Source organism: Streptomyces sp. DSM 41931 (genome assembly GCF_050271085.1).
GTDB lineage: Bacteria > Actinomycetota > Actinomycetes > Streptomycetales > Streptomycetaceae > Streptomyces > Streptomyces albogriseolus.
The window spans coordinates 5,855,035-5,909,299 of sequence record NZ_CP189902.1; the positions used below are offsets into that span (position 1 = coordinate 5,855,035).

The 54,265-nt window shown below is 73.4% G+C and carries 54 protein-coding genes and 2 pseudogenes (1 of these 56 cut by a window edge); 28 read left to right on the plus strand and 28 right to left on the minus strand.

Annotation, left to right across the window (positions count from 1 at the left end):
• Nucleotides 1-749, minus strand: partial view of a polysaccharide deacetylase family protein gene (locus ACP7TJ_RS26830; protein ID WP_380868045.1) — the 5' portion only. Its footprint begins 28 nt before the window's first position; 749 of the gene's 777 nt are visible here — the first part of the coding sequence; it begins with the start codon at nt 747-749; its stop codon lies beyond the left edge, outside the window.
• 384 nt (nt 750-1,133) lie between these two features.
• Between ACP7TJ_RS26830 and ACP7TJ_RS26835 the strand changes: the two genes are divergently transcribed.
• Genes ACP7TJ_RS26835 through ACP7TJ_RS26865 form a run of 7 tightly spaced genes read left to right on the plus strand, consistent with a single transcriptional unit; the run spans nt 1,134 to nt 7,451 of the window.
• A complete protein-coding gene (locus ACP7TJ_RS26835; RefSeq protein WP_255303823.1) occupies nt 1,134-2,144 on the plus strand; it encodes a glycosyltransferase family 2 protein in 1,011 nt (336 codons plus the stop codon).
• Nucleotides 2,141-2,797, plus strand: coding sequence for a D-glycero-alpha-D-manno-heptose-1,7-bisphosphate 7-phosphatase (locus tag ACP7TJ_RS26840; protein ID WP_427765938.1), 657 nt, complete (start codon nt 2,141-2,143; stop codon nt 2,795-2,797). Before ACP7TJ_RS26835 ends, ACP7TJ_RS26840 begins: the two co-directional genes overlap by 4 nt.
• Nucleotides 2,794-3,783: a glycosyltransferase family 9 protein gene (locus tag ACP7TJ_RS26845; RefSeq protein ID WP_427765941.1), complete on the plus strand. Its 990-nt coding sequence runs from the start codon at nt 2,794-2,796 to the stop codon at nt 3,781-3,783. Before ACP7TJ_RS26840 ends, ACP7TJ_RS26845 begins: the two co-directional genes overlap by 4 nt.
• On the plus strand, nt 3,780-4,730 hold the full coding sequence (locus tag ACP7TJ_RS26850; protein WP_093766125.1) for a glycosyltransferase: 951 nt from the start codon (nt 3,780-3,782) through the stop codon (nt 4,728-4,730). The genes ACP7TJ_RS26845 and ACP7TJ_RS26850 overlap by 4 nt, the downstream gene beginning before the upstream one ends.
• Nucleotides 4,727-5,686, plus strand: a complete 960-nt coding sequence (locus ACP7TJ_RS26855) for a glycosyltransferase family 9 protein (RefSeq protein WP_367543515.1) — start codon at nt 4,727-4,729, stop codon at nt 5,684-5,686. The genes ACP7TJ_RS26850 and ACP7TJ_RS26855 overlap by 4 nt, the downstream gene beginning before the upstream one ends.
• Nucleotides 5,683-6,558: a glycosyltransferase family 2 protein gene (locus ACP7TJ_RS26860; RefSeq protein ID WP_189909033.1), complete on the plus strand. Its 876-nt coding sequence runs from the start codon at nt 5,683-5,685 to the stop codon at nt 6,556-6,558. Before ACP7TJ_RS26855 ends, ACP7TJ_RS26860 begins: the two co-directional genes overlap by 4 nt.
• A complete protein-coding gene (locus ACP7TJ_RS26865) occupies nt 6,555-7,451 on the plus strand; it encodes a glycosyltransferase family 2 protein (protein ID WP_189909034.1) in 897 nt (298 codons plus the stop codon). Before ACP7TJ_RS26860 ends, ACP7TJ_RS26865 begins: the two co-directional genes overlap by 4 nt.
• 46 nt (nt 7,452-7,497) lie before the next feature.
• On the opposite strand, the gene ACP7TJ_RS26870 is transcribed toward ACP7TJ_RS26865, so the two are convergent.
• From ACP7TJ_RS26870 to ACP7TJ_RS26880, 3 genes are all read right to left on the minus strand, one after another.
• Nucleotides 7,498-7,848, minus strand: coding sequence for a DUF3040 domain-containing protein (locus ACP7TJ_RS26870; protein ID WP_167742270.1), 351 nt, complete (start codon nt 7,846-7,848; stop codon nt 7,498-7,500).
• Nucleotides 7,849-7,909: 61 nt separating this feature from the next.
• A complete protein-coding gene (locus ACP7TJ_RS26875) occupies nt 7,910-8,839 on the minus strand; it encodes a polysaccharide pyruvyl transferase family protein (protein WP_189909035.1) in 930 nt (309 codons plus the stop codon).
• A gap of 70 nt (nt 8,840-8,909) precedes the next feature.
• Nucleotides 8,910-9,575: a hypothetical protein gene (locus ACP7TJ_RS26880; RefSeq protein ID WP_427765947.1), complete on the minus strand. Its 666-nt coding sequence runs from the start codon at nt 9,573-9,575 to the stop codon at nt 8,910-8,912.
• A gap of 183 nt (nt 9,576-9,758) precedes the next feature.
• Here ACP7TJ_RS26880 and ACP7TJ_RS26885 point away from each other — a divergent pair, with 183 nt between their 5' ends.
• A complete protein-coding gene (locus ACP7TJ_RS26885; protein WP_427765950.1) occupies nt 9,759-10,883 on the plus strand; it encodes a winged helix DNA-binding domain-containing protein in 1,125 nt (374 codons plus the stop codon).
• 504 nt (nt 10,884-11,387) lie between these two features.
• Here ACP7TJ_RS26885 and ACP7TJ_RS26890 read toward each other — a convergent pair.
• Both ACP7TJ_RS26890 and ACP7TJ_RS26895 read right to left on the minus strand, forming a co-directional pair.
• On the minus strand, nt 11,388-14,198 hold the full coding sequence (locus ACP7TJ_RS26890; RefSeq protein ID WP_093766118.1) for an ATP-binding protein: 2,811 nt from the start codon (nt 14,196-14,198) through the stop codon (nt 11,388-11,390).
• 153 nt (nt 14,199-14,351) lie between these two features.
• Nucleotides 14,352-15,215, minus strand: a complete 864-nt coding sequence (locus tag ACP7TJ_RS26895) for a response regulator transcription factor (protein ID WP_318295908.1) — start codon at nt 15,213-15,215, stop codon at nt 14,352-14,354.
• Nucleotides 15,216-15,339: 124 nt separating this feature from the next.
• Between ACP7TJ_RS26895 and ACP7TJ_RS26900 the strand changes: the two genes are divergently transcribed.
• Both ACP7TJ_RS26900 and ACP7TJ_RS26905 read left to right on the plus strand, forming a co-directional pair.
• The gene (locus ACP7TJ_RS26900; RefSeq protein WP_401540231.1) at nt 15,340-17,013 is read left to right on the plus strand and encodes an AMP-binding protein; all 1,674 of its coding nucleotides are present in this window, start codon (nt 15,340-15,342) and stop codon (nt 17,011-17,013) included.
• Nucleotides 17,010-18,602, plus strand: coding sequence for an AMP-binding protein (locus ACP7TJ_RS26905; RefSeq protein WP_427765953.1), 1,593 nt, complete (start codon nt 17,010-17,012; stop codon nt 18,600-18,602). Before ACP7TJ_RS26900 ends, ACP7TJ_RS26905 begins: the two co-directional genes overlap by 4 nt.
• On the opposite strand, the gene ACP7TJ_RS26910 is transcribed toward ACP7TJ_RS26905, so the two are convergent.
• Entirely contained in the window at nt 18,589-19,125 is a 537-nt protein-coding gene (locus tag ACP7TJ_RS26910; protein WP_367462387.1) for a GNAT family N-acetyltransferase, read from the minus strand. The genes ACP7TJ_RS26905 and ACP7TJ_RS26910 overlap by 14 nt on opposite strands.
• 43 nt (nt 19,126-19,168) lie before the next feature.
• Nucleotides 19,169-19,843 (minus strand): hypothetical protein, encoded by a 675-nt coding sequence (locus ACP7TJ_RS26915; RefSeq protein ID WP_427765957.1) that lies wholly within the window; start codon nt 19,841-19,843, stop codon nt 19,169-19,171.
• Between the two features lie 215 nt (nt 19,844-20,058).
• Here ACP7TJ_RS26915 and gcl point away from each other — a divergent pair, with 215 nt between their 5' ends.
• Nucleotides 20,059-21,843, plus strand: a complete 1,785-nt coding sequence (gene gcl, locus ACP7TJ_RS26920; protein ID WP_427765960.1) for a glyoxylate carboligase — start codon at nt 20,059-20,061, stop codon at nt 21,841-21,843.
• A 134-nt stretch (nt 21,844-21,977) separates the two neighbouring features.
• Entirely contained in the window at nt 21,978-22,739 is a 762-nt protein-coding gene (locus ACP7TJ_RS26925) for a ZIP family metal transporter (protein WP_427765963.1), read from the plus strand.
• A 76-nt stretch (nt 22,740-22,815) separates the two neighbouring features.
• Here the strand turns inward: ACP7TJ_RS26925 and ACP7TJ_RS26930 are convergent, their stop codons facing one another.
• From ACP7TJ_RS26930 to ACP7TJ_RS26945, 4 genes are all read right to left on the minus strand, one after another.
• Entirely contained in the window at nt 22,816-23,547 is a 732-nt protein-coding gene (locus ACP7TJ_RS26930; RefSeq protein ID WP_427765966.1) for a TIGR04222 domain-containing membrane protein, read from the minus strand.
• 166 nt (nt 23,548-23,713) lie between these two features.
• On the minus strand, nt 23,714-23,950 hold the full coding sequence (locus ACP7TJ_RS26935) for a hypothetical protein (protein WP_093766109.1): 237 nt from the start codon (nt 23,948-23,950) through the stop codon (nt 23,714-23,716).
• 327 nt (nt 23,951-24,277) lie between these two features.
• Nucleotides 24,278-25,168: a 2-hydroxy-3-oxopropionate reductase gene (locus tag ACP7TJ_RS26940; RefSeq protein ID WP_167742261.1), complete on the minus strand. Its 891-nt coding sequence runs from the start codon at nt 25,166-25,168 to the stop codon at nt 24,278-24,280.
• Between the two features lie 46 nt (nt 25,169-25,214).
• Nucleotides 25,215-26,060, minus strand: a complete 846-nt coding sequence (locus ACP7TJ_RS26945) for a TIM barrel protein (RefSeq protein WP_427765968.1) — start codon at nt 26,058-26,060, stop codon at nt 25,215-25,217.
• Between the two features lie 121 nt (nt 26,061-26,181).
• On the opposite strand from ACP7TJ_RS26945, the gene ACP7TJ_RS26950 reads away from it, so the two are divergent.
• The 7 genes from ACP7TJ_RS26950 (at nt 26,182) to ACP7TJ_RS26980 (ending at nt 31,917) form a co-directional block, all read left to right on the plus strand.
• On the plus strand, nt 26,182-26,433 hold the full coding sequence (locus ACP7TJ_RS26950) for a thiamine-binding protein (protein WP_427765971.1): 252 nt from the start codon (nt 26,182-26,184) through the stop codon (nt 26,431-26,433).
• Between the two features lie 53 nt (nt 26,434-26,486).
• Nucleotides 26,487-26,798, plus strand: coding sequence for a helix-turn-helix domain-containing protein (locus ACP7TJ_RS26955; protein ID WP_093766520.1), 312 nt, complete (start codon nt 26,487-26,489; stop codon nt 26,796-26,798).
• A 155-nt stretch (nt 26,799-26,953) separates the two neighbouring features.
• A complete protein-coding gene (gene uraD, locus ACP7TJ_RS26960; RefSeq protein ID WP_427765975.1) occupies nt 26,954-27,463 on the plus strand; it encodes a 2-oxo-4-hydroxy-4-carboxy-5-ureidoimidazoline decarboxylase in 510 nt (169 codons plus the stop codon).
• Between the two features lie 6 nt (nt 27,464-27,469).
• Nucleotides 27,470-27,862, plus strand: a complete 393-nt coding sequence (gene uraH, locus ACP7TJ_RS26965) for a hydroxyisourate hydrolase (RefSeq protein WP_093766104.1) — start codon at nt 27,470-27,472, stop codon at nt 27,860-27,862.
• Between the two features lie 5 nt (nt 27,863-27,867).
• Nucleotides 27,868-28,773, plus strand: a complete 906-nt coding sequence (gene pucL, locus ACP7TJ_RS26970; RefSeq protein WP_167742255.1) for a factor-independent urate hydroxylase — start codon at nt 27,868-27,870, stop codon at nt 28,771-28,773.
• A gap of 118 nt (nt 28,774-28,891) precedes the next feature.
• Complete coding sequence (locus ACP7TJ_RS26975; protein WP_427765980.1) at nt 28,892-30,271, plus strand: 8-oxoguanine deaminase; 1,380 nt, start codon at nt 28,892-28,894, stop codon at nt 30,269-30,271.
• 254 nt (nt 30,272-30,525) lie between these two features.
• On the plus strand, nt 30,526-31,917 hold the full coding sequence (locus tag ACP7TJ_RS26980; protein ID WP_093766101.1) for a nucleobase:cation symporter-2 family protein: 1,392 nt from the start codon (nt 30,526-30,528) through the stop codon (nt 31,915-31,917).
• Between the two features lie 16 nt (nt 31,918-31,933).
• On the opposite strand, the gene ACP7TJ_RS26985 is transcribed toward ACP7TJ_RS26980, so the two are convergent.
• The 6 genes from ACP7TJ_RS26985 to ACP7TJ_RS27010 form a co-directional block, all read right to left on the minus strand.
• The gene (locus ACP7TJ_RS26985) at nt 31,934-32,590 is read right to left on the minus strand and encodes a peptidoglycan recognition protein family protein (RefSeq protein ID WP_387790293.1); all 657 of its coding nucleotides are present in this window, start codon (nt 32,588-32,590) and stop codon (nt 31,934-31,936) included.
• Between the two features lie 99 nt (nt 32,591-32,689).
• Nucleotides 32,690-33,574, minus strand: a complete 885-nt coding sequence (locus ACP7TJ_RS26990) for a lysozyme (RefSeq protein ID WP_093766099.1) — start codon at nt 33,572-33,574, stop codon at nt 32,690-32,692.
• A 288-nt stretch (nt 33,575-33,862) separates the two neighbouring features.
• Nucleotides 33,863-34,285 (minus strand): acyl-CoA thioesterase, encoded by a 423-nt coding sequence (locus ACP7TJ_RS26995; protein WP_403159510.1) that lies wholly within the window; start codon nt 34,283-34,285, stop codon nt 33,863-33,865.
• Between the two features lie 58 nt (nt 34,286-34,343).
• Nucleotides 34,344-34,985 carry a hypothetical protein gene (locus ACP7TJ_RS27000; protein ID WP_427765985.1) on the minus strand — a complete coding sequence of 214 codons (642 nt, stop codon included), beginning with the start codon at nt 34,983-34,985 and terminating at the stop codon, nt 34,344-34,346.
• Entirely contained in the window at nt 34,982-35,179 is a 198-nt protein-coding gene (locus ACP7TJ_RS27005) for a DUF397 domain-containing protein (RefSeq protein ID WP_193457989.1), read from the minus strand. Before ACP7TJ_RS27005 ends, ACP7TJ_RS27000 begins: the two co-directional genes overlap by 4 nt.
• A complete protein-coding gene (locus tag ACP7TJ_RS27010; protein WP_403159511.1) occupies nt 35,176-36,003 on the minus strand; it encodes a helix-turn-helix domain-containing protein in 828 nt (275 codons plus the stop codon). The genes ACP7TJ_RS27005 and ACP7TJ_RS27010 overlap by 4 nt, the downstream gene beginning before the upstream one ends.
• 148 nt (nt 36,004-36,151) lie before the next feature.
• Here ACP7TJ_RS27010 and ACP7TJ_RS27015 point away from each other — a divergent pair, with 148 nt between their 5' ends.
• Nucleotides 36,152-36,607 (plus strand): ATP-binding protein, encoded by a 456-nt coding sequence (locus tag ACP7TJ_RS27015; protein ID WP_387580917.1) that lies wholly within the window; start codon nt 36,152-36,154, stop codon nt 36,605-36,607.
• 100 nt (nt 36,608-36,707) lie between these two features.
• On the opposite strand, the gene ACP7TJ_RS27020 is transcribed toward ACP7TJ_RS27015, so the two are convergent.
• A complete protein-coding gene (locus ACP7TJ_RS27020; RefSeq protein ID WP_427765990.1) occupies nt 36,708-37,592 on the minus strand; it encodes an alpha/beta fold hydrolase in 885 nt (294 codons plus the stop codon).
• Nucleotides 37,593-37,685: 93 nt separating this feature from the next.
• On the opposite strand from ACP7TJ_RS27020, the gene ACP7TJ_RS27025 reads away from it, so the two are divergent.
• Nucleotides 37,686-38,168 (plus strand): MarR family winged helix-turn-helix transcriptional regulator, encoded by a 483-nt coding sequence (locus ACP7TJ_RS27025; protein WP_427765993.1) that lies wholly within the window; start codon nt 37,686-37,688, stop codon nt 38,166-38,168.
• 9 nt (nt 38,169-38,177) lie between these two features.
• Nucleotides 38,178-38,267, plus strand: a pseudogene (locus tag ACP7TJ_RS27030) (IS5/IS1182 family transposase); the annotation flags it as partial.
• Between the two features lie 242 nt (nt 38,268-38,509).
• On the opposite strand, the gene ACP7TJ_RS27035 reads toward ACP7TJ_RS27030, so the two are convergent.
• Entirely contained in the window at nt 38,510-39,442 is a 933-nt protein-coding gene (locus ACP7TJ_RS27035) for an MBL fold metallo-hydrolase (RefSeq protein ID WP_427765996.1), read from the minus strand.
• A gap of 167 nt (nt 39,443-39,609) precedes the next feature.
• Between ACP7TJ_RS27035 and ACP7TJ_RS27040 the strand changes: the two genes are divergently transcribed.
• From ACP7TJ_RS27040 to ACP7TJ_RS27050, 3 genes and pseudogenes are all read left to right on the plus strand, one after another.
• Entirely contained in the window at nt 39,610-40,497 is an 888-nt protein-coding gene (locus ACP7TJ_RS27040; protein WP_387751749.1) for a helix-turn-helix transcriptional regulator, read from the plus strand.
• Between the two features lie 144 nt (nt 40,498-40,641).
• Nucleotides 40,642-41,544, plus strand: a complete 903-nt coding sequence (locus ACP7TJ_RS27045; protein ID WP_427765999.1) for a GNAT family N-acetyltransferase — start codon at nt 40,642-40,644, stop codon at nt 41,542-41,544.
• Between the two features lie 25 nt (nt 41,545-41,569).
• Nucleotides 41,570-41,735 (plus strand): annotated as a pseudogene (locus ACP7TJ_RS27050) (transposase); the annotation flags it as partial.
• A gap of 224 nt (nt 41,736-41,959) precedes the next feature.
• Here the strand turns inward: ACP7TJ_RS27050 and ACP7TJ_RS27055 are convergent.
• The 3 genes from ACP7TJ_RS27055 to ACP7TJ_RS27065 form a co-directional block, all read right to left on the minus strand.
• Nucleotides 41,960-42,694 carry a hypothetical protein gene (locus ACP7TJ_RS27055; RefSeq protein WP_427766002.1) on the minus strand — a complete coding sequence of 245 codons (735 nt, stop codon included), beginning with the start codon at nt 42,692-42,694 and terminating at the stop codon, nt 41,960-41,962.
• Between the two features lie 366 nt (nt 42,695-43,060).
• Nucleotides 43,061-45,232: a hypothetical protein gene (locus ACP7TJ_RS27060; RefSeq protein WP_427766005.1), complete on the minus strand. Its 2,172-nt coding sequence runs from the start codon at nt 45,230-45,232 to the stop codon at nt 43,061-43,063.
• 65 nt (nt 45,233-45,297) lie between these two features.
• On the minus strand, nt 45,298-45,627 hold the full coding sequence (locus ACP7TJ_RS27065) for a hypothetical protein (RefSeq protein ID WP_427766008.1): 330 nt from the start codon (nt 45,625-45,627) through the stop codon (nt 45,298-45,300).
• A gap of 103 nt (nt 45,628-45,730) precedes the next feature.
• Here ACP7TJ_RS27065 and ACP7TJ_RS27070 point away from each other — a divergent pair, with 103 nt between their 5' ends.
• A complete protein-coding gene (locus ACP7TJ_RS27070) occupies nt 45,731-46,531 on the plus strand; it encodes a GNAT family N-acetyltransferase (RefSeq protein ID WP_427766011.1) in 801 nt (266 codons plus the stop codon).
• A gap of 22 nt (nt 46,532-46,553) precedes the next feature.
• Here ACP7TJ_RS27070 and ACP7TJ_RS27075 read toward each other — a convergent pair whose 3' ends face one another.
• Together ACP7TJ_RS27075 and ACP7TJ_RS27080 are read right to left on the minus strand one after the other, a co-directional pair.
• The gene (locus ACP7TJ_RS27075; protein ID WP_427766014.1) at nt 46,554-46,880 is read right to left on the minus strand and encodes a hypothetical protein; all 327 of its coding nucleotides are present in this window, start codon (nt 46,878-46,880) and stop codon (nt 46,554-46,556) included.
• A gap of 86 nt (nt 46,881-46,966) precedes the next feature.
• Entirely contained in the window at nt 46,967-48,175 is a 1,209-nt protein-coding gene (locus tag ACP7TJ_RS27080; RefSeq protein ID WP_427766017.1) for a pyridoxal phosphate-dependent aminotransferase, read from the minus strand.
• 81 nt (nt 48,176-48,256) lie between these two features.
• Between ACP7TJ_RS27080 and ACP7TJ_RS27085 the strand changes: the two genes are divergently transcribed.
• Nucleotides 48,257-48,883, plus strand: a complete 627-nt coding sequence (locus ACP7TJ_RS27085; RefSeq protein ID WP_427766020.1) for a winged helix-turn-helix transcriptional regulator — start codon at nt 48,257-48,259, stop codon at nt 48,881-48,883.
• 74 nt (nt 48,884-48,957) lie between these two features.
• Here the strand turns inward: ACP7TJ_RS27085 and ACP7TJ_RS27090 are convergent, their stop codons facing one another.
• The 3 genes from ACP7TJ_RS27090 to ACP7TJ_RS27100 are packed head-to-tail and all read right to left on the minus strand — an operon-like array spanning nt 48,958 to nt 52,583.
• On the minus strand, nt 48,958-49,758 hold the full coding sequence (locus tag ACP7TJ_RS27090) for a hypothetical protein (RefSeq protein ID WP_266550218.1): 801 nt from the start codon (nt 49,756-49,758) through the stop codon (nt 48,958-48,960).
• On the minus strand, nt 49,758-51,032 hold the full coding sequence (locus tag ACP7TJ_RS27095; RefSeq protein WP_427766024.1) for a VWA domain-containing protein: 1,275 nt from the start codon (nt 51,030-51,032) through the stop codon (nt 49,758-49,760). Before ACP7TJ_RS27095 ends, ACP7TJ_RS27090 begins: the two co-directional genes overlap by 1 nt.
• 45 nt (nt 51,033-51,077) lie before the next feature.
• Nucleotides 51,078-52,583 (minus strand): IucA/IucC family protein, encoded by a 1,506-nt coding sequence (locus tag ACP7TJ_RS27100; protein ID WP_427766027.1) that lies wholly within the window; start codon nt 52,581-52,583, stop codon nt 51,078-51,080.
• Nucleotides 52,584-52,692: 109 nt separating this feature from the next.
• Between ACP7TJ_RS27100 and ACP7TJ_RS27105 the strand changes: the two genes are divergently transcribed.
• Nucleotides 52,693-54,252, plus strand: a complete 1,560-nt coding sequence (locus ACP7TJ_RS27105; RefSeq protein ID WP_266404420.1) for an IucA/IucC family protein — start codon at nt 52,693-52,695, stop codon at nt 54,250-54,252.
• The last annotated feature ends 13 nt before the right edge of the window (nt 54,253-54,265 follow it).

The following is a 54,265-nucleotide window of genomic DNA, read 5'->3' on the forward strand; positions in this document are numbered from 1 at the left end:
TTCCCCGGCGCCAGCAGTTGCGGGACCGTCACGAAGACGTACCCCCGCTTCTTCAACGCGTCGATGATGCCCGGCACGGCGGGCACGGTCCCGTCGTAGAGGTCGTGGAGCAGGATGATGCCGTCGCGGGAGGACTGGGCCAGCACCCGGCGCGTGATCAGGTCGGAGTCGGTGGTCCTGTAGTCCTTCGCCGTGACGCTCCACAGCACCTCCGACAGCCCCAGCTCACGGCTGATCTCGTGCACCGTGTCGTTCGTGCGGCCCTGCGGCGGGCGCATCAGGGTGGGGCGGCGGCCGGTGAGGCGTGCTATCTCGTCGTTGGTGCGCTCCAGCTCCTCACGTATCGCGTCCGGTTCCAGCTCCGTGAGGATGCGGTGGGTCCAGGTGTGGCTCGCCACTTCGTGACCCTCGTCGGCCATCCGCCGCACCAGTTCCGGGTACGTGTCGATGTGCCGCTTGCCGAGGAGGAAGAAGGTCGCCGGGACCCGCTCCTCCTCGAGGATGTCGAGGAGCCGGGCGGAGTGCTCGCTCGGCCCCGCGTCGAACGTCAGCGCTATGCACTTGGCCTCGCGGCAGTCCACGGTGCCGAACCGGGCCTGCACGTCGGTGGCGCGGACGGTGCTGGGCGCGGTCGACTCCACGCGCGCGCACCCGGTCAGCGCCGGCGCCAGCGCGGCCACCGCGGCTCCGGCCGCAAGGGCGCGGAACGCGGCCCCTGTTCTCGTCGTCTTCCTGGTCGGAAAAGGCATGCGCGGACTGTACACACGGTCTATACATCGTGTGTATAGTCCGCTGTCGCGTGCCTCCGAACGGGTGATCGCGCCCTGTGAGAGTTGTCACCGGGCCGCTGGGCAACCCCCCGGCCCGCCCCGCCCTCCGACCTGCGCCGACCTCCGACTCGGTGCACGCTGGTGCGGAGAACCGCATATCCACACGGAACGGGACAGGCCGTGTCCAACGGTTTGACGCAGATCGGGTGCGGCACCCGCTCTCCGCAGTACTCGCCCGACACAGGGACGGAGCCCACTCCCCATGCACGACCCCGGTGACCACGCCCCGTTCCCCGAGCGCCGCCCCGCCCCCGCGGGCCGGCGTCCGAGCGGGCCGTGCGCCGGGCGCGGAGGGAGGGCGCCGTGACGACGCCGTACGCCGTCGTGATCCCCACCCTGGTGCGGGACACCCTCGCCGACTGTCTCGCCGCGCTGGCCGCCGCGTACGGACCGCGCCCCGAGCGCATCGTCCTCGTCGACGACCGTCCCGCCACGCCCGTCCCCGACCCGGAGCCCCTGGAGCACGCGCTGAGCGTCCTCGGCGACCTGCGCGCCCGCACCACCGTGCTGCCGGGAGAGGCCCGCGGCCCCGCCGCCGCCCGCAACACCGGACTGCGCGCCGTCACCGAGCCCTGGGTGGTGTTCGTCGACGACGACGTCCAGGTCGGGCCGCACTGGTGCGCCCAGCTCCAGCGGGACCTGGACGAGGCGACGCCCGACACCGCGGGCGTGCCGGGCGTCATCACCGTGCCGCTGCCCGGCGGACGCCGCCCCACCGACTGGGAACGCGGCACCGCGGTACTGGCCCGCGCCCGCTGGATCACCGCCGACATGGCCTACCGCACCGAGGTGCTCCACCGGGCCGGAGGCTTCGACGAACGCTTCCCCCGCGCGCACCGCGAGGACGCCGACCTCGCGCTGCGGCTCCTCGACGCCGGCTGGCGCATCCGCCGGGGTTGCCGCACCACCCTGCACCCCGTGCGCGCCGCCTCCCGCTGGGCGTCGGTCCGCCGGCAGCGCGGCCACGCCGACGACGCCCTGATGCGGCGGCTGCACGGCCCCGACTGGTGGGAGAGGACGGTCTCGCCGCGCGGCCGCATCCGCCGGCACGCCGCGATCACCGCCGCCGGCGCCGCCGCGTGCGCGCTCGCCGTCACCGGACACCGCAGAGCCGCCGCGGCCTGCGCGGCGGGATGGGCGGCCGGCACCGCCGAGTTCGCCCGTGCCCGGATCGCGCCCGGGCCGCGCACCCCCGAGGAGGTAGCGACCGTGCTCGCCACCAGCGTGGTCATCCCGCCCGCCGCCACCTGGCACCGCCTGGCCGGCGCCTGGCGCCACCGGCACGCCCGAGCCTGGCCGGAGGTGGCCCGATGAGCCCCGTGCGGGCGGTACTGTTCGACCGCGACGGCACCCTGGTGCACGACGTGCCCTACAACGCCGCCCCGGAGCGTGTGCGCCCCGTCGAAGGGGCGCGCGAGGCGCTCGACGCGCTGCGCGCCCACGGCATCCGCACCGGTGTCGTCACCAACCAGTCCGGCGTCGCCCGCGGCCTGCTCACCGAGACCGACGTCCGTCAGGTCAACCGGCGCGTCGAGGAACTCCTCGGCCCGTTCGACGTCTGGGCCTTCTGCCCGCACGGCCCCGCCGACGGCTGCCCCTGCCGCAAGCCCCGGCCCGGCATGATCCTGGACGCCGCCGGGCGGCTGGGCGCGGACCCCGCGGACTGCGTCGTCGTCGGCGACATCGGCTCCGACGTCGAGGCCGCCTGCCGGGCCGGCGCGCACGCCGTCCTCGTCCCCACGTCCGTCACCCGCCCCGAGGAGACCGCCGCCGCCCCGCACGTGGCGCGGGACCTGCCCGCCGCCGTCCGGCTGATCCTCGACGGCCCTCCGTGGGAGGCCCCGGGCGGCGCCCCCGCGCTGGGGCTGTACGCCGGGGCCGAACACGCCCGGGTGGCGTCCGGGCGTGCGCGACGCCTGCCGGCCGGCCCGGACGCGGCGCCGCACCGGACCGGGAGGTACCTGTGAGAGCCCTCGTCACCCGGCTCGACAGCTTCGGCGACGTGCTGCTCGCCGGGCCCGCCGTACGGGCCGTCGCCGCCCGCGCCGACCACGTCACCCTGCTGTGCGGACCGCACGGCGAGCCCGCGGCGCGGCTGCTGCCCGGGGTGGACGAGGTGCTCGTCTGGGACTCCCCGTGGACCGGGTTCCGGCCGCCGCCCGTCGACCGGGACGACATCGAGAAGCTCGTCGCGTCCGTCGACGCCGACGCCGCGCTCGTCCTCACCTCCTACCACCAGTCGCCGCTGCCCACCGCGCTGCTGCTGCGGCTGGCCGGCGTGTCCTTCGTCGCCGCCGACAGCGAGGACCACCCCGGCAGCCTCCTCGACGTGCGCCACCACCGCGCCCCGCACGCCCACGAGGCCGAAGCCGCCCTCGACCTCGCCGAGGCGGCCGGCTACCCCCGCGTCGACGACGGCCGGCTGCGGGTCCTCCCGCCGCCCGCCGCCGACGGGCTGACCGGCGACGGGCCGTACGTCGTCGTCCACCCCGGCGCCAGCGTGCCCGCCCGCGCCTGGAGCCCAGGACGCTGCGCCCAGGCGGTGCGCGAACTGACCGCGGCCGGACGGCGCGTCGTCGTCACCGGCGGCGCGGGGGAACGCGACCTCACCGCGTACGTCGCCGGCGGCCGGGCCGTCGACCTGGGCGGCCGCACCGACGCCGCGCGGCTCGCCGGGGTGCTCGCCGCGGCCGACTGCGTGGTCGTGGGCAACACAGGACCCGCCCATCTGGCCGCCGCCGTCGGCACCCCCGTGGTGTCGCTGTTCGCGCCGGTCGTCCCCGCCGAGCGGTGGCGCCCCTACGGCGTGCCCCACCTGCTGCTCGGCGACCAGGACGCCCCGTGCGCCGGAAGCCGCGCCCGGCGCTGCCCCGTACCGGGCCATCCCTGCCTGGACACCGTGACCGCGCTCGACGTCGTCGCCGCGGTCGACAAGCTCGTGGAGGTGGCATGAGGATCCTGCTGTGGCATGTGCACGGGTCGTGGACCACGGCCTTCGTGCAGGGACCGCACACCTACGTCGTCCCCGTCACCCCGGACCGCGGACCCGACGGACTCGGCCGCGCCCGCACCTTCGACTGGCCCGACTCGGTCGTCGAGGTGCCGCCGGAACACCTGGCCGAGCAGGACATCGACGTGGTCGTGCTGCAACGCCCGCACGAGCTCGGCCTGGTGGACCGCCTGCTGCGCCGCCGCCCGCCGCTGGTCTACCTGGAGCACAACGCCCCGCACGGCGACGTCCCCGACACCCGGCACCCCGCGGCGGACGTCCCCGGCGTGACCCTCGTGCACGTCACCCACTTCAACCGGCTGATGTGGGACGCCGGTTCCACCCCCACGACGGTGATCGAGCACGGGATCGTCGACCCCGGCCCGCTGTGGACGGGCGAGCTGCCGCACGCCGCCGTCGTCGTCAACGAGCCGGTGCGGCGCGGCCGTACGACCGGCACCGACCTGCTGCCGGTGTTCGCCGCCGCCGCGCCCCTGGACGTGTTCGGCATGGGCACCGAGGGACTCGCCGGGCACCTCGGCCTGCCCGCCGACCGGTGCCGCTCCCATGAGCTGACCCAGGCCCGCCTGCACGCCGAGATGGCCCGCCGCCGCGTCTACGTCCACCCGGTGCGCTGGACCTCCCTCGGCCTGTCCCTGCTGGAGGCCATGCACCTCGGCATGCCCGTCGTCGCCCTCGCCACCACCGAGGTCACCGAGGCGGTGCCGCCCGGCGCGGGCGTCGTCTCCAACCGGATCGACGTCCTCACCGACGCCGTACGGGACTTCGTAGCCGACCCGCTGAGCGCCCGCCGCACCGGCGAGCTCGCCCGCGCCGCCGCCCTCGCCCGCCACGGCCTGCCCCGCTTCCTCGACGACTGGGAACGTCTCCTCAAGGAGGTCACCCGATGAGGTCCCCCCGGGTGCTCGTGCTGCGGGCGCTCGGACTCGGGGACCTGCTCGCCGCGGTGCCCGCGCTGCGGGCGCTGCGGCGGGGGTTCCCGGACCACGAGACGGTGCTGGCCGCGCCCGCAGGACTCGCCCCCGTCGCCGAGGCGACTGGGGCCGTCGACCGGCTGCTGCCCGCCTCCGCGCCCGGCCGGGCCGTCCCCCGCGCACTCGACTGGACCGGGCCGCCCCCGGACGTCGCCGTCGACCTGCACGGCAACGGCCCGCCCAGCCACCGCCTGCTGCAATCCCTGCGCCCCGTGCGGCTGTTCGCCTTCGCGCACCCGGACACCCCCGGAATCGAGGGCCCGCCCTGGTACCGCGACGAACACGAACGGGACCGCTGGTGCCGGCTGCTGCGCTTCTACGGCCTCGACGCCGACCCGGCCGACCTGCGGCTGCCCCGCCCGCACACCCCCTCGCCCGCCCCCGGCGCGGTCGTCCTGCACCCCGGCGCGGGAGCGCCCGCGCGCTGCTGGCCCGTCGAGCGGTACGCGGCCGTCGCCGCCGCCCTGCGGACGCGCGGGCTGCGGGTCGTCGTCACCGGCGGCGCGCACGAGCCGGACCTCGTGGCCCGGCTCGCGAAGGAGGCCCGGCTGCCCGACACCGACGTCTTCTCCGGCGGCCTGCCCTTCCGCCGGCTGTCCGCCCTCGTCGCCGGCGCCCGCGCGGTCGTCAGCGGCGACACCGGCGTCGCCCACCTCGCGGTCGCCCACGCCACGCCCACCGTCACCCTGTTCGGTCCCGTCCCGCCGAGCCACTGGGGCCCGCCCGCGCACCCCCGCCACATCGCCCTGTGGCACGGCCCCGAGGGCGACCCGCACGCCCGCCGCCCCGACCCGGCGCTGCTGCGCATCACCCCCGGCGAGGTGCTGGACGCCCTGCACCGCCTTCCCGCACCCGAGGAGCCCGCCTCATGACCGGCCACCGCCGCGTCGGCGTCGTCATCGCCACCCGTGACCGCCGCGACCGCCTCGCGGTCACCCTGCGGCACCTCGGCGGCCTGCCCGAACGGCCGGAGATCCTCGTCGCCGACAACGCCTCCACCGACGGCACCCGCGCCATGGTCGCCCGGGACTTCCCCCACGTACGGGTCCTCGCCCTCAGCCGCAACCACGGCGCCCTCGCCCGCAATCACGGCGCCCGCGCCCTGGACACCCCGTACGTCGCGTTCAGCGACGACGACTCCTGGTGGGCGCCCGGCGCGCTGGCCCGCGCCGCGGACCTGTTCGACGCCCACCCCCGGCTCGGACTGATCGCCGCGCGCACCCTCGTCGGCCCCGACAACGCCCCCGACCCCCTCAACGACCTCCTCGCCCGCTCCCCGCTCGGCACCGCCACCGACCTCCCCGGCGTCCAGGTGCTCGGCTTCCTCGCCTGCGCCTCCGTCGTCCGCCGCACCGCCTACCTCGACGCGGGCGGCTTCCACCGGGTGCTGTTCTTCGGCGGCGAGGAGACCTGCCTCGCCTACGACCTCGCCGCCCGCGGCTGGGGCGTCACCCACTGCCCCGACGTCGTCGCCCACCACCACCCGGCCACCTCGGGCCGCCCCGGCCGGCCCGTCCAGCAGCGCCGCAACGAGGTGCTCACCGCGTGGCTGCGCCGCCCCGTCCGCCACGCCCTCGCCCGCACCGGCGCCCTCGCCGCCGAGGCCCGCGCCGACACGACGGCCCGGCGCGCCCTGCGCCAGACGTTCGCCCTGCTGCCCGCCGCCCTGCGCGCCCGCCGCCCGCTGCCCCCGCACGTGGAACGCGCCGCCCGGCTGCTGGACCTGGAAGGGGCGATCGCATGACCGACCTCCGCACGACCGTCGTCGTCATCACCCACAACCGCCGCCGGGAACTGCTGCGGACCCTCGACCGGCTCGCCGAACTCCCCGAACGGCCCGAGGTGATCGTCACCGACAACGGCTCCACCGACGGCACCGCCGACGCGGTCGCCCGCCACCACCCGGAGGTCCGGCTGCTGCGCCCCGGCCGCAACCTCGGCGCGGTCGGCCGCAACCTCGCGGTCCGCGAGGTCACCACCCCGTACGTCGCCTTCTGCGACGACGACTCCTGGTGGGCGCCCGGCTCCCTCACCGGCGCGGCCGACCTGCTCGACCGTCACCCGGCCGTCGTCTCCGTCACCGCCCGCATCGTCGTCGAGCCGCACGGCACGGAGGACCCGATCGTCCGCGAGCTGCGGGAGTCGCCCGTGCCGGGGCCGCCGTGGCTGCCCGGTCCGGCCCTCGGCTCCTTCCTCGCCGCCGCGACCGTGCTGCGCGCCGACGCCTTCCGGAAGGCGGGCGGCTTCCACCCCAAGCTGTGGCTCGGCGGGGAGGAGGAGCTGCTCGCCGTCGACCTCGCCGCCGACGGCTGGTGGCTCGTCTACGCCGACCACCTCACGATCCACCACCACGCCTCTCAGGCCCGCGACGCGACCCTGCGCCGCCGCCACGGCATCCGCAACACCCTGTGGTTCACCTGGCTCCGCCGCCCGGTCGGCCCGGCCCTGCGCCGCACCCTGAACCTGGCCCGCACGGTCCCGCGCGACACGACGTCGCTCCTCGCCTTCACGGAGGCGGCGGCCGCCCTCCCGTGGATCCTCCGTGAACGCCGGGTACTCCCGGCGGAGGTCGAAACCCGCCTCCGCCTGCTGGAACCGGCCCAACGCGCGTCGAAGGCCCGCCGCTACACGGGCTGACCCCGCCGCGCCCGCGGCGTGCTGCTCCGCGGCCCGGGGCGGCTCCTCACCGCCCGTCCGGCGGTCCTCCCGGCCCTGCGTCGCCCGACCACCGGGACAGCAGCCGGAACCCCAGGAACACGGCCACCGGCCACACCGTGGCGAACGCCCAGATCGCCCACGGCGCCCCCGTGACGAGACCGGTCACCATCAGGGCCACCGACACCACGACCAGAAGGGCGACCGTCCGGCCGCGCGGGGCGCAGCGGGCCACGCGGGCCGCGAACCGCTTCGGATCGGGGCCGCGCCGGGTCCGGCCGGCCCGCAGCAGTCGGTTGAGGCGGCGGTCGCGCCGCAGCGACCGCTCGATCTCGTCGAGGATGTGCTGTTCGTGTTCAGGGAGCCGACCGAGGGACACCGTCTCTCCTCCAACGACCGCCAGGGTGGACGTGCTTCCGGGTGCCCGGCGGACATGCGCCCTAACCGGCGCCCGCGCGGGACGTCAGCGCCTCCAGCAGACGGTCCGCGCCGTCCGGCAGTCGGCCCTCGCGGAACGTCTCACGGGCCTGCCGCGCGGCCACCCGGCCCGAGGTCAGACACCAGTCCCACCACCGCTCGAGACGCCGCTCGTCCACCTGTTCCGCCGGCAGCAGCGCAGGCCACTTGCAGGCCCGCGCCTGCGCCGTCACCTTCGCGCCGCCCGCCACCGGGTCGATCGCGATCACCGGCGTGCCGACCCGCAGGGCCAGCACCAGCCCGTGCAGCCGGTCGGTGACGACCAGGTCGAGCCGCGCCAGCACCGACTGCACCTGCGCCGGCGTCGCGTTCAGATGCCAGTCCCGGGTGTCCAGCCGCGTCTCCAGCTCCAGCCGCGCGCAGTCCTTCCCGGCCAGCCAGTGCGTCACCCGCTCGGCGACCTCCCCGTGCCGTCGCTGCGCCCCGTACTCGTGCTGCCCGTGGGTGAGGACCACCCCGACCACCGGCCGCGGCGGCACGGCGGGGGCGCGGGCCGCCAGGTCCTCGGTGGGCGCGCGGCCGGGCGCGTCCCGGGCCAGCACCCGGTGGAACCCGGTGACCGCCGGCTCGTCCGGGTCGATCACCGACGTCCCCACGGCGATCCGCACGCAGTGCGCGAAGCGCCGGTGCAGCTCCTCCACCTGCGGCCCGTGCAGCGGCCCGCACACGAACACGAGGTGCGAGTAGTCGTGGGACCGCACGGCCTCGAGGTGCAGCGCGTCCGGCCGGAAGCCGGGGCTCCACGCGATGTCGTACGGCGTGCCGGACCCGCGCAGGACCGTCTCGACCCGGTGCAGGGCCAGCACGTCCCCGGCGGTCGCCTCCCCGTCGCGGAAGCTGAACCATCCGGTCAGCAGGACCCTGCGCGGTGCTTTTCGACGTTGCTCTTGCACGGCGCACCGAGTGCCCCTCCCGGCGGGTCGGCAATCGGCGCGCGCGGGATGAGGGATCAGGGACCAGGGATCAGTCGCCGTCCGGACGCCGCGGCTCCTCCTGGCTCCCGGCGCCGTCCTGCCGGGGGCCGTCCTGACCCTCCTGCGGACGCGGGCCGGGACCCTGCGGGCCGGCACCCTGCGGCTGCCCGGGCCTCTGGGGCAGGCCGAGCCCCTGCGGCGGCCGCTGACCGCCGTGCGGCTGCCCGGACCCCGGCCCGTGCGGCTGCCCGTGCGCGTGCTCCGGGCCCTGTGCCTGTGCCTGCCCCTGCCCCTGCCCCTGCCCCTGGGCCGGGCTGTGCGGGTGCCCGGGCCCCTGCCCCCGGCCCTGTGCCTGCTCGGGCTCCTGCCTGTGCCCCTGCCCCGGGCCCTGTCCCCGCTCGGGCCTTGGGCCCTGCCCCTGCCCCTGGGCCGGCCCAGGACCCTGCCCCTGCGGCAGCCCCGGCCCCTGCTGCTGGCGGGGTCCGCCCTGCGGCTGGCGCGGGCCGGTCTGGGGGTGGCGGGGGCCGCCGGGACCCTGCTGCTGGCGCGGGCCCGTCTGCGGCGGCCGGGCACGGACGGTGCCCGCCAGCGCCTGGCGGACCTCGAACTGGGTCCGCTCGGCCACCTCGCGGACCTCGGCCACGACATCACCGCGCTCACGCACGAGTCTGTCGTAGACCGGGAGGTCGTCGGGGGAGGGGGCGGAGGAAGTCATGGGGGTCTTTCCTTCGTGGGGGGATGTCGTGCACGGGGCCGGGCCGGAGTCCGGCCCCAGACGTTCAGCGCCGCCGGACGGCCACGGCGTTACATGCCGCCGTGTTTTGTCCAGGAAAGAGGCAGCTGTCCGGAACGGAGAAAGAGGACGGTATCCGTCCTACATCCTCGCTAGCGTGACCCCATGACGAAGTCGAAGCGGACCACCGCCGCCCCGCCGTCGCCGCCCGTCCTCGGCCCCCGCGCGCTGAACCGGGCGACCCTGGCCCGGCAGCTCCTGCAGAGCCGCTCCCCAATGTCCGCGACGGCCGCCGTCGAGCACCTGGTCGGCCTCCAGGCGCAGAACGTCAAGCCGCCCTACTACGCCCTCGCCGCCCGCCTCGACGGCTTCACCCCGCACGCGCTGTCCCGGCCGATGGCCGACCGCGAGGTGGTCCGCATCGTCACCCTGCGCTCGACCATCCACACCCACACCGCCGACGACTGCCTCACCCTGCGGCCCCTGGTGCAGGCCGCCCGCGACCGCGAGCTGCACCACTTCCGCGCGGGGCTCGCCGGGGTCGACCTCGACCGCCTCGCCACCAGGGCCCGCGCCCTCGTCGAGGAGGAGCCGCGCACCATGAAGGAGCTGCGCGAGGCCCTTCTGGAGGACTGGCCGGACGCCGACCCGCAGGCCCTCTCCGTCGCCGCCCGCTGCAGACTGCCGCTCGTACAGGTCACCCCGCGCGGGCTGTGGGGCCGCAGCGGCCAGGTCCGGCTGACCACCGCCGAGCGCTGGCTGGGCCGGCCCGCCGAGCCCGTGCCCGGCCCGGACGGCACCGTGCTGCGCTACCTCGCCGCGTTCGGTCCCGCGTCCGTGAAGGACATGCAGACCTGGGCGGGACTCACCCGGCTCCGTGAGGCCTTCGAACGGCTGAGGCCCCGGCTCGTCACCTTCCGGGACGAGAACGGCACCGAACTCTTCGACCTCCCCGACGCGCCCCGCCCGGACCCGGACACCCCGGCCCCGCCCCGTTTCCTGCCCGAGTTCGACAACCTGCTGCTCTCCCACGCCGACCGCACCCGCGTCGTGCCGCCCGAACTGAAGGGCCGGCACTGGCAGGGGAACATCGCCTACCGCACCCTGCTGGTGGACGGCGTGCTGGCGGGACTGTGGCGCCTGGACGACGACGCCCTCGTGATCGAGCCCTTCGGACGCCTCGACCGGGCGCGGCGGGCGGAGATCACGGAGGAGGCGGAGCGGATGCTCGGGGTGCTGCACCCGGGGACGGCGTACGACATCCGCTTCGGGACGGTGCGGGAACCCTGAGCAGGCCCCGGCATTGGAGAGGGGGCGCTGCGGGCTGCTCGTGGAAGCCCGCAACGCCCCCTGGTCGTGACCTGAGGGTTGCTCAGGAAATCATGGGTCAGCCCCGGACGACGTCGGGGCGGACGGGGGAGGCGCAGAAGGAGACGGGAGCGGTCGCGGCGGCGGTGGCGCGTCCGGGGGCGGACCGTCTGGTGCGGGCGAGCCCTGACATGGGTCTCCTCCAGTTGCCGGTGGGGGTCGCACGGGGGTGGGGGCCGGGCATCGGGGCGAGCCCCGATGTGCCCGAGCGATCGGCACGTGTCACACGCTAGAACCGGTCCCGGGGCCGTCCCAATGAGGGAACCCCCTAAGGGAAGCGGGCCAGGGAAAACCCTCGGTCACCGGCGGCTGAGCCGCCGGTTTCCGGCCAGGCCGGCCGATTACGGCACCCTCGGAGGGCCGTTGCGGCACAAGCAGGGGCACCCATCGTGGCACGCGTCACGCACGCCCCGTGACCCGGGTCACCTACGGCGCCCGGCGCCCCGCCGCGAGCCGCACGATGTCCACGCGGGAGCGTATGCCCAGCTTGCGGTAGACCCGGGTGAGGGTCGCCTCGACCGTCTTGACGCTGATGAACAGCCGCCCGGCTATCTCCCGGTTGGTCGCCCCCTCCATGACCAGCGCCGCGACCTGACGCTCCATCGAGGCCAGCCCGTCCAGCGCGGCCGGCGTCGCGGAGGGCACCGGGTCCGCCTCCGCCGGTCCGGCCGTCACGGCCTCGTCCACCTGCCGCAGCCACGGCAGCGCACGGCACCGCCGGAACAGCCGCGCCGCCTCGTCGTACCCGGCCGGACCAGGACCCCGGGAGCGCAGCCGGGCCCGGGCGAAGGCGGCCCGCGCCTCCTCCAGGCCGTAACCGAGCTTCGCCAGGCGTTCCTGAGCCGACGTCAACTGGGCGACCGCGGCCTGGTGTTCCCCGCGCGCCGCGCGCACCAGAGCCTCCGCGCGGTCGAGGACCGCCAGCACGCTCGCCCGGTTCAGCCGCAGCGCGTGCACCCGGGTGACGTTGATCAGCTCCTGCGCCTCGCCGGGCTCGCCGATCCGCACCAGCGCCTCGGCGAGGTCGCCCTGCCAGCGGCCGCGTGCCGGGTCGGTGATGCCCATGCCCTGCTCCAGCTCACGCACCCGGCGCAGCGAGCGCACCGCCGCCTGCGCGTCCCCGGACACCAGCTGGGCGTACCCCAGGGCCGCCAGGGCCAGGGACAGGTACAGCTGGTCGCCGTCCACCTCGGCGTGGTCGGCGGACTCGCGGGCCAGGGCCAGCGCCCGGTCCACGTCCCCGCCGGACGCCTCCGCGACGGAGGCGAGCATCGCGGACGCGCTCTCGCCGATGCCGGAGTCGCGGGCCAGCCGCAGGCTCTCCCCGGCCAGGTCCAGGGCGCGCCCGCAGTGCCCGAAGCGCAGCTCGGTGTCGGCGAGCAGCCGGGAGAAGTGGACCTCGCTCTCGACCATGCCGCGCCGCCGCGCCTCCCGCAGCAGCGCCGTGATGGCCGTACGGGCCTCGGGGAGCTGGTCGCTCATCAGCAGCCAGCGGAACCGGGACATCGCGGCGCCGTTGTGGTGGCTGGCGACGTCGGGGTCCTGGGGCTCCTGCAGCGCGCGCCGGATGGTGGCGGGGGCGTCCGGGTGGCCCATGAGGGTCTCGGTGGACGACTGGAAGGCGAGCGCCATCAGCTCGGTGCGCCGGTCCCCGCCGCGGGCGGCCAGCTCCGCCGCGTGCGCGGCCTCCTGGCGGGACTTCGCGAAGTCGCCGTTGACGACGACCTCCCGCCAGGCGAGCTGGTAGTGGACCAGGGCGAGCAGCCGGGGGTCGTCCCCGGCGTCGGCGAGCACCTGCGGGAACACGGCGTCGACCTCGCCGAGCGCCTGCCCGGCCGCCTCGATGACCACCATCCACGCCCGGACCCGCTCGGCCGGCACGGTCGCCCGGGTCAGCACCTCGCGGGCGATGTCGCGGGCCAGGTCGACCTCGCCGGCGGTGATGGCGTCCTCGGCGGCCTGGAGCCGCCGCTCGTCGGGGGCGGGTGCGCCGTCGGCGGGGGTGTGCCGGGCGGCGAGCAGTCCGAGGGAGGCGGCGACCGACGGCGCGCCCCGGTCGCGGGCCATCGCGGCGGCCTCGGCCAGCCGCGCCGCGACCTCCGGGTCGGGTCCTGTGGAGGCGAGCGCCAGGTGCCGGGCGCGTTCGATCGGGTCGGAGGCCGCGGTGGACAGCGCCGTGTGGGCGGCGCGCCGCTCCTGTGCGGGGGCCTCCGCGTAGAGGGCGGCGGAGATCAGCGGGTGCGTGAAGCGCAGCGCCGGGTCCTCGGGGTCGGTGATGAGCAGCCCGAGGGAGGCCGCCTGGGCGGTCTCGGCCTCCGCGTTGTCCCGGCCGGCCGCGTGCAGCAGGGCGAGGGTGGGCCGGGCGCCCGCGCTGGCCACCAGCAGGGTGCGGCGGGCCTCGTCGGACAGCATCTCCAGGCGGCTGAGGACCAGCGCCCGCAGCGAGGTCGGCACCGGCAGCGGCTCGCCGGGCCGGGGCCGGGTGGGGCTCTCCGCGAGGGCGCGGCCCAGCTCCAGCGCGAACAGCGGGTTGCCGCCGCTGGTGCGGTGGATGTCGCGGACGGTGGAGCGGGACAGGGCGGTGTAGCCGCGGTGGTCGAGCAGCGCGGACACCTGGGTGCGGGAGAACGGGCCCAGCCGCACGGCCAGCGTGTCCGGCGGGCAGGCGCGCAGATGACGGTCGTACTCCTCGCCCGCGGTGCGCACCGCGCAGAGCATGCGCACCGGGCTGTCGCCCAGCCGGCGGGCGGCGAAGCCGAGCAGTTCGGCGCTGGCCGGGTCGAGCCACTGGAGATCGTCGGCGACCACGAGGACCGGGCCTTCGGCGGACAGCGCGCGCAGCGTGGAGAGGACCGCGAGCCGCAGCGCCAGGCCGTCCCGCTGGAGGGTGGACTCGCCGCGCCCGGTGAGCGCCGACTCCAGGGCGGTGCGCTGGGCGGCGGGCAGCCGGGGGGCCACCTCGTCCAGCACCAGACCGAACAGGTCGGCCAGCGCGAGGAACGGCAGATGGGATTCGGACTCCGTGGCCGAGCAGCGCAACACGCGCGAGGTCGCCGCCGCGTTTTCCGCCGCGAGTGCCCGCAGCACGGTCGATTTTCCTATTCCGGCGGGGCCGTGGAGCAGCACGCTGCCGCCGCGCGCGAGCTGCGCCCTGGCGTCGGCGAACAGCTCCTCCCGGCCGATGACCAGGTCGGAGCGGTACCTGGCAGGCTCCTTGTCGTCCCGTCGCACGGTCACCGCTCCCCTCCGTGTGGCGTGTCCTGGCCAATATTAGGCAACAGGGTCCTCAATTCCGGCGGACGGTGGAGTGAGGTGAATGACAACGTTCCGATCAACTGTTAATCAAAGGTGTACTCGTGCTATTGCCGTCCGTGGGAGAACACCGCAAATCTACGGCAACCACCCGGCCCTGCGGGCGGCGACCACCGCCTCGCCCCGGGTCCGCGCCCCCAGCTTCCGCATCGCGGACCGCAGATACGCCTTGACCGTTTCGGCCGTCAGCCCCAGCCGGCCGGCCGCCGCCCCGTTCGTCGCCCCCGCCGCGACACAGGCCAGCACGTCCACCTCCCGGGGCGCGAGCCGCACCGCTCCGGACGGCGTCTCCCGCGGGGTGAGCAGGGCGCACGCGTCCAGCAGCTCCGCCCGCAGCGCCGGGTCGGCGATCCGCGGGGCCAGCGCCCGCAGCGCCGCGTGCGCCTCCCGCACCCGCTCCCGCTCGGCGCCCGCTCCGGGCTCCCGCCACGACTCCGCGCCCGTTCTCGGCGCCGGGCCGGCGGCCGCCAGCAGCTCCGCCGCCTCCTCCCGCACCAGCAGCGCCTGCTCCACGTCCCGCGCGACCTGCACCGCCTCCCCGAGCGTGCGGTCGCCCAGCGGCCGTGCGGTGCGCAGCGCCCCGTACAGCACCGCCCGCACCCGCCGCCGTACGACGACCGGCACGGCCACCACGGCGCGCAGGCCCTCGGCGGCGACCGGGACGTCGTACTCGTGGCTGATCTGCCGGGAGACGGAGTAGTCCGTCACCGCGCACGGCCGGGCGAGCGCGACCGCCTTGCCGCCCAGGCCGTTGCCCGGGGTCACCGCGAGCGAGCTGAGCGCCGGGGTGGCGGTGCCGCTCAGCTCGCTGATCCGCACGTGCCGGCGCCCCGGCTCCACCAGCCCGCCGAACGCGACCGGCAGTCCCGTCGCGCGCCGCAGCCGGGCCAGCGCACCCCGGATCTCCACCGCCTCGCCCGTCCTCGTCGGGTCTGCTGTCACCTGTTCGCCCCTCCACCGCGGCCCTGTGCGGGCGCACACCCCCGTTCGGGGGTAGTGAGACCTGCATCACGGATTACACGATGGCGGTGAGCCGCCCGGCAAGGTCCGGCACCGAGGAGGACGCATGACGACGGCGACGGAGCAGTTCCGCAGGGCCCGGGACTTCCTGCTGGAACACCGTGAGGACTACGCCACCGCCTACCGGGACTTCGCCTGGCCCCGGCCCGGGCGTTTCAACTGGGCCCTGGACTGGTTCGACGTGATCGCCGACGGAAACGACCGCACGGCCCTGCACCTGGTCGAGGAGGACGGCGGCGAGACCCGGCTGTCCTTCGCCGAGCTGTCGCGCCGCTCCGACCGGGTCGCGAACTGGCTGCGGGAGCGGGGCGTGGCCGCCGAGGACCGGGTGCTGGTGATGCTCGGCAACCAGGCCGAGCTGTGGGAGACCGCCCTGGCCGCGATGAAGCTGCGCGCCGTGGTCATCCCCGCCACGCCGCTGCTCGGCCCCGCCGACCTGCGCGACCGCGTCGACCGCGGCCGGGTCCGCCATGTGGTCGTGCGCTCCGCCGACGCCGCGAAGTTCGACGAGGTGCCCGGCGACTACACCCGTATCGCGGTGGGGGAGGAGCCCGGCGGGGACTGGCTGCCGTACGCCGACGCCCACGGCGCGTCCGACGCCTTCGCCGCCGACGGGCCGACCCTCGCCGACGACCCGCTGATGCTGTACTTCACCTCGGGCACCACCGCCCGCCCCAAGCTGGTGGAGCACACCCACACCTCGTACCCGATCGGGCACCTGGCGACCATGTACTGGATCGGCCTGCGCCCCGGCGACGTGCACCTCAACATCTCCTCGCCCGGCTGGGCCAAGCACGCCTGGTCCAACCTCTTCGCCCCGTGGAACGCCGAGGCGACCGTCTTCCTGCACAACTACACCCGCTTCGACGCCCCCCGCCTGATGACCGAGATGGACAGGGCGGGCGTCACCACCTTCTGCGCCCCGCCGACCGTGTGGCGCATGCTCATCCAGTCCGACCTGGGCCGGCTGCGCACCCCGCCCCGCGAGGTCGTCGCCGCCGGGGAGCCCCTCAACCCGGAGGTCATCGAGCAGGTGCGGCGCGCCTGGGGCGTCACCATCCGGGACGGCTTCGGGCAGACCGAGACCGCCGTGCAGGTGTCCAACAGCCCCGGCCAGGTCCTCAAGACCGGCTCCATGGGCCGCCCCAGCCCCGGCTACCGCGTGGAGCTGCTCGACCCGGTCTCCGGCGCGCCCGGCGCGACCGAGGGCGAGATCGCGCTCGACCTGTCGGAGCGGCCCGTGGGCCTGATGACGGGGTACCACGGCGACCCGGACCGCACGGCGGAGGCGATGGCCGGCGGCTACTACCGCACCGGCGACATCGGCTCCCGCGACGAGGACGGCTACATCACCTACGTCGGGCGCGCGGACGACGTGTTCAAGGCGTCCGACTACAAGATCAGCCCGTTCGAGCTGGAGAGCGCGCTGCTGGAGCACGAGGCGGTCGCCGAGGCGGCCGTGGTGCCCGCGCCGGACGCGCTGCGCCTTGCCGTGCCGAAGGCGTACGTCGTGCTCGCCGACGGGTGGGAGCCCGACCCCGACACGGCGAAGGTGATCTTCGAGCACTCCCGCGAGGTGCTCGCCCCCTACAAGCGCATCCGCCGACTGGAGTTCGGCGAGCTGCCCAAGACCGTCTCCGGCAAGATCCGCCGCATCGAACTGCGCGAGGCCACGGCGTCCGGTTCGACCGCCGAGTACCGCGAGGAGGACTTCCGGTGACCACGCTCTCCTACAGCCACGGCACCAGCGCCACGACCCTGCTCGGTGACACCATCGGCGCCAGCCTGGACCGCACCGTCGCCGCCTGGCCCGACCGCGAGGCCCTCGTCGACGTGCCGTCCGGACGGCGCTGGACCTACGCCGAATTCGGCGAGCAGGTGGAGAAGTTGGCGTCCGCGCTGCTCGACTCCGGTGTCACCGAAGGCGACCGGGTCGGCATCTGGGCGGTCAACTGTCCCGAGTGGGTGTTCACGCAGTACGCCACCGCGCGCATCGGCGCGATCATGGTGAACATCAACCCGGCGTACCGCACGCACGAGGTGGAGTACGTCCTCAAGCAGTCCGGCGTCCGGCTGCTGATCGCCTCCCTCGGCCACAAGACGAGCGACTACCGGGCCATGGCGGAGGAGGTGCGCGGGAGGTGCCCCGGGCTGCGGGAGGTCGTGTACATCGGCGACCCGAGCTGGGACGCCCTGGTCGCCCGCGCCACGCCGAACCCGGCCCGCCCCGAGCTGTCCTGCGACGACCCCGTCAACATCCAGTACACCTCGGGCACCACCGGCTTCCCCAAGGGCGCCACCCTCTCCCACCACAACATCCTCAACAACGGATACTTCGTGGGGGAGTTGATCGCCTACAGCGAGCAGGACCGGGTGTGCGTCCCGGTGCCGTTCTACCACTGCTTCGGCATGGTGATGGGCAACCTCGCGGCCACCTCGCACGGCGCCTGCATCGTCATCCCCGCCCCGTCCTTCGACCCGGCCGCCACCCTGCGCGCGGTCCAGCAGGAGCGCTGCACCTCGCTGTACGGCGTGCCGACGATGTTCATCGCCGAGCTGAACCTGCCCGACTTCGCCTCCTACGACCTCACCTCGCTGCGCACCGGCATCATGGCGGGCTCGCCCTGCCCGGTGGAGGTGATGAAGAGGGTGGTCGCCGAGATGCACATGGAGCAGGTCTCCATCTGCTACGGCATGACGGAGACCTCCCCGGTGTCCCTCCAGACCCGCATGGAGGACGACCTGGAGCACCGCACCGGCACCGTCGGCCGCGTCCTGCCGCACATCGAGGTGAAGGTCGTCGACCCGGCCACCGGCGTCACCGTCCCACGCGGCACCTCGGGCGAGCTGTGCACCCGCGGCTACAGCGTGATGCTCGGCTACTGGGACGAACCGGAGAAGACCGCCGAGGCGATCGACCGGGGCCGCTGGATGCACACCGGCGACCTCGCGATGATGCGGGACGACGGCTACGTGGAGATCGTCGGCCGCATCAAGGACATGATCATCCGGGGCGGCGAGAACGTCTACCCGCGCGAGATCGAGGAGTTCCTCCACGGCCACCCGAAGGTCGCGGACGTCCAGGTCGTCGGCGTCCCGCACGAGCGCTACGGCGAGGAGGTCCTGGCCTGCGTCATCCCCCGCGACCCGGCCGACCCGCTCACCCTGGACGAGCTGAGGAGCTTCTGCGACGGCCGCCTGGCCCACTACAAGATCCCGAGCCGCCTGGAACTCCTGGAGACCTTCCCGATGACGGTCTCGGGCAAGGTCCGCAAGATCGAACTCCGCGAGCGGTTCACGACGGGCTGACCGGCGCTCGGCCCACCAGTTCCAGGCGCATGCAGACGCGGGGCCAGTGGTCGAGGCCGTGCGCGGACTCCTCGGCGCGGATGCGCTTCAGCCCCGGCGTGAGGCCGCTCCCGTCCAGCACGCGGAAGCCGAGGCGGGCGTAGTACGGGGCGTTCCACGGGACCTCGGCGAACGTGGTCAGGGTGAGGGCGGTCAGGCCCTCCTCGCGGGCCCGGTCCGCGGCGTGCGCGAGCAGGGCGCGGCCCACGCCCCGGCGGGCCGCGTCCGGGTGGACGGACACCTGCTCCACGTGCAGGGCGCCGTCGACCGGTTCGGCGATCAGATACGCCAGGGGCTCGTCGTCCCCCTCGTCCGCCGCGACCCAGCAGCGGCCGGCCTTCCGGTAGCGCTCCAACTCGTCCAGGGCGGGCGGGTCGTCGTCGGCGATCTCCTCCATGCCGAGGTCGCGGAACGGCGTGCCGGCGGCCCGTTCGACGTCCTGGAGGGCGGGCAGTTCACCGGGGGCGGCGGGGCGGATGCGCATCCGACGAGTATCGGACGCACCCGGCGCGCACGTCGCCGGAGTTTCAGGACGCGTCCGCGTCCAGCGCCACGGCGGGGGCGTTCTCGGGGCGGGCGGCGCCCGAGGGCTCGAGGACGAACAGGGGGACGTCCAGGGCGTCCGCGCGGGCGACGGCCTCCTCGGTGTAGCCGGTGAGGGAGAAGTACAGGCAGGTCGCGGACTCCGTCATGGCGGTCAGCCACAGGCACTCCACGTCCCGCGGGGTCGCGGGCCGCGCCGACGGGTCGAGCTGGGCCAGCACGCCCCGGCCGGCCAGTCCGATGCCGGACGCCGGCCGCTGGTCCGCGCGCCGGATGTCGTCGTGGCCGAGGCGGCGCAGATACAGCACGGCGGCCGTGACCGCGTCGCGCGCGGTGCGGATCGGCACGGTGGGGACGGCGGGCCGCCGCGGCTCTCCGGCGGCCGGCGCCCCGGCCCGCTCGCCCGTCACCGGGATACGCAGCACCGTCCCGCAGGGGCAGCTCAGTTCGGGCTGCGGCCACTCGCCGCGCGTGCCGCAGCCGCCGCAGCGCACGGTCACCCATTCCTCGCGCCAGGAGCGGTGCCCGACGGCGGCCGGCACCCGGTCAGGGTCCAGCGGCGCGGCGACGGGCGCACCGCAGGCGCAGGGGTACGCCGGGGCCGTGAAGCGGTGCGAGCGCCGACAGGCGGGACAGCGCACCGGGAGGCTCTCGGACATCGGTCCACTCCCGTTGGTCTCGAGGCGGGGGTCCATCGTCCTCCTCCCGCCGGCCGGTGTCCCGCGGTTGCGCCACTCTTGACGGCCTCCTTCCGCCGCTCTTACATTCATTCCAGATAGCAGAAGTTATTTTCCGCTATACGGAATAAACGGAAGCGGCTCACCGCGGGCGCGACGGGCGTGCGAATCCGAGAAGTCCGAAGCAGGAGTACTCCATGGCTCGAATGACGGCTGCCCGCGCGGCGGTCGAGATCCTCAAGCGTGAGGGCGTCGACGTCGCGTTCGGTGTCCCCGGCGCGGCGATCAACCCGTTCTACGCGGCGCTCAAGGAGTCCGGCGGCATCAGCCACACCCTCGCCCGCCATGTCGAGGGCGCCTCCCACATGGCCGAGGGCTACACCCGCACCCGTCCCGGCAACATCGGCGTGTGCGTCGGCACGTCGGGACCGGCCGGCACCGACATGATCACCGGCCTGTACTCGGCGTCCGGCGACTCGATCCCGATTCTCTGCGTCACCGGTCAGGCGCCGACCGCGGTGATCCACAAGGAGGACTTCCAGGCCGTCGACATCGCGTCCATCGCCCGGCCGGTCACCAAGATGGCGGTGACCGTGCTGGAGGCGGCGCAGGTGCCCGGTGTCTTCCAGCAGGCGTTCCACCTGATGCGCTCCGGCCGTCCCGGCCCCGTGCTGATCGACCTGCCGATCGACGTGCAGCTCACGGAGATCGAGTTCGACCCCGACACCTACGAGCCGCTCCCCGTCTACAAACCCGCCGCGACCCGCGCGCAGATCGAGAAGGCCCTCGGCATGCTCAACGCCGCCGAGCGCCCGCTGATCGTCGCGGGCGGCGGTGTGGTCAACGCCGACGCGGCGGACCTGCTCGTCCGGTTCGCGGAGCTGACCGGCACGCCCGTCGTGCCGACGCTGATGGGCTGGGGCGTCCTCCCCGACGACCACGAACTCAACGCCGGCATGGTCGGGTTGCAGACCTCGCACCGCTACGGCAACGCGACCTTCCTGGAGTCCGACTTCGTCCTCGGCATCGGCAACCGCTGGGCCAACCGCCACACCGGCCGCCTCGACGTCTACACCGCCGGCCGCACCTTCGTGCACATCGACGTCGAACCCACCCAGATCGGCCGCATCTTCGCCCCCGACTACGGCATCGCCTCCGACGCCCGCGCCGCGCTCGGACTCCTCGTCGAGGTCGCCGAGGAGATGCGGGCGGCGGGCCGGCTGCCCGACCGCTCCGCGTGGGCCGCCTCCGCGCAGGAACGGCGCGCCACGATGCAGCGCCGCACCCACTTCGACGACGTCCCCATCAAGCCGCAGCGGGTCTACGAGGAGATGAACAAGGCGTTCGGGCCCGAGACGCGGTACGTCACCACGATCGGCCTCTCCCAGATCGCCGGCGCGCAGCTGCTGCACGTCTACCGGCCGCGCCACTGGATCAACTGCGGCCAGGCCGGCCCCCTCGGCTGGACCGTCCCCGCGGCGCTGGGCGTGGCCAAGGCCGACCCGGAGGCCCAGGTCGTCGCCCTGTCCGGCGACTACGACTTCCAGTTCATGATCGAGGAACTGGCCGTCGGCGCACAGCACCGCATCCCGTACGTCCACGTCCTCGTCAACAACGCCTACCTGGGCCTGATCCGCCAGGCACAGCGCGCCTTCGCCATCGACTTCCAGGTCAACCTGGAGTTCGAGAACATCAACACCCCCGAACTGGGCGTCTACGGCGTCGACCACGTCAAGGTCGCCGAGGGCCTGGGCTGCAGGGCGATCCGCGTCACCGACCCCGGCGAACTGGGTCCGGCCTTCGAGCAGGCGAAGAAACTCGCGGCGGAACACCGCGTCCCGGTGATCGTGGAGGCGATCCTGGAACGCGTCACCGACATCGCGATGTCGGTGACGAACGACATCAGCGACGTGACCGAGTTCGAACCCGTGGCCACGGAGCCGGGCCACGCACCGACGGCGGTCAGGCCCCTGCGGGTCTGACCACGCGAGCCGGGGGCGGGCCCGGCGGCACCCCCACACGTGCGTGCCCCGGGCCGCGCCCCGCCCGTCGCGTTGCGAGAGGTGTCACGGCGTGCCGCCGATGATGTGGGCGGGTGCCGGGTACTCACGATGCCATGGCAGAGGTCGTGCAGGCGGGCGCGTGGGGGCTGGTGGCAGGTTCGGCACTGCTCGTCGGGGCGGTGGCGGGGTTCGGGCTGCGGGTGCCGCAGAAGGTGATCGCGACGGTGATGGCGTTCGGGGCGGGGGTGCTGCTGTCGGCGGTCAGTTTCGAGCTGGTCGGGGAGGCCTACGAGCAGGGCGGTCTGGTCCCGGCGGCCATCGGCACGCTGGCGGGCGCCGCGGCCTATACCGCGGGCAATGTGTGGCTGGCCCGACGCGGCGCCCGGCACCGCAAGCGCTCCGGTCACCACGAGGGCCAGCAGCAGCCCTCCGAGGAGCAGCAGAGCGGTTCGGGTCTCGCGCTGGCCTTCGGGGCGCTGCTGGACGGTGTTCCGGAGTCGGCGGTCATCGGCGTGAGTCTGCTCGACGGCGGAAGGGTGAGCCTGGTGACCGTGGCGGCGGTGTTCATCAGCAATGTCCCCGAGGGACTGTCCAGTTCGGCGGGGATGAAGAAGGCCGGCCGCGGCAAGGCGTACGTCTTCGGGGTGTGGGGGGCCATCGCCGCGGCGAGCACCCTCTCCGCGGTGCTGGGCTACACCGTGGTCGGCGGTTTCTCCCCGGCGGTGATCGCCGCCGTGACCGCCGTCGCGGCCGGAGCGATTCTCGCGATGATCGCGGACACCATGATTCCCGAGGCGTTCCATGACGCTCACCTGGCCATCGGCCTGGTCACCGTCTGCGGCTTCCTGGTCTCCTTCGCCCTCTCCCACACATGACGATCCCCTGGCAGCCGGATCCGGCCCTCGGTGCCGCGGTTTCGCGCCCGCCCTCGGCGCTCACCGCCTCGGCGTCTCATGAGCCGCCGCCTCCGCCGCCTCCGCCGCAACCTCCGCCGCATCCGCCCCCGCCTCCGCAGCCGTCCGCGCCGCCGCAGTAGAGGCGGCCGCTGTAGCCGCCGCCGGAGCCGCCGGAACTGCCGGAGGCGCCGGAGAAGCGGCGCAGGGCGCGCTTGTGGCGCAGGCGGACCCGTGCCGTGAGGCCCGCGCGGAGGGCGAAGCGGGGGACGACGACGCGGAGGGCCGCCTGGCCGTGCAGGGCGACGGCCAGCAGCTTTTCCTCGTCGGAGAGGCCGTCCCGGCTCGCCGGGACGGGATACGCGGTGCGCAGCACCTCCAGGCGACGGCGTGCCGCCCGCGTCGTCCCCAGCGCCGGCGGACTCACCATGCCCGTCTCGGCCAGCCCGGTCTTCAGCGTGTCCACCGCCCAGCGGACGTCCGGGTCGCGCAGCAACTCCCCTACGCGGCAGGGCTTGTGCAGCCTTCGGTGCACCGCGCTCTCCAGGTACGGCACCCTCAGCTCCGCCGGGACGTCGTCCTCCGGCGTGGGGACGTCCTCCGGCGCCGGCAGCGGCGGCAGCGCGCGTCCCGCCTCGTTGTCGACCGCCACCACCGTGTGCGAGGCGCCGGGTTCGACGGCGCCGCGCAGGTGCAGGCCGATGACGGTCACGATGACGGCGGCGCGCGGCCCCCCGGCCAGCAGGGCGATCTCGTGCGGCGTCTCCCGGACGCGCGCGGTGTCGGCCATGACAGGACACCCCCTCGGAGCACGGAGCCCGCCGCCCCCGTGCCGGCGGGCCCCGTGTGCGGGGATGGTTCCGCGCGCGGGGCCCGCCGAAGCCTGGGGAGGCGGTGTTCAGAGGTTCATTTGAGGGTGCCGTAGCCGCCCTACGGACGTTGCCGTACGCCGGCCGTCACGACTCGTGGTGTTCGGACAGTCCCGGCCAGTCGTCCGGGCCGCCGCCCTGCCACTCGATGAAGTCCGCGTCCTCGACGTCGGTGACGTACAGGTCGGCCAGGCGCAGGATCTCGCCCACGTCGTCGGTGTGCGTGGCGACCCCCAGCGTCTCGTCGTCGGAGGTGACCCGCCGGGAGCCGTCCAGGGCGGGCGCGTGGACCACGATGTGCGGATGCTCCGTCGGATGTGCCATGCCCCCAGGCTGCTGCGGACCGGGCGGATCCGCATCCGGGAGGACGGTGGGCTCGGGACCGCGGCGGCGGCGACAACCGCGGGACGTCTCCCCTCAGGTCGTAGGAGACGGGCCGCGGCGTTGACCACCGCACTGGCTCGCGCGCCGCCGCGGCGCCCTCGCCCCGCCCGCACCGCCGCCGTGCCGTACGGCCACCCCTCATCCGGGTCATCCGGGCCGTACGGCGCCGCGGTGCGGGCCGTGGGTTCCGGGCGGCGCCGCCGCCTCGGGCGCGACGGGACTGATGTCGGCGCCGGCGCCGCCCGGGGTCTCAGGGAAGGGAACGGATCAGACCCGCGCGCCGGACAGCCGCTCGACGGCCCGCAGCAGCGCGGAATGGTCGAGCCCGCCGTCGCCCTGGGCGCGCAGGCTCGCCACCAGCTGGGCGACCACGGCGCCGACGGGCAGCGCGGCGCCCACGGTGCGGGCGGCGTCGGTGACGATGCCCATGTCCTTGTGGTGCAGGTCGATCCGGAAGCCCGGCGTGAAGTCCCGCTTCAGGAAGTTGTCCTTCTTGCGGGCCAGCACGGTCGAGCCCGCCAGCCCGCCGCCCAGGACGTCCAGCGCTGCGGCCAGGTCGACGCCGGACTTCTCCAGGAAGACCACGGCCTCGGCGCAGGCCTGGATGTTCACGGCCACGATCAGCTGGTTGGCGGCCTTCACCGTCTGCCCGGAGCCGTGCGGACCGCACCGCACGATCGTCTTCCCCAGCGCCTCGAACAGCGGCTTCGCCTCGTCGAAGTCGGCCTGGTCGCCGCCGACCATGATGGACAGCACCGCCTCGATCGCCCCGGCCTCGCCGCCGGACACGGGCGCGTCGAGCACCCGGATGCCCTTCTCCTTCGCGGCGGCGGCCAGGCCGACGGAGGTCTGCGGGGTGATCGAGGACATGTCGATCAGCAGGGCGCCGCGCCGGGCGTTCTCCAGGATGCCGTCGGGTCCGTACGCGACGGCCTCGACCTGCGGGGAGGCGGGGACCATCGTGACGATCACGTCGGCGTCCCGCACGGCCTCGGCGACGGAGGCGGCCGCGGTGCCGCCCGCGGCGGTCAGCCGGTCCAGCTTCTCCCGCTCCAGGGTGTGGCCGGTGACGTCGTAGCCCGCCTTGACCAGGTTCTCGGACATGGGGGAGCCCATGATGCCGAGACCGATCCAGGCGACCTTGGGAAGGGTGCTCATGAGGGTGCCTCTCGGTACGACTCGGTACGTTTCGAAATCGGGTGCGTCAGCGGGAAGCGCCTCGGCGGGCCTCCCGCGGCAGCCAGTCGAAGGCCTCCGCGCTCGGGCGGTCGCCCGGCTTGTACTCCAGGCCGACCCGGCCGTCGTAACCGGCCTTGCGCAGCCGGTCCAGCAGCTCCTCCAGCGGGAGCGACCCGGTGCCGGGGGCGCCGCGTCCCGGGCTGTCGGCGATCTGCACATGCCCGGTCCGGCCGGCGTGGCGGTCGATGACCGCCGGCAGGTCCTCGCCGTTCATGGCCAGGTGGTACAGGTCCATCAGGAAGCGCGCGTTGTCCAGTCCGGTGGCCGCGTTCACCCGGTCGACGACGCCGACGGCGGCCGGCGCCGACACCAGCGGGTAGTGCGGCGACTCGGGTTGGTTGAGCGCTTCGATCAGCAGGACCGCGCCGATCCGGTGGGCGGCCCGCGCGGCGAGGACGAGGTTCTCCAGCGCGAGCGCGTCCTGCTCGGCCGGGTCCGCGCCGTCGACCCGGTTGCCGTACAGCGCGTTCAGCGCGCGGCAGCCGAGGGATTCGGCGAAACCGGCCGCGACCTCGACGTTCGCCCGGAAACGGGCGGACTCCTCGCCCGGTACGGACAGCGCGCCCCGGTCGGGTCCTGGCAGCCGCCCGGCGTAGAAGTTCAGGCCGGTGAGCCGCACCCCCGCGTCCTCGATCGCCGTGCGCAGCGCGTCGAGCTCGGACTGCGCGGGCTCGGGGGAGTCGACCCACGGCCACCACAGCTCGACCGCGCCGAAACCGGCCTCGGCGGCGGCGGCCGGGCGCTCCAGGAGCGGGAGCTCGGTGAAGAGGATCGACAGGTTGACGGTGAAGCGCTGGTCTGTGAATCCCATCGGGCCGCGCTCCCTTCTCCTTGTTTTCCGTATAGTTTCCGTATGGCGGAATTAACTTTCTGCTTGTTGGAAGACTGCCCGTACCGGTGAAGGGCTGTCAAGAGGTCGGTAGGTTGGCCCCGTGCGATTGCGAGTGGAGTTCACGACCGAGCCCTTCGACCTCGACGAGGCGCCCGGGCACGCCGTCGTGGCGCGCGAGGTCATCGAGACGGCCGGCCTGGACGAGGTGGACGTCGGGCCCTTCGGCAACACCGCCGAGGGCGGCGCCGACGCGGTGCTGGCCGCCGTGGGCACCCTGCTGCGCCGCACCCTGGCCGCCGGCGCCACCCGCGTCTCCCTCCAGATCAAGGTGGTCGAGGAGGGCGACCGGTGAGCGCGACCGGCCAGGGCGCCTTCATCGCGGCCGTGAAGCCGCTGGTCGACGCGATGGGCGGGGAGATGATCCCGCCGGACGAGGCCGGCCCCGACGACGTGGTGCTCTCCTGGGAGGGCGCCGCCGCCGTCGCCGTACGGCTGCCGCAGCTCGCGGACTCCCTCGACCACATCCTGGCCGCGCTGGAGCGGCGCAGGGGCATGCCGCTCGCGGAGCTGGACCGCAAGGCGAAGCAGGAGATCGTGCGCAGTCTGGAGGCGCGCGGGGCGTTCGCCGTACGGCACGGCGTGGAGACCGTGGCGAGCGCGCTCGGCGTCAGCCGCTTCACCGTGTACAACTACCTCAACCGTGAGAAGGGCGCCTGAGCCGAGGCGCGGTCGCCCTCACGAGCCCGGTTCGGACCCCGCACCCGAACGTCACACGGAATTTTCAACAAACTGTTGACGCCTGGGGCGTGACGGCGTTCACTGTCGGCACGCCCGTTCGCAGCACACGGCCGTTCGCGGCCACGGAGGCTCACGTGACGTCGACAGCAACGCCCCCGGGCCTGGCCCGGTTCAACGTCCTGGAGGAGCAGGCGGCGCACACCGCGCTCCTCGAGGTCTGCGCCTCCACCGCCTGGGCGCGGCGGCTGCTCGCCGCCCGCCCGTACGCGGACCCCGACGCGCTGTACGCCGCGAGCGACGCCGCCATGAACGCGCTCACCGAGGCCGACCTGGCGGAGGCGATGGCCGGGCACCCGCCGATCGGCCGCCCCAGGCCGGGGGACCCCACCTCGGCGCGGGAACAGCGCGGCATGGCCGGGGCACCCGACGGGCTGCGGGCCGAGATGCTGGAACTGAACCTCGCCTACCAGGAGAGGTTCGGCCATGTGTTCCTGATCTGCGCCACCGGCCGCACCGCCGAGGAGATGCGCGACGCCGTGCGCGAGCGCCTCGGCAACCCGCCGGAGAAGGAACGCGAGATCGTCCGCACCGAACTGGGGAAGATCAACCGCATCCGGCTGACCCGACTCGTCGAAGAGGACTGACGTCGCATGAGCACCGACACCACCGCCTCCGTGTCCACGCACATCCTGGACACCAGCGCGGGCCGCCCCGCCGAGGGCGTCGCCGTACGCCTCTCCGCCCGCCCCGGCCGGCACGCCGCCTGGCAGGAGCTCGGCGGGTCCGCGACCGACGCGGACGGGCGGTGCAAGGACCTGCCGGCCCTGCCGGAGGGAACCACCCAGGTACGGCTCGACTTCGAGGTGGAGCCGTACTTCCTGAAGAAGAAGGCCGAGGCTCAGCAGGACGCCCCCGCGCATCGGGACAGCGGTGCCGTGTTCTTCCCCGAGGTGGCGATCACCTTCGCCGTCACGGCCGGCGAGCACTACCACGTACCGCTGCTGCTCAACCCGTTCGGCTACTCCGTTTACCGAGGGAGCTGACACCCATGCCCACGATCCTGGGACAGAACCAGTACGGCAAGGCCGAGAACCGAGTCGTCAAGATCACGCGGGACGGCGCCACCCACCACATCAAGGACCTCAACGTCTCCGTCGCCCTGTCCGGCGACATGGACGACGTCCACTACAACGGCTCCAACGCGAACGTCCTGCCGACCGACACCACCAAGAACACGGTGTTCGCCTTCGCCAAGGAGCACGGCATCGAGTCCGCCGAGCAGTTCGGCATCCACCTCGCCCGCCACTTCGTCACCTCGCAGGAGCCCATCCACCGGGCGCGCATACGCGTCGAGGAGTACGCCTGGGAGCGCATCGAGACGTCCGGCGAGGCCAAACACTCCTTCGTCCGCACGGGCCAGGAGACCCGGCTCACCCAGGTCACCTACGACGGCGAGAGCTGGGAGGTCGTCTCCGGTCTGAAGGACCTCACCGTCATGAACTCCACCGACTCGGAGTTCTGGGGCTACGTCAAGGACCGCTACACCACGCTGAAGGAGGCCCACGACCGGATCCTCGCCACCTCGGTCTCCTCCCGCTGGCGGTTCAACTGGACCGACGACGCGCAGCCGACGCCCGACTGGGACACCTCGTACGCCCAGGTCAAGCAGCACATGCTGCGGGCCTTCGCCGAGACCTACTCCCTCTCGCTCCAGCAGACGCTCTACCAGATGGGCTCCCGCGTCATCGAGGAGTGCGCCGAGGTCGACGAGATCCGCTTCTCCCTCCCCAACAGCCACCACTTCCTGGTCGACCTGGAGCCGTTCGGCCTGAAGAACGACACCCCCGACGGAGCGGTGTACTTCGCCGCCGACCGCCCCTACGGCCTGATCGAGGCCACGGTCCTGCGCGACGGCTGCGAGGCACGGATCCCGGTGGACCTCACCAACCTCTGACCGCACCCCCACATCGGCACCCGTGGCCGGGTACCCGGGCCCCGCACCCGCCCGGCCACGGCACTCAAACCCCAGGGTCCTGCCGTGCCCTCCTCCCCGTACGCGACAAGGACGCACCATGGCAGCAGACCGGCGCACCGTCATCGAGAACTGCGCGATCGCCACCGTCGACGTGGCGGACACCGAGTACGCCACCGGACACCTCGTCCTCGCAGGCGACCGCATCGAGTCGCTCGGCCCCGGACCGGCCCCCGAGGGCCTGGAGAACGTCATCCGCCGGATCGACGCCACCGGCCATCTCGCGACCCCCGGCCTGGTCAACACCCACCACCACTTCTACCAGTGGCTCACCCGGGGTCTTGCCACCGACCACAACCTCTTCGACTGGCTCGTCGCGCTCTACCCGACCTGGGCGCGCATCGACGAGGCGATGGTGCACGCGGCGGCCCAGGGGTCCCTCGCCATGATGGCCCGCGGCGGCGTCACCACCGCCATGGACCACCACTACGTCTTCCCGCGGGGCTCCGGCGACCTGTCCGACGCGATCATCACCGCCGCCCGCGACATGGGCGTCCGCTTCACCCTCGCCCGCGGCTCCATGGACCGCGGCGAGTCGGACGGCGGACTGCCCCCGGACTTCGCGGTGGAGACCCTCGACGACACGCTCGCCGCCACCGAGGAGACGGTGCGCCGCCACCACGACACCTCGCCCGGCGCGATGACCCAGATCGCCGTCGCCCCCTGCTCCCCGTTCTCCGTCTCCACCGAACTCATGCGCCAGGGCGCCGAGTTGGCCCGACGCCTCGGCGTACGGCTGCACACCCACGGCTCGGAGACCGTGGAGGAGGAGAAGTTCTGCCACGAACTGTTCGGCATGGGCCCGACCGACTACTTCGCGTCCACCGGCTGGCTCGGCGAGGACGTGTGGATGGCGCACTGCGTCCACATGAACGACTCCGACATCGCCGCCTTCGCCCGCACCGGCACCGGCGTCGCCCACTGCCCGTCCTCCAACGCCCGCCTCGCCGCCGGCATCGCCCGCGTCCCCGACATGCTCGCGGCCGGCGTCCCCGTCGGCCTCGGCGTGGACGGCACCGCCTCCAACGAGTCCGGCGAGCTCCACACCGAACTGCGCAACGCCCTGCTGATCAACCGCCTCGGCGCCCACCGCGAGAAGGCCCTGACGGCACGCCAGGCACTGCGCCTCGGCACCCACGGCGGCGCGCGCGTGCTGGGCCGGGCGGACGAGATCGGCTCCCTGGAGCCGGGCAAGCTCGCCGACCTGGTGCTCTGGCGGATGGACACCCTCGCCCACGCCTCCATCGCCGACCCGGTCACCGCCCTGGTGTTCGGCGCCGCCGCCCCGGTCACCGCGTCCTTCGTGAACGGCCGTCAGATCGTCGAGAACGGCCGGCTGCTCACCGCCGACGAGGACGCCGTCGCCCGCACCACCCGCGCCGAGGCGCGGCGCCTCGCCCGGACCGCCGGCCAGGTCTGACCCCCGCACGTCTCCGGGCCGGGAGGGACGGCTCCCGGCCCGGAGACCGCGGACCCCGTACGGGATCCGCGGAGGCCGTCTCCGGGGCGCGCCCAGGCGCGCCCCGGGAACGGCACGCACCCCCGCTCCACCACCGGACGTCACCCTCCCTCCCCACGCTCGGCCGCACTCGAGCGGGAGGTACCCCACGCCCGCCCGCACCTCCCTGACAACCACGCCGGCCCCGGCGTGCAACCGACCGGAGGAACACCGCAGTGGCCGACCATCCCGTAGACGAGAAACTGCCCGCGCCGAAGATGGCGACGACCGGCCTGCAGCACGTGGCCGCCATGTACGCGGGCGTCGTCGCCCCGCCCCTGATCGTCGGCGCGGCCGTCGGTCTCACCCCCGCCGAGCTCACCTTCCTCACCGGCGCCTGCCTGTTCACCGCGGGCCTCGCCACGTTCCTCCAGACCGTCGGCGTCTGGAAGATCGGCGCCCGGCTGCCGTTCGTCAACGGCGTCACCTTCGCCGGCGTCGCCCCCATGACCGCCATCGTCGCCTCCACCGACGACAAGAAGGACGCCCTGCCGGTCATCTTCGGCGCGGTCATCGTCGCCGGGCTGCTCGGCTTCCTCGCCGCGCCCTTCTTCAGCAAGGCGGTCCGCTTCTTCCCGCCCGTGGTCACCGGCACCGTCATCACCCTGATAGGCGTCTCCCTGCTGCCCGTCGCCTTCGGCTGGGCGCAGGGAGCGAGCCCCGACGCGGACGACTACGGCTCGGCCGTCAACCTGGGTCTCGCCGCGGTCACCCTGCTCGTCGTGCTGCTGCTGCGCCGCTTCACCCGCGGCTTCGTCAAACAGATCGCCGTGCTGCTCGGCATGGTCGCCGGCACCCTGATCGCCGTCCCGTTCGGCGTCACCGACTTCTCCCCGGTCGCCGACGCGGACCTGATCGGCTTCCCCACGCCGTTCCACTTCGGCGCCCCGCAGTTCCAGCTCGCCGCGATCCTCTCGCTGTGCGTGGTGATGGTCGTGTCGATGACCGAGTCGACCGCCGACATGCTGGCCCTCGGCGAGATCGTCGAACGTCCGGCGGACGAGAGGACCATCGCGGCCGGGCTGCGCGCCGACACCCTCGGCTCGGCGATCGCCCCGCTGTTCAACGGCTTCATGTGCAGCGCGTTCGCCCAGAACATCGGGCTCGTCGCCATGACGCGGATCCGCAGCCGGTTCGTCGTCGCCACCGGCGGCGGCTTCCTCGTCCTCATGGGCCTGTGTCCGGTCGCCGCCTCGCTGATCGCCGTCGTGCCGCGCCCGGTGCTCGGCGGCGCCGGGGTGGTGCTCTTCGGGTCGGTCGCCGCCAGCGGCATCCAGACCCTCGCCAAGGCGGGCCTGGACAAGGACAACAACGTCCTCGTCGTCGCCGTGTCGCTCGCGGTCGGCGTCATCCCGATCAGCGCGCCCGAGTTCTACCACGCCTTCCCGGAGACGGCCCGTATCGTCCTGGACTCCGGCATCTCCACCGGCTGCGTGGTCGCGGTCCTGCTGAACCTCGTCTTCAACCACCTGGGCCGGGGCGGCCGCGAGGCCGCCGACGTCACCCACCCGATGGAGACGGGCGAGGACCTCGCCGCCCCCACGGGAAAGGCGCCGGCGGCCTCCTGACGGTCCGGCGGCCCGGTCAGGACCGGGCCGCCGCCACCTCCGCGCGCAGCTGCGGCAGCATGTCGTGGTAGACGCCCGGGCACTGGGTCGTGCCGTAGTCCTTGTGCCCGTAGATCTGCGTGGACGCGATCCCGTACTGGTCGCAGGCGTACGCGCACAGCGTCACCAGGACCTCCCACTGCGCCTGCGGCGGCTGCGCGCCCGCGTGGTACGCGCCCTCGCAGGCGATGCCGAGGGCCTGGGAGTTCTGCCCGGAGGTATGGGCGCCGAGCACGAAGGTCCGTCCGCCGGTGAGCGCCGTGAGGCTGCCGGTGCGGCCCTCGGTGATCCAGCCGCCGCGGCTCACCAGGAAGTGGTAGCCGGTGTCCACCCACCCGTTGTCGTCCATGTGCAGGTCCTGCACCCAGTGGGCGTGGGAGTGCGCCTGGGCGCGGGAGTAGTCGGTCGAGTTGGCGGACACGGTGTGGTGGACCACGATCCGGCTGGGCCGGTACTGCAGGACGCTGACGGTCCCCTGCGGGGGCCGGGCGCCCCACACCTTCGTGCCGTCGATGTCCGGCTGCACGGCGGCGCCGCGCGCGTGCGCGACACCCGGCACGGCGCCGGCGGCGAGCCCGGCCGCGCCGGCGAGCAGGAGACGGCGGCGGAAGCGGTTGCTGGGATGCACGATCACTCCTCGGGAGAGGGGGTGTGGGGGAAAGCGGGGAGGGGCCGGCGTCCGAGGACGTCCGGCCCCTCCGCGTGGCCGCGTGCGTACGGGCCTGTCAGTGCGTCACGTGTTGTTGGCGAGGGCCAGGAGCCGGTCGCGGGACCCGTTGAACTTGTTGCGGTCCACGTTGCCCGAGACGCCGGAGACCGATCCGGTCGAGGTGTACTGCCACACCGTCCAGGTGGGGAAGCCGGCGGGGATGGTCGGCGACGAGGCGGTGGTCCAGTGCGCCACCCACAGCGGGCTCTTGGTCGACATGCCGGTCCAGCTGCCGGTGCAGGTGTTCCACCAGCTCGCCGTCGTGTAGATGACGACGTCCCGGCCCGTGCGCGACTTGTAGGCGGTGTAGAAGTCGTTGATCCACGTGCGCATCTGGGTGGTGGACAGGCCGTAGCACATCGCCCCGTACGGGTTGTGCTCGATGTCCAGCACGCCGGGCAGCGTGAGATTGTCGCGCGACCAGGCGCCGCCGTTGCCGGCGAAGTAGGCCGCCTGCGTCGCCCCGCTGGAGGCGTTGGGGAGCGCGAAGTGGTACGCGCCGCGGATCACGCCCGCGTTGTACGCGGCGACGTAGTTGGTGTTGAAGCGGTCGTCCTTGTAGGTGGTGCCCTCGGTCGCCTTGATCCAGGCGAACTGGATGCCCGCGTTGCGCACGGAGGTCCAGTTGATGCTGCCCTGCCAGTGCGAGACGTCGATGCCCTGCACGCCGTCGGTGGGCGCGAGCAGCCCGCGCGACGGCTCCTCGGCGGCGGGGACGCCCTCGTGGATGCGGGCGCCGACGCCCATGTAGGCCTGGCCGGGCTTGATGGTGAGGGGCTGCGGGTCGGGCTGCGGTGCGGCGCCCGCGCCGGCGGCGGACGTGGCCGTGAGCGCGAGGGCGGCGCCGAGGACGCCGAGCGCGGTGGCCGTGCGTCTCCCGAGGCGGGAGACGAGGGGGAGTACGTGCATGGACTTGCCTCCTGACACATGTGGGGATGAGAAGGAGGTGACGTCGGCCGCTGCCACCTGGGCAGTTCCGTGCTTGTTTGACGTGCGCGCGTCATTAGTTACGCACGTAGATTCACAGCGTGTAAAGAGTCTCCTTGCTCCTCTGGTGGTCTGGTCCACTGTAGGAGTGGATGGCCAGGAAACTTGGGAGCCGAACGGAGGAAAGTTTCATCGGATGAAAGCAGGAAACCGGGCTCCGGTGTCCCGGAACCCGGTCGGAGGGCCGTCCTCTGACGACGCGACAGAGCCTTACAGCCCGAAGAGAGCGGTGTCCTTCGTCAGCTCGCGGAACACCTCCTGCGGGTTCGGCACCAGCTTGCGCTTCTCCAGGTCCAGCAGACCGCCCACGGCGCTGACCTCCGCCGCGACCGTGCCGTCCGTCTTCGTGACGGTCTGCTCGATGGTGAAGGTCTTGCCCCCGCCCCAGACGAAGACGCAGCTCACGTCCACCTCGTCACCGGCGAGCAGCTCCCGCCGGTAGCGGATGGTGGTCTCCAGGGCCACCGGCCCCACCCCGTGGGCCTGAAGACGCGACTGGGTGATCCCGGCCTCCTGGAGCAGCGACCAGCGCGCGTGCTCCGCGTAGTTCAGATACACGGCCTGGTTCAGATGGCCCTGCACGTCGGTCTCGTATCCGCGCACGATCACGCGGACGGAATACGGCTTGCTCACTGCGTCCCCTTCACGCCGGTTCGGTTCGTCGCCCGATCCACCGATCCTGGCACGCCCCTCAGACACGGCGCGGAGAGGCCAGGACGTAACGCCTCCGCGTCCTCGGCTCCGTGTACTCCCCGGCCTGCCAGCCCGCCCCCTCCAGCGTCTCCGCGCAGGCCCGCAGCACGGCGGCGTCCGGCGCGTACACGGCGACGGCGTCCGGCTGCGGGGTGTCCCGCACCCGGTAGCCGTCCTCGCCGTCCGCCCCCGCCGGCCGGTGCCCGGCCGCCTCCAGCGCGAGCGCGGCGGCCTGCACGAGGTGCGTGCGCTCCCACGCGCAAGGCCGCTCCGTCGACGCGTCGGGGTTGGTCATGCGGCGCAGTTCGAGCATGCCCTGCCATGCGCTTCCGACCTCCCGCGTGCGGGCGGGCCCTTCGGCGGCGGGGGGTACGGGCTCCCCGCCCGCGCGGGCGGCGAAGACGCCGGTGCTGGAGGCGGGCGCCTCCACCTCGGCCTGTCGAGGTGGCTCGTTCCGGGCCTCGCGCGCCCGGTGCCCGGCGGGGGTGAGGAAGTGGTCGTGCGGGGGCCGCGGATGCCGGAAGGCGAGGCCACGCTTCACCAGCGCGGTGAGCAGGGCCTCGGTCCCCTTGAGACGCCCGGTCCCGGGATCGGCGGCCTCGATCAGCCGGCGCTGGGCGGCGGTGAGCGGTCGGGTCATCGGCGTCCGGACGCGTAGGGGAGGAAGGCGGTCCACTGGGTGGGGGTGAAGGTGAGGTGGGGGCCCGGTATCCGCTTCGAGTCGCGTACGTGGACGGCGGCAGGTGCGAGGGCGACCTCCACGCACTCGGGGCCGTCGTTCGTGCTGTAGCTGCTCTTGAACCAGGTCAGTTCCGTGCGGGACTTCGCGGTCATGTCTCTCCCAGCACTTTCTCGATGAAGGCCAGCGACTCACGGGGTGTGAGGGCCTGCGCCCGGATGATGCCATAGCGGATCTCCAGGATCTGGATCTCCTTCGGGTCGGAGATCAGCCGGTTGAGCAGTTGAACCTCGACGTGCCCCACGGTGAGCCCCTCCTTGAGTCGCAGCAGCTGGAGCGCCCCTGCCAGGCCCGCGTGGTCCTCTCGATCTGTGGGCAGCACCTGAATCTCCACGTTCCGCCGTCGACCAACCTCCAACAGATGTTCGAGCTGCTTGCGCATGACCATTTTGCCCCCGAGCGGCCTGCGCAGCGTGACCTCTTCCTGGACGAAGTTGAACATCGGTGCGGGCTGCTCGGCGAAGACGCGCTGGCGCACCAGGCGAGCCTCGACGAGTTCGTCGACCTGTTCGTCGGTATAGGGCGGCCGCCGCATCCTGTACAGCGCCCTTGCGTACTCAGGTGTCTGCAACAGGCCATGCACGACATGGTTGGCGTAGGCGCACAGTTCGACCGCCTGCGCCTCCAGCTTGGCCAGGTCCCGCACCTTCTTCGGGAAGCGGGCCTTCTCCACGTCGCCCCTGAGGGCGCTGATGAGGCCGTGGGCCTCCAGGACCCGGTCGGCGGCGTCGAGGAACTCCTCCATCGGCGCCCGCCGCCCCCGCTCGACGGAGGAGACCTGCTCCTCGCTGTACCCGATTTGCGCGCCGAGGGCGGCCTGTGTCAGCCCCGCCCGCTCGCGGCACATCTTGATGACGCGGCCGACGGTCCGCAGCACGGCCGCCGACTCCTCGTCCGCCCCGTAAGGCTCCACGCTCATGTCCCCACACCTCCGGGTGCTCAACTCACGGAGGGTGCGGGATGTCACGCGTCGCGACCCGGACAGGCCCGGACAGCTTCCGTACGGCGGCCGCGGGTCCGGCCGCCGGGACTTTTCACGGAGGAGCCGGCTGACCACGCTGAGTGACATGAACGTCGAGATCGCCCCGGTGGACGAACACATCGGCCCCGCCCGTCACTTCCGCATCCGCCTGTCGGCGACGGCCAGGGGCGCCCGGCTGGCCCGGCACCTCACGGCGGAGCAACTGACCACATGGGGCTGGCCGTACGACTCCGAGGGCAACCGCACGGCGTCCCTGCTGGTGGCCGAGCTGGCCGCGAACGCGGTACGTCACGGGCAGGTACGGGGCCGGGACTTCGCCCTGCGCCTGACCCTGTACGCGGAAGACGCCACGCTGCGTATCGAGGTGACGGACGCCCGCCCGGACCACAGCCCCCCGCTCCCCGGCACGCTCACGCCCGCCGACCCCGACACGGAGTCGGGCCGGGGCCTGCTCCTGGTCGAGTCCCTGTCCACCCACTGGGGCGCGACGGCGGGGGACCCGTACACGAAGACGGTGTGGTGCGAAGTCCCGCTGGGGTGACCCCTGCGGACTCCGGCGCGACCTGCGCAAGCGCCGCACGATGAAGGACGCTCCGCCTCTGTAGGCGCGCTGTTCCGTGCTCAAGGGCTGGGCCCGGGGTCTACTCCGGGCTGTCGATCTTCCGGTAGAAAGCGAGGAGGGCGTTCGCGAGCCGTTCGGGTGCTTCCATCGCCGCGTAGTGGCCGATGCCGTCGAGCGATGCGGAACTCACGTCCTTGGCGACTTGGCGCAGCGTCGCCGGCGTGAAGTCTCCCGACCCGCCGCCGATGGCGAGTACGGGCATGGTGAGCTGCCCGGCGGCCAGTTCTCGGATCTCCTCGCCTTCGCGGAGCATGGACCGGTAGAGCCCGGCCGCGCCCTTGAACGCGTCGGGTCGCGTGTAGGAGCGGGCGAGCTCGTCGATGTCCTGGTCGGTGAACGCGTCAGGGGTGGCGCTGAGGGTGGGCAGGGCGTATTCGGAGAGGAATGCGCGCTCTCGTCCGGCGAGCAGCATCTCCGGAACGCCGGGGGCGGCGAGGACGCCGATGTGCCAGGCACCGCCGCGGGTGACGTCCGCGAGCATTTCCAGGCCGAACCCGGGCAGGCCGGTCTCGATCCCCGTGTAGCTGCGCACCAGGTCGGGGTGTGTGGCCGCGACACGGAAGGTGGTGGGACCGCTGATGTCCTGGCCCGTCAAGTGAACGGGGCCGACGTCGAGCAGGGTGATCAGCTCGCTCAGGTCTCGGGCTGCGGTGGCGCTGTCGTGCTCTCCGGTGGCGGTGGCGGAGTCGCCGAAACCGCGCAGGTCGGGAGCGAACACGCGGTGGTGCGCGCTGAGCAGGGGGATCAGCTTGTGGAAGACCCACCAGGTCTCCGGGAAGCCGTGGACCAGCATGACGGGGGATCCGGTGGTTCCCGCCGAGACGTAGTGAAGCTCTGTGCCGTTGAGGCTGACGCGGTGGTGTTCGAGGGCGGGAAGGGTGGCGCCGGGGATCGTGGGAGCCATTGTTTTCCTCCATGTGATCGACAACTTGGTTGTCAGCCTATGGATAGACAACCGGGTTGTCCACCCTGGAGGGATTCTCGTATGATGCGTCTCATGACACGGTCACCAGGCGCTGAGCTTGCGCTGCTGCTGCTCGGCGGCTTCCAGTCGATGGTGGACGACGTGGTCGGCGAACTGGCGAGCCGCGGACATGAAGGCGTGCGTGCATCCCACGAGTTCGCCCTGCGCGCCATCGAGGAGGGAGCGGACACGGCCGCGGAACTCGGCCGCCGGTTGTCGGTGTCCAAGCAGGCCGCCGCCAAGACGATCGCCGCCCTCGAGCGACTCGGATACGTCGAGCGGGAGACCGACCCGAGCGACGCACGGGTCAAGCGACTTCGCGTCACGGCCCGCGGCCACGACATGATGGCTCTCGGCGCGACGCTCTTCACCGAGGTGCGTGACCGCTGGGCGGCGCAGATCGGAGCCGAGCAGCTCGCCGTCCTCGAAGCGCACCTGGCCCAGCTCACCAAGAACCGGCCGGCGGGCGCGGAGAGTCTCTCGCCACTCGGCGGCGATCTCGGTGAGGCGAGCTGACGGCGCGGGCTGAAGGTCACCTTCAAGGCCCTGCGCCGGGTCAGCCTCGACCCTGCGACCGTCACCCGGCTCGCCCGCGCCGCCCTCGTCGTGCCCCAGCCATGCTGGTCACCGTCAACGTGGCGCTGCACGACGGCCCCGCGTCGGGTCCACATCGCTCGCCCTCGCCCGGGTCGCCGTCGCGGCCGGCGCGGACGTCCGGGAGCTGGACAACACGGCGTGCTCGACCGATTGCCGGGTCGCGATGTCTACCTCAATCAACCGGTGAACCCCGACCAGCTGGAGGCCGTGGCCCGCACCAGCGTGCAGTGAGCCGCTGCGACGCGGCCACTGATCGACGGTCAGGTGCGTGGGAACGGCGCCCACCGGGCGAGTCCAAAACCGCTGCCCTCCCGCCGGATCTCGAAGGCGCCCTGCCCCGGCAGATGGGCGGGGAACACCAGGGCGCGGTGGTCGGCCGCGTACGCGAACATCCGTGCGCGGCTGGCGCGGGCGCCCTCCTCGTCCTCCTCGAAGCAGCTGTTCAGATGCGGCTCGTGGACCTGGATCGCGCCGTGCAGCAGGTCCCCGGCGAACACCGCACGCTCGCCCCCGGACTCCAGGTGGACGACCGCCGAACCCGGGGTGTGGCCGGGGGCGGGCTCGAGCCGGAGGTTGCCGTCGATGACGAAGGAGTCCTCCCACGTCGTGACGAGCCCCGCGTCGATCACGGGCTGGACGCTGTCCTCGTACACGTTCTGGTTGCCCCGCCCGAACTGCGTGCGGTGCAGGTTGTCGGGATGCCAGTACGTCACGTCGATCGCCGGCATCAGATACGTGGCGTTGGGGAAGGTGGGCACCCAGTCGCGGCCGTCGAGGTACGTGTTCCAGCCGACGTGGTCGTCGTGCAGATGGGTGTTGACGACGAGGTCGACGTCCTCCCGGCGGACGCCGGCGGCGGCGAGGCTGGCCAGGTAGCCGGTGTCCAGGTACGACCAGATCGGTTGCAGGGGACGGTACTTGCCGTTCCCCGCCCCCGTGTCGATCACGACGACCCGGCCCTCGCTGCGCAGCACCCACGACTGGGTGGCGACCCGGGTGAGATCGGTACGGGCGTCCCAGTGGTCCGGGTCCAGCAGCGCGGCGTGCCGCCGCCACTCCTCCGGCGTGCTGCCGGGGAAGAAGACGTCGGTCGTCATCGGGGAGATGTCGGAGAACTCGATCACCCGGGTGATCTCGACGTCTCCGAGACGGAGCGTGGTGACCTGGGGTGACGCTGTGCGGGCGGTGGGCATGGGTCTCCCTCGTACGGGGCAGGGGCAGGGTGGCGGACCGCTTCCGCGGAGGGCGGGGCGGCCGTACGACCGACTCTGCGGCCCTCCGCCTCGCGGGACCAGCCCCGCCCCTGCCTACCCCTGACAGGTGCAGGCTGCGGGACACCACCCCCGCGCATACTGGGCGCATGGACCGCACATCACCGCTCGGAGCGTTCCTGAAGGCGCGGCGGGCGCGGCTGAGCCCCGACGACGTCGGCCTGCCCCGGTACGGGGACCGGCGGCGCGTCCCCGGGTTGCGCCGGGAGGAGGTCGCGCTGCTCGCGGGCGTCAGCGCCGGGTACTACACGCGGCTCGAACAGGGCAGGCAGGCCAACGCCTCACCGGAGGTCCTCGACGCGCTGGCACGGGCGTTGCACCTGTCCCCGGCCGAGCGGGACCACCTGTACGACCTGTCCTCGACGACCGGTCACCGCCCGGCGGTATCCGGTGATGACGAGAGGGTGTCCGCCGACCTGCGCACGTTGCTGACCACGATGGCCGCCCACGTGCCCGCCCTGGTCGTCGGCCGCCGTAACGACGTACTGGCCTGGAACCGCACCGGCCACGCCCTCCTCGCCCCCCACCTCGACTTCGCCGCGCCCGACGATCCCGGCGGCCGCCCCAACCTGTCCCGCATGGTCTTCCTGGACGCCCCCACCCGCGCCCTCCACCGCGACTGGCCGGCGAAGGCGCGTGCGGTGGTCGGCAACCTCCGTATCCTGACCGCCCGCAACCCGGGCGACACCCACCTCGCCGCGCTGATCGCCGAACTGGCGGCGCGGAGTGCGGAGTTCAGGAGCATGTGGGACGCCCACACCGTCGCCCCCTGTGGCCGCGACGTGCACACCCTCGCCCATCCGGCCGTCGGCGAACTGACCGTCACCCAGCAGACGTTCGACGTCCCGAAGGAGCCGCACCAGTCCCTGGTCACCTTCACGGCGGAACCGGGCTCGCCCTCGACGGCGGCCCTGGAAGCCCTCAAAACCCGTGGACGAACCGTGGACGCCCCCGTAGCGTGTGCTCCCACGCCCTGACTCGGACGGAAGGAGGCGAGTGCCGTGCCGTGCACACCTTTCCAGCGCTCCCTTTCCCACCGTCCCGGCGTGCGCGACGAGTTCTGACCGGGAGCGCTCCGAGCAGCAGCAAGCGAGCCTGCTGCACGCATCCTGGAGGATCCCATGACCGGTCTGGTCATCCGCACGCTCTCCGCGAGCGACGCCCATCTTTTCGACGCGCTCCCCGACCCGCTGGGCGCCCGTGAGGCCCACCGGCGCACCCGGTTCCGTCCCGACTGGAAGCGCGTCGCCCTGCGCGACGGCGAGGTCGTGGCACGCGGGGCGTGGTGGGGCGGGCCCGACGACCCGGAGCCCGTCAACATCAACTGGTTCGACGTGGCGGAGGGCGAGGAGGAGGCGGGAGCCGAGCTGCTGCGCTCCGCGCTCCGGCAGGTCGAACTCGAGATCAACCTGCCCGGCGGCTGGCGGGACGACCCCGTCCTATGCGCGGCCGCCGAGGCGCGCTTCACCGCCGCACGCGCCGCCGGCTACGAACTCCTGGTGGAACGCTTCCTGTACCGCTGGACCCCGGAGAGCGGCCTGCCCGAGCGCCCTGGACGCCTGAGCTTCCGCGCCGAAGGCGACGACACCGTCTTCTTCGACGCGCTGCGCCGCATCCACTCCGTGACCCTGGACGCCCACGCGCTCAAGGCCGTCCAGCAGGGCGGCCTCGACCGGGCCGCGCAGGAGGAACTCGACTTCTTCCACTGGTGCCCGTCCCCGCGCGAGTGGTGGCGGACCGCGCACACCCCGGACGGCGACCTGGCCGGCATCCACATCCCGGCCCACAACCCCTCCGGCCCCACCATCGGCTTCATCGGGGTGGTCCCGGAACACCGCGGCCACGGCTACGCCTACGACCTGCTCGTGGAATGCACGCGTCACCTGGTCGAGCAGGGAGCGGAGTTCGTCAGCGCGGCGACGGACCGGGGCAACGTTCCCATGGCCGCGTGCTTCGCCAAGGCCGGCTTCCCGGTCGTCCGCGAACGCATCAACTTCCACCCGGCGCCGGGCCTGGACGCCTAGCTAGAGCGATGCCGAGTGGGAAAGGCTGCGGCCGTTCCTGCCAGTCAGCAATGGACGGTGGGGCAGGTGGCGGGATCACCGGCAGGTGATCGACGGGATCCTGCACCGGGTGCGGACCGGGGTGCAGTGGCGCGATCTGCCCGGTCGACTCCACCATCGTCCGCGCGCACCAGCATGCGGCCGGCGCCCGCACCGACCCACCACCGGCCCCGCACCAGGCCATGCCGTGATCACCTGCGACGGCGGGGCATCCGGCGCACCATCCCGGAGAAGACCGACAGCCAGGCCGCCCGCCTGCGTAAAGGCTCACGCGGCGGACGGCCACCAGCCTTCGACAAGGAGCGATCCCCTGCGGTGCCACCCCGGCAATCAGCGCGGCCGCATGTACTTCAAGCTCTTCCGACTGCGGAGAAGCTCAGCCCGTGCCCGCTGTCTCCGTCAGCTTCTCAAGCTGGGCGGTGATCACCTCGTCCGGGGCCTCGCCCGCGTTCTTGTGCGCGACCAGGCTCTGCCAGCTGAAGACGGCTACATTGGAGCCGCTACGCACCACCTGGTACCAGTGCGCTGTTCCCGACGACTCCCGCTTGAAGGCGAACGCCTCATCGGCCGGACCCGGGTCGGGGACAGGAAGGGCCGTGACGGTCGGGTTGAGGCCCATGTCGTCCTCGTACCCGTCGCAGTTCTTCGCCGCGTCACGGACGCGGGTGAGGAGTTCCTCGGCGTCGGCCGCCTTGGCGTAGGCGTACAGCGTGATGTCGGTGGCCTTCGTGTCCGTCTTCGGGTGGACGGAGCGGGCTGCCGCGACGGTCGGTGCCGGTTCGGGGGAGCGCAGCCGGATGTCTTCCATGGGCTGGCAGGCCGCCGGTTCGGCCGGCTTCCCCTTGCTGCCGAGGACGGTGCCCTGCTTGAAGACGGTGAAGGTGTATTCGGGCAGGTCCGCTTCGGTGACCGCCGCGTTCTCGAGGCCGGCAGCGTCCAGCGGGCCGTCGTTCGATCTTCCCGCCGCCGTCCCCTTTGCCGAGTCCTCGGTCACGGCGCCGCTTCCGCCGTCTCCGGGTGCTTCGTCACCGCTTCCGCAGCCGGCCAGCAGGGCCACCGCGGTAAGCGCCACCACGACAACCTGGACTCGCCGCAGTCCGTCCACTCTCATTCCCGCTCCTCCGATACCAGCGCCCGGGTACGTCGGCACCTGGGTCACGTCTCCAAGAAGATGGCACAACGCGGCAGGGGTCACGTCACTCGAAATGCGTAGAGTCGCTAAGCACACCGGCCAGCTGGAGAACGAGGCGACCGAACGGGCCTCACCGCCGCCGGACTGCACCTCGCCGCCATCTTCATCTGGTCGGCGAGGTGATCCGAAGGAAACGGCCTGGGGGAACGACTCCGGGCGGCGCCCGCACGGTGACGCGGGCGCCGCCCGGAGCGACGTCGAGGGCAAGGAAAGCGAAAGAACTCGTTGTCAGAAGGAGTTGAGAAGGAAGTCCTTTCATGGCCTTGCCGTGCGTCACGCTAGCACTCAGTCCGGGATCACGTCGCGCAGGTTTTCAAGGGTGACGACGACGGAGTCCGGGTGCAGCCCCTCAGGACGTTCGAGGCCGATGTACGTCACGGGCTCGTCCGGGACGGGCCCGCCGTCCCACACGTCCACGGCGGTGCCTCGGCCGGCCATCAGGCCGGTCAGGTACCGCACCGTCAGGTACTCGCGTTCCACGACGGCGCGAACCACCTTGGACACCGACATCTGGTTCTCCTCGACCCGGTTGGCCGAGGAGATGCCTCTCAGGTACAGGTGGAGCCACTTCGCGCGCCACCGGCCGTCGTCCTCCCGCCGGAACACCAGCGGCAGGGCCACCCGGCCCGTGCCGCGCAGATCCGACTTCATGCGCACCGTGCGCGGCTCGAACGGCCGGCCCTTCTGCTCGCCGTCGCGCAGCATGAAACCGAAGAACGACTCCTCGACCTCGTCGAAGCCCTCGCCGGAGTAGATGTTGACCTGCGGAACGACGAAGGTGCTGCGTACCCGGCCCAGCGACAGCTCGATGAATTCCGACGCCCCGTCGGGCGCCTCGGTGACATCTCCCGAGTGCACGCCCCCGACAGTCTTGAGCGAGGTGTAGGACAGCCAGGAGTCGGTGCTGTAGTCGGTGTGGAGGAGCAGCGCCGACAGGTCGTAGTCGGTCCGCTTCGCGGCCTCCTTCCAGTACACGAAGAAGCGCAGCCGCTCCCCGTCGACCGCCGAGACCGAGCCCCGCGGCAGCACCCCGAGTCCAGCCGCGGCCGCCCTGCCGCTGAGCGGGAGCGCCACGTCGAGGACGTCGGGGTCGAGCAGCAGCCGGCCCGGCGCCGGGAGCCTGCGGCGTATCTCGGCGTCGAGGGCGGCGACGAGACGGTCGCGGTCGGCCGCGGGCACCGGCGGCCGGGCGTCGGGAACGACCCAGCCACGGCCCCGCCGGTTGACGAAGATCCGCGGCTCGCCGGTCTCCCGTTCCCGGTTCTGCAGGTGCTCACGGACCGACAGCACGACCCGGCCGGAGACCCGCGGAGCGACCCGCACCGCCGCGGCCACCACCGCGTCCCTCTCCTCCTGGCCGGAGGCGATACGCAGCAGAAGGTCCAGGGCCCGGAACAGCTTGCCGGGGGCGGACTCCAGCAGCCGTACCGCACCGCGAATGTCGTACGCGTCGAGCAGCCTCTCGAGACGGCTCTCGAAGGACCGCGCCTCCTTCTCCCCACGGGCCACGGCGAACACCTCGGCCGCGTGCGGCCAGCGAGGGTACTCGTGCGGATGGAGCCGCTCACCGAGCCGCTTGAAGGGCTCGCGGTGCGCGTGCACGTCGGCCAGCTTGGCGGGGTTCGCCGCGACCACGGCGTCGAGACCGGCGAGCAGGGCACGGCGGACCGGCCGCGGCAGGGCCCGGAACCGGGTCGGCTCCTGAAGCGTCACGTCGCCGCCCGACAGGGCGCAGGCGAGGCGCAGCACGTCGGTGACGGTGTCGAGCAGGAGGTCCGCTCCCGCCATGAGACGTGCCTCGTTGACGACCGCCCGGTTCTCCCGGACCGGGATCGACTCGGGCTGCGGTCCGAGCGCGCACCGGTGGGCGAGGGTCTTGAGATCGCTCAGGTGTTCCTCGCCCAGCGGCGTCGTGCTGCCCGCCAGGGCCAGGTACAGACCGGTGAGTTCGTCGTCCAGGCTCCTTCCGAGGTGCAGGACGGTCACCCGGTCGCCCGCCGAGGCGATCAGCTCCTCCTGCGCCGCGAGCAGCTGCTCGTAGGTGTGCTGGTAGCGGCCGTACGCGGGGAGGGTGAGCAGGTTCAGCACCCCGCGCGACAGCTGCGTCAGCACGCTCCCGCGCGACGCGTCGTCGTCGAGCGCCTTCCTCACACAACTGATCCAGAACTCCTCGGTGTCCGGCACATGGGCCGGGAAATCGATGAAGTACGCGTTGTGCCGGACGTGGTCGCCCACCATCTCGCCCACCGTGCGCAGGGTTCGCCGGGCGGTGTGCACGACCGCGCCCTCGGACAGTCCGGACAGCCGCTCCAGCAGCTCCGCCGAGAGCTTGAAGCCCACGGACATCAACGCCGCGTCGAACTGCCGCGCGGCGACGGCGCCTTCCCCGGCGGAGCCCTCAGGGGCGGGGACGCGGTGGGTGTGCCGGATGACCAGTGATGCGAGACCGTGCGTCATCCGGGGATGATCGCAGAGGTGTACGAACCGGCGCACGGGAGTTTTCGTACGCACGCGGGACGTCGTCACCCGGACGTCGGCGGCGGAGTTCCCGTCTGTGCGGCCAGGGCGGAGAGCAGCCAGTCATGGGCGGTGCCGGGTGTCGGTTCCGCACGCCGGCCCGGCTCGGTGACGAGCTCGGCCACCAGCTCCCAGTACCGGTCGATCCGCGGATCGACCGCGAGCTGCCGGGCCAGTCCGCGACGGAACCGCGGGCTGTCTAGGGCACCGTAGGCGCTGGTGTACGCGTCGACGAAGCAGTCCAGCGCCTCGCCGGGCCAAGGACCGTCTGTGCCGGCCCGGTATGCGACAAGGCTCCCCGACGACCGGGTGACGCGGGGCGCGCGGGGCGACACGGCGCGCCGGAGCCGGGCCGGCGGGCCCCCCGCGCGGCGGCGGGCGTGTACAACTCGTACCGCCCGGAGGGCCCGTACACCTAGCGACTGGAGGGGAACACCTGTGCACGATCTCGCGGACTCGGTCGAGTCGATGGAACAGCTTGCCGCCGTCTGGCGGACCGTGGTGCTCGACCGCGACCCGGACGCGGACGTCCGGGACCTGCCGGGCATCGCCGTCCGGTGGGCCGACTGCCGGTTCGCCTTCTGGAACGGCGTCACCCTGACCGACGTCGGCACGGGCGCCGGTCTCCTGGAGCGTCGCCTGAGGAACGCGGCGGAGATCATGCGGGCGAAGAGCCGGCCCGGTTTCCTGTGGGTCTTCGAGAGCCTCCTCGACGACGGGGCGCGCGCCGCGCTGGACGCGGCCGCCGAGCAGGCCGGCCTCGCGTACGCCTTCCCCGGTACCGGTATGGCGGTCGACCTGCCGCCCCTCCCCGAACCGCGCCACCCCGACCTGACGTTCGAGCGGGTGACCTCCGAGGAGCACCTGCGGGCCTACGCGGACCTCAACTCACGCGCCTACGGCTTCCCGCTCGAGGACGGCCGTGACGGCCTCGCCCGCTCCACGCTGTGGAAGGACCGGGTGCACGCCTACCTGGGGCTACGCGACGGCGCCCCCGTGGCCTGCGCCGCCACGGTGGAGGCGCGGGGCCGCCTCTTCGTCCTGCTCGTCGCGACCGACCCGGAGTGGCAGCGCCGGGGTTACGGCGAGGCGGTGACGCGCAAGGCCCTGTACGAGGGCGCCCGCGCCACGGGAGCGACCCGCGCCACCCTGCACGCGACCGCCGCCGGAGCGCCTGTCTACCCCCGTATCGGCTTCCGGCCCAACTCCCCGATGCGGTTCTTCACTTCGGCGTCGTGATCCGGCGGACCGGCAGTGGCCGCTAGTACACGACCTCCGGCGGCCGGTACGGCGTCCACCAGCTCAGCACGCCCCATACACCGAGCGCGAGGGCGGCCACCGCCGGCACGACCGCGAGCCAGGGGCGACCCAGCACACGGAGGGCGAGGAGCCAGACCGCCGTGGGCAGGAGCGCACCTCCGGCAGCGATGAGGGGCAGGTCCACGTAGAGGACGCTGAGGTCGCGGTGCAGGCCCTCGAACCCGCCCTGGACGCTGACCCTTGCCCTCGGCGCCCAGGCCAGGACGGCGGTGACGGCCCCCACGAACGCCAGGAGCAGGCCGGAACAGCCGCGTGTGTGTTCCCTCATGCCCTGATCCGACGCGATCACCGCGCGGGCGGTTCCTCGGCACCCGTACACGGCGTTCTTCCGTGGATTCTCCCGGCCGGGGTCGCCTACTGCCGGTAGCCGCCGAGGAAGCGGCCGATGCGGCCGATCGCCGCCTCCAGGTCCTCCGCGTGGGGCAGGGTGAGGATGCGGAAGTGGTCGGGGGAGGGCCAGTTGAAGCCGGTGCCCTGGACCACCTGGATCTTCTCCCGGAGCAGCAGGTCCAGGACGAACCTCTCGTCGTCGTGGATCTTGTGCACCTTCGGGTCGAGACGCGGGAACGCGTACAGCGCGCCCTGCGGCTTCACACAGCTCACGCCCGGGATCTCGTTCAGCTTCTCCCAGGCCACGTCCCGCTGTTCGCGCAGCCTGCCGCCCGGGGCGGTGAGGTCGCGGATGGACTGCCGGCCGCCCAGCGCGGCCTGGATGGCGTACTGCGCGGGCGCGTTGGCGCACAGCCGCATCGACGCCAGCATGGTCAGACCCTCGAGGTAGTCCTTCGCGTGCTGCTTCGGACCGGTGACCACCAGCCAGCCGGAGCGGAAACCCGCCACGCGGTACGTCTTGGACAGGCCGCAGAAGGTCAGCACGACCAGGTCGGGGGCGAGCGCGGCGGCCGAGTGGTGCACGGCGTCGTCGTACAGGATCTGGTCGTAGATCTCGTCGGCGAAGACCATCAGGCCGTGGCGGCGGGCCAGGTCGAGGATGCCCTCGACGACCTCCTTCGGATACACCGCGCCCGTCGGGTTGTTCGGGTTGATGAGGACGACGGCCTTGGTGCGGTCGGTGATCTTCGCGGCCATGTCGTCGAGGTCCGGGTACCAGTCGGCCTGCTCGTCGCACAGGTAGTGGACGGCCTTGCCGCCGGACAGGGTGGTCACCGCCGTCCACAGCGGGAAGTCCGGGGCCGGGATGAGGATCTCGTCGCCGTCCTCCAGCAGGGCCTGCACCGCCATGGACACCAGCTCGGAGACGCCGTTGCCGAGGAAGACGTCGTCGACGTCCACCTCCAGGCCGAGCGTCTGGTAGCGCTGGGCCACCGCGCGGCGGGCGGAGAGGATGCCGCGCGAGTCGGTGTAGCCGTGCGCCTGGGGGAGCATCCGGATCATGTCCTGGAGGATCTCCTCCGGCGCCTCGAAACCGAACAGGGCCGGGTTGCCGGTGTTCAGGCGCAGCACGCTGTGCCCCGCCTCCTCCAGCGCGTTGGCGTGCTCGATCACCGGACCGCGGATCTCGTAACAGACCTCGCTGAGCTTGCTCGACTGCCGGAACTCCATGCGCCCCTCCGGTTTCTGGTGTTACTTGGTTTTACCAAGTGGGTGCTTGGAAAGTCCAACGACATGTCTAGACTGCGGGGCATGCCACCTCGCCGAAGCTACGACCAGTACTGCTCCGCCGCCCGTGCGCTCGACGTCGTCGGCGACCGCTGGACCCTGCTGATCGTCCGGGAACTGCTGGCAGGGCCGCGCCGCTACACCGACCTGCACGCGGACCTGCCGGGCGTCAGCACGGACGTACTGGCCTCACGGCTGAAGGACATGGAACGCGACGGCCTCACCACCCGCCGCCGCCTCCCCCCGCCCGGCGCGGCCTACGTCTACGAACTCACCCCGCGGGGGCGTGAGCTGCTGCCCGTCCTCCAGGCGCTCGGCACCTGGGGCCGGGCGGAGCTGGGCGAGCGCCGCCCGACCGACGCGGTACGCGCCCACTGGTTCGCCCTGCCGCTGCTGCGGGCGCTGGAGGGGGACGGCCTCGTCGAAGTACGCCTCGACGAAGGCCGCTTCCACGTCCACGCCGGCGCGAGCGAAGGCCCCGTCTACGGCGACGGCCCGGCCCCCGCCGACCCCGACGCGGTCCTCACCCTCGACACCCCCACCTGCATCGCCCTCAGCCGAGGCGACCTGTCCCTCCCGGAGGCGGTCCGAAACGGCCACGTCGAGGTCACCGGCGACAGCCCGCTCGCCAAGCAGCTCAGGGAGGCGTGAGGCCGGGGCTCCGGAAGGCCCGCACAAGGCGGGCCTTCCGAACCGAACGCGACCGGACCGAACGCGAAACGGGCTCACGCCCCCGGCGGGACCTGCCGGGGCCGTCCCGGCCCGCGCGTCAGGCGGTAGCCGAAGACGCCCGCGAGGGCGGCCAGCGCTCCGCCGGCCGCCGTCCAGATCCAGCGGTCGGACCACCAGCCGGACGTCCAGCCGTCCTCCGGCTCGAGGCCCGCCAGGACGGCGGAGGAGGAGTCGTCCGACTCCTCCTCCGGACGGGATGCGATGCCCGGCACCAACGGCTCCGACAGCGAGCCGTCGACCGCCGCCGCGCCGCCCATGTCCTTCGACTCGACGCGCAGTTCGGCGTCGACCGGCTGGCCCAGGTCGTCGGCCGACAGCTTCAGCGCCGTCAGGCGCACGTAGTACGTGCCGGGCAGCGGGTCGTTGGCCCACGGCTCCGACCAGGCGCGGACCGTGCGCAGCACGCACGCCAGTTCCACGCTCGTCGTGCCCGGCCCGGCGGTGCGGGTCTGCGCGCCGTACTGGCAGGCCTGGCGGCGGCGCAGCCCGTCGTACACGTCGACCTGCCATGTCTCGGCGGCGTGGCTCTCCGGCAGCTTCACCGTCGCGCGGACGGTGGGCCGCTGCCCGGCGTCCGCGGGGAACGACCAGTAGAGGTAGTCACCCGTGGAGGCCCGTGCCGTGGCGGTCTGCCCCTGCTCGACCTCCGTCGCGGTGCGGAACGACGTCCCCGCGCGGGTGGGCCCGCCGCTGTCGCCCGAAGCCTCCGGGGACGGTGACGAGTCCGCCGCGGCGGGCGCGGCGGCCAGGCCCAGCGTCAGCAGGGCGGCACTGAGTACTCGTACGGCGCGCATCAGTTGGTCCTCCAGACAGCGACCCGCCAGCGGGACAGCCAGCCCCAGACGAGACCGGCGAGGAAGCCGGTCACGATCAGGGCGCCGAGCAGCCACCAGCCCCGGCCGAGGCCGAAGGAGGCGACGTCGGCCGCGTCGTCGGGGCCGTCCACGACGTCGACCGTCAGTTCCAGCGGGAGTCCGGGCGTGGTCTTCACGCCGGCGTCCGCCGAGAAGGAGGTGGTCACCCCGAGGCACACCGTCTCCGCCGCGGGCTTGCCGCTGTCGTCGTCGTCGATCTCCGGCTTCGGGTAGCGCAGGCCCGTGGACGCCACGTCCGTACGGCCGCTGCCCGTGGCCTCGCCGCGCACGATCTCCCGGCCGCGCACGGTGACCGCGCGCATCAGCACGCCGTGGTCGGCGCGCACGGCGCGGTCCGCGGCGACGCTCACCGAGGCGCGCAGCTCCTGCCCGGCGAGCAGCTCCACGCGGTGCCAGCGCTGCTGGCCGAACTCCTCGCGGTCGGTGTAGAGACCGGACCGCAGCACGGGCGCCTTGTCGCACGAGCCGGCGCCCTCGGTGGCCACCGGAGTCACCACCGGCTCGGCGGCACGGTCGACCAACTCGGTGACGCGGTCGGTGAGTTCATCCTGGTGCTCGATGGAGGTGTACGTGCCGCCGGTCGCCTCGGCGATACAGCTGAGCTGCCGGCTCAGCTTGGCGTTCGGCACCAGGCCCAGTGTGTCGATGGTCAGGCCGATGCCCTTGGCCGCGATCTCGCGGGCCACCTCGCACGGGTCGAGCGGGGCGCAGGTGTCCTCGCCGTCGCTGATCAGCACGATCCGCTTGGAGCCGTCGCCGCCGTCGAGGTCGTCGGCCGCCTGGAGCAGCGCCGGTCCGATGGGGGTCCAGCCGGTCGGGGCGAGGGTCGCCACCGCCGTCTTCGCCTCGGTGCGGTCCAGCGGGCCGACCGGGTAGAGCTGCGCGGTGTCCTTGCAGCCCTCCTTGCGGTCGTCGCCGGCGTAGTCCGCGCCGAGGGTGCGGATGCCGAGCTGCACCTCCTCCGGCGTCGCGTCCAGCACCTCGTTGAACGCCTGCTTCGCCGCCGCCATCCGGGACTGGCCGTCGATGTCCCTGGCGCGCATCGAGCCGCTCACGTCGAGGACGAGATCGACCTTGGGCGCGTCCTGGCCCGTGGGTTCACCGGCGGCCGCCCCGGCCGGGAAGGCGATCCCGGCCGTCAGGGCGGCGAGCAGGGCTAGGGCGCCTGCCACCGGCCGTGTTCTTCTGATCATCGGCGGATCCTATTGATCAGAGGCACCCCACTCCAAAACGGTCCGTCACCCGGACCCGGACCGCAGGGGATTGGGCAGGTCCGCCCACTGATCACCCGCCGTGCCCGGCGACAGCCGCATCAGCGTCAGCGCCTTCGCCGGCAGCGGTCCGCCGAGCAGCGCCGCCAGGTCCGGGGTTCGCGGCAGATCCCGGACGGCGTCCTCCAGGGCCGCCCGCAGCGCCGCGCCGGACCCGGCCGTCCCGGCCAGCGCGCCCGCCACCAGCGAGCCGAACAGCTTGCGGCGCAGCGCCAGGGCGTCGTCCGTGACCATGCGGTCCGGCACGTCCGGCACCGGGATGCCGTGCCGGGCGAGACGGGCCGGTGAGACCCGCAGATCGGCCAGGTCCCGGTAGACCAGCCGTACCGGCTCCCCGTCCGGGGACATCACCACGAGCAGGTTCTGTCCGTGCGCCTCCAGGGACACCCCCATGTCCAGCAGCCGCAGCCCGGCGGTGAGCGCCAGCCGGGCGAGCCGGGCCAGCCGCGCGGGGGAGCGGGACAGGTCCGTGCCGGCCAGCGCCGCCACCGGCACCACCCGCTCCCCGGGGCCCGCGTACTCCTCGGGCGACTCGCGCAGCAGCGCCGCCAGATCGGGCGAACCGGCCGCCACCGCGCCCAGCGTGCGGGTGATGCGCAGCAGCCCGTCCGTGCGCTCCGCCACCGCCTGCCCGAAGTCCGACAGGACCGCCGACGCGGCGACGGACCCCAGCGAGATGTCCCGCACCGAGGACGTCAGCCGGGCGCTCAGCGCCGTCTTGACGTGCGGCCCGTCCGGCAGCGCGAGGGTACGCAGCGCCATCAGCGGATGCGCCGCGAGCGCCCCCTCGCCCGGCCGCTTCAGCACATGCGCCGCCTGCCAGGGATGCACCGGCACCAGCACCCGGTCCCCGTCCCGCAGCCACTCCGGCCACACGCCCGACACCAGGCACTCCCCGGCCGGCACCGGAAGCAGCACCAGCTCCACCACCGGCCGGTGCTCGGGGCCGTACGCGAGCTGCTCGGCCGCCGAGAAGCCGGGACGGGAACGGCAGTTCGGATGGAAGGGGTGCCCGTCGACCACCCGCTGCTCCCACTCCCAGTCCCGCACCGGCGCCGCGTCCCCGACGCCCCGCTGCCCCGCCCGCGACAGCGCCAGCGACGCCGTGGAGTGCCCCAGTTCGGCGGCGAACGCGGCCGAGTGCGGCACCGCCAGGTCCGTCATCAGCCGCGCCGGATCGTCGTACTCCGTCCCGTCCAGCCGTACGGCGGTCACGCGGGCGTCCGTCGCGTAGGGGTCCGCGGGCGGGCCCTCCAGCCGCCGCCCGTCCGCCAGCCGCAGCACCGCCCCCGACCGGGTGTCCTCCCGCCCGGTGATCCACGGCAGCGGGTCGTGCGTCAGCCCCCGCCACAGCCGGGCCAGCACCGCCGCCCGCGCGCCGGGCAGCGCCCCCGTGTACGCCGGCAGCAGAGCGGGCCGTACGACGGCCAACTCCTCGGCGATCCCGGCCTCGGCGGTGGGGGGACGCGGCACGGGCACACTCCTCGGATCGGCGGAAAGGTGGGACGTACGGGGGGACGATGCCAGACATACTGATCGTCTCCGCCGGACAGACCGTAGGGAACCAGAACGCGTGGACCTCATGCCCCCGCCCGCAGACGACGACGCGGCGAGCCCCGCCGGCCTGGCCGGGCGCGCCGACACCCACGCGGCCGTGCCGCTGCTGAACTGCCTGCTGCGCGAAGTGGCCGAACCCCTGCCCGGGCCCGCCCGCCCGGACGGCCCGCGGATCTACCGACTGCCCCACAGCCGGCGGCTGCTGCGCGTGCGCGGCGCCCGCCGCCCCACCGCGCCCGAGGTGCACACCGCCGGGTCCTGGCGCCGCCTCACCCACACCGAACTGGTCAAACTCGTCGCCGAGGAGCTCCGCCGGCACACCGGCCGCTCCAACCACGAACTGCCCGCCGAGATGCTCGACAGCCGCGACGCCGTCGCCGCCCTGCTCGCCGCCCGTGACCGCGCCGACCCGCCCGACGACCTCTATCTGCGCTCCGAGCAGTCCCTGCTCACCGGACACACCCACCACCCCGCCCCCAAGGCCCGCGGCGGCGGCCCCGCGGCGGCCTGGCTGCCGTACGCGCCCGAGGCGTACGCCCGCTTCCCGCTGACCCTGCTGGGCGTGCGCGAGGACACCCTGGTGGACGAGGGCGACACCGCCGCCCTGGACCGCCTCGGCACCGCCCCGCCCGGCTACCGCCTGCTGCCCGCCCACCCCTGGCAGCTCGACCTCGCCGCCGACGATCTCGCCCCCGCGTTCGCCGACGGCCGTCTGGTCCGGCTCGGCGAGACGCCCTGGCCGGTATGGCCCACCGCGGCCGTCCGCACCGTGTACGCGCCCGGCGAGGACCTCTTCCTGAAGTTCAGCCTCGACGTGCGCATCACCAACGACGTCCGGCGGCTGTGGCGGCACGACCTGTCGCGCCTGCGCGCCACCGACACGGCCGTGCGGGCCGCCTTCGCCGCAGGCGGCCCGGCGGGCGGGGCCTGGCTGAGCGACCGGGGGCACCGCACCGCGGACTTCGCCGTCGAGCAGCTGGCCGTGGTGGTCCGCGACGGGTTCCGCGGCCGTCTGGTCCCGGGCGCCACCCCCTGCCTGGCCGCCGCCCTGGTCGAGGGCTTCGACGGCGACCCGCTCACCGCCGCCGGCCGGCCCGCCGCCTGGTGGGAGGCGTACCTGGCCCGGGTGGTGCCCCCGGCGCTCACCGCCTTCCAGCGGCACGGCGTCGTCCTGGAGGCGCATCTGCAGAACACGCTGATCGCCGTCGACGGCGCGGGCATGCCGGTGCAGGCGCTCTACCGCGACGCGGAGGGCGTGAAGCTGCTCGCCTCCCCGCACCGCGCGGACGGCCCGCCGACGGTGACGCGGGAGGCCGGGTGGGAGCGGCTGGTGTACTGCCTGGTCGTCAACCACCTCATGGAGATCGCCGCCGCCCTCGCCGACCACCACCCCGGCCTCGACCCCTGGCCCGCGGTCCGCCGCGAACTGGCCCGCCACGCCCTCCCCGAGATCCCCGCCCTGCTGACCGCGCCGACCCTGCCCGCCAAGACCAACCTCCTGCTGCGCTGGACCGCCGCCGACGGCGCCGACGCCCGTTACCGGCCGCTGCCCAACCCGCTGGCCGCCGGGCCGCCCGACCGGTGACCGCATCCCGGGC

Excerpts from the sequence above, each read along its gene's own strand:
- ACP7TJ_RS26840 (WP_427765938.1), top strand. The coding sequence starts at position 2,141 with ATGAGCCCCGTGCGGGCGGTACTGTTCGACCGCGACGGCACCCTGGTG.
- ACP7TJ_RS26850 (WP_093766125.1), top strand. The coding sequence starts at position 3,780 with ATGAGGATCCTGCTGTGGCATGTGCACGGGTCGTGGACCACGGCCTTC.
- ACP7TJ_RS26855 (WP_367543515.1), top strand. The coding sequence starts at position 4,727 with ATGAGGTCCCCCCGGGTGCTCGTGCTGCGGGCGCTCGGACTCGGGGAC.
- ACP7TJ_RS26860 (WP_189909033.1), top strand. The coding sequence starts at position 5,683 with ATGACCGGCCACCGCCGCGTCGGCGTCGTCATCGCCACCCGTGACCGC.
- ACP7TJ_RS26865 (WP_189909034.1), top strand. The coding sequence starts at position 6,555 with ATGACCGACCTCCGCACGACCGTCGTCGTCATCACCCACAACCGCCGC.
- ACP7TJ_RS26880 (WP_427765947.1), bottom strand. The coding sequence starts at position 9,575 with ATGACTTCCTCCGCCCCCTCCCCCGACGACCTCCCGGTCTACGACAGA.
- ACP7TJ_RS26885 (WP_427765950.1), top strand. The coding sequence starts at position 9,759 with ATGACGAAGTCGAAGCGGACCACCGCCGCCCCGCCGTCGCCGCCCGTC.
- ACP7TJ_RS26900 (WP_401540231.1), top strand. The coding sequence starts at position 15,340 with ATGACGACGGCGACGGAGCAGTTCCGCAGGGCCCGGGACTTCCTGCTG.
- ACP7TJ_RS26910 (WP_367462387.1), bottom strand. The coding sequence starts at position 19,125 with ATGCGCATCCGCCCCGCCGCCCCCGGTGAACTGCCCGCCCTCCAGGAC.
- ACP7TJ_RS26915 (WP_427765957.1), bottom strand. The coding sequence starts at position 19,843 with ATGTCCGAGAGCCTCCCGGTGCGCTGTCCCGCCTGTCGGCGCTCGCAC.
- gcl (WP_427765960.1), top strand. The coding sequence starts at position 20,059 with ATGGCTCGAATGACGGCTGCCCGCGCGGCGGTCGAGATCCTCAAGCGT.
- ACP7TJ_RS26925 (WP_427765963.1), top strand. The coding sequence starts at position 21,978 with ATGGCAGAGGTCGTGCAGGCGGGCGCGTGGGGGCTGGTGGCAGGTTCG.
- ACP7TJ_RS26930 (WP_427765966.1), bottom strand. The coding sequence starts at position 23,547 with ATGGCCGACACCGCGCGCGTCCGGGAGACGCCGCACGAGATCGCCCTG.
- ACP7TJ_RS26935 (WP_093766109.1), bottom strand. The coding sequence starts at position 23,950 with ATGGCACATCCGACGGAGCATCCGCACATCGTGGTCCACGCGCCCGCC.
- ACP7TJ_RS26940 (WP_167742261.1), bottom strand. The coding sequence starts at position 25,168 with ATGAGCACCCTTCCCAAGGTCGCCTGGATCGGTCTCGGCATCATGGGC.
- ACP7TJ_RS26945 (WP_427765968.1), bottom strand. The coding sequence starts at position 26,060 with ATGGGATTCACAGACCAGCGCTTCACCGTCAACCTGTCGATCCTCTTC.
- ACP7TJ_RS26955 (WP_093766520.1), top strand. The coding sequence starts at position 26,487 with ATGGGCGGGGAGATGATCCCGCCGGACGAGGCCGGCCCCGACGACGTG.
- uraH (WP_093766104.1), top strand. The coding sequence starts at position 27,470 with ATGAGCACCGACACCACCGCCTCCGTGTCCACGCACATCCTGGACACC.
- pucL (WP_167742255.1), top strand. The coding sequence starts at position 27,868 with ATGCCCACGATCCTGGGACAGAACCAGTACGGCAAGGCCGAGAACCGA.
- ACP7TJ_RS26975 (WP_427765980.1), top strand. The coding sequence starts at position 28,892 with ATGGCAGCAGACCGGCGCACCGTCATCGAGAACTGCGCGATCGCCACC.
- ACP7TJ_RS26990 (WP_093766099.1), bottom strand. The coding sequence starts at position 33,574 with ATGCACGTACTCCCCCTCGTCTCCCGCCTCGGGAGACGCACGGCCACC.
- ACP7TJ_RS27000 (WP_427765985.1), bottom strand. The coding sequence starts at position 34,985 with ATGACCCGACCGCTCACCGCCGCCCAGCGCCGGCTGATCGAGGCCGCC.
- ACP7TJ_RS27005 (WP_193457989.1), bottom strand. The coding sequence starts at position 35,179 with ATGACCGCGAAGTCCCGCACGGAACTGACCTGGTTCAAGAGCAGCTAC.
- ACP7TJ_RS27010 (WP_403159511.1), bottom strand. The coding sequence starts at position 36,003 with ATGAGCGTGGAGCCTTACGGGGCGGACGAGGAGTCGGCGGCCGTGCTG.
- ACP7TJ_RS27015 (WP_387580917.1), top strand. The coding sequence starts at position 36,152 with ATGAACGTCGAGATCGCCCCGGTGGACGAACACATCGGCCCCGCCCGT.
- ACP7TJ_RS27020 (WP_427765990.1), bottom strand. The coding sequence starts at position 37,592 with ATGGCTCCCACGATCCCCGGCGCCACCCTTCCCGCCCTCGAACACCAC.
- ACP7TJ_RS27025 (WP_427765993.1), top strand. The coding sequence starts at position 37,686 with ATGACACGGTCACCAGGCGCTGAGCTTGCGCTGCTGCTGCTCGGCGGC.
- ACP7TJ_RS27035 (WP_427765996.1), bottom strand. The coding sequence starts at position 39,442 with ATGCCCACCGCCCGCACAGCGTCACCCCAGGTCACCACGCTCCGTCTC.
- ACP7TJ_RS27040 (WP_387751749.1), top strand. The coding sequence starts at position 39,610 with ATGGACCGCACATCACCGCTCGGAGCGTTCCTGAAGGCGCGGCGGGCG.
- ACP7TJ_RS27045 (WP_427765999.1), top strand. The coding sequence starts at position 40,642 with ATGACCGGTCTGGTCATCCGCACGCTCTCCGCGAGCGACGCCCATCTT.
- ACP7TJ_RS27055 (WP_427766002.1), bottom strand. The coding sequence starts at position 42,694 with ATGAGAGTGGACGGACTGCGGCGAGTCCAGGTTGTCGTGGTGGCGCTT.
- ACP7TJ_RS27060 (WP_427766005.1), bottom strand. The coding sequence starts at position 45,232 with ATGACGCACGGTCTCGCATCACTGGTCATCCGGCACACCCACCGCGTC.
- ACP7TJ_RS27075 (WP_427766014.1), bottom strand. The coding sequence starts at position 46,880 with ATGAGGGAACACACACGCGGCTGTTCCGGCCTGCTCCTGGCGTTCGTG.
- ACP7TJ_RS27080 (WP_427766017.1), bottom strand. The coding sequence starts at position 48,175 with ATGGAGTTCCGGCAGTCGAGCAAGCTCAGCGAGGTCTGTTACGAGATC.
- ACP7TJ_RS27085 (WP_427766020.1), top strand. The coding sequence starts at position 48,257 with ATGCCACCTCGCCGAAGCTACGACCAGTACTGCTCCGCCGCCCGTGCG.
- ACP7TJ_RS27090 (WP_266550218.1), bottom strand. The coding sequence starts at position 49,758 with ATGCGCGCCGTACGAGTACTCAGTGCCGCCCTGCTGACGCTGGGCCTG.
- ACP7TJ_RS27095 (WP_427766024.1), bottom strand. The coding sequence starts at position 51,032 with ATGATCAGAAGAACACGGCCGGTGGCAGGCGCCCTAGCCCTGCTCGCC.
- ACP7TJ_RS27105 (WP_266404420.1), top strand. The coding sequence starts at position 52,693 with ATGCCCCCGCCCGCAGACGACGACGCGGCGAGCCCCGCCGGCCTGGCC.